Raw genomic sequence first — 57,671 nt, forward strand, 5'->3', positions numbered from 1 at the left:
CCATTAGCTCAGTTGGTAGAGCATCTGACTTTTAATCAGAGGGTCGAAGGTTCGAATCCTTCATGGCTCACCATTTTCGCGGAAGTAGTTCAGTGGTAGAATACAACCTTGCCAAGGTTGGGGTCGCGGGTTCGAATCCCGTCTTCCGCTTTATTACTAAGGGGCCTTAGCTCAGCTGGGAGAGCGCCTGCCTTGCACGCAGGAGGTCAGCGGTTCGATCCCGCTAGGCTCCATCTAAATAAAAAAGCTTACATCATATGATGTAAGCTTTTTTTGTATTTAAAAAGACAACTTTCATACTTGTCGTTTAAAATGAAGAAAATGTAAAAGTAAAGGATGGGGGATAATTGTGAAAGTTGTTATTGCATCTGATTCATATAAAGAAAGCTTAAAAGCTATAAAAGTATGTGAAGCTATTGAAAGAGGATTTGGAGCAATTTTTCCTAAAGCAGAGTACGTAAAAATACCAATTGGAGATGGAGGTGAAGGAACGGTTGATTCACTTGTGGATGCTACAGATGGAAGAATGATACCTCTTCATGTGACAGGACCGCTTAGAGAACGTGTACAAGCCTTTTACGGTATGTCTAAAGATAAAAAGACAGCGTTTATTGAAATGGCAGCAGCATCAGGATTACAACATGTTCCGGTTAAAAAGCGAAACCCACTTATTACAACGACTAAAGGAACCGGAGAGCTTATACTACATGCGCTAGACGAAGGAGCTGAGCACATTATTTTAGGACTTGGCGGAAGTGCTACAAATGATGGCGGAGCAGGTATGTTGTCAGCTTTAGGGGTCAGGTTTATAAATGGAAAAGGGGAAGTAATAGAGCCATCTGGAGGAACGTTACATTCGATTGTCGCTATTGATTTTTCATGCATGGATTCACGCTTACTGCATATAAAGATAGAAGCAGCATGTGATGTAGATAATCCGTTAGTTGGAATAAGAGGAGCATCTTTCGTATTTGGGAGGCAAAAGGGTGCGAATGCAGAGATGATGAAAGAGCTGGATGAGAATTTAAAGCATTATGCGAATATCCTTAAACAATACTTATCTTGCGACGTATCTAAAATACCTGGCGCAGGAGCCGCAGGAGGAATGGGAGCAGCTGTTATTGCAGTGATAAAGGGAAACTTGCGGAGAGGAATTGAAATTGTATTAGACTATACAAATTTTGATAAGCATATAGAAGGAGCAGATTTAATTATAACTGGCGAAGGGAGAATAGATGAACAAACAGCATATGGAAAGGCACCTGTAGGTGTTGCGGAGCGTGCAAAGCATTTTCGTATTCCTGTCATTGCTATTGGAGGATCTGTATCTCCGAATTATCCAGCTGTTCATGAAAAAGGAATCGATGCAGTATTTAGTATTACAGCGAGTCCTATGACATTAGAAGAGGCATATAAAGTAGCGGAAGAGAATATCGAAATGACAGCAAAGAATATTGCCACAGTATGGAAAATAGCATCAGAAAAACACTTCTAAATGTAGGAGTGTTTTTTATTATTATTTAATAATAATGATGGTAGTTGTTTCATTAAGTTAACTTTATACATAGAATAGTCTTGAAATTGGGTTTTTAAGGCGAATACAAGTGAATAATTTGTATATCCATACAGAAAAATGTCGAGTTGAGTCAGACTATATAAAAGATTTAAAATATTTAGTGAAGGCATAAAAGGGGGATACTATCTATGAAAAAAGAAATCTCAGTTATTGGAGTTCCAATGGATTTAGGACAGATGCGTCGCGGGGTAGATATGGGGCCGAGTGCAATCCGTTATGCAGGCGTAATTGAAAGAATTGAAGAAATCGGATATAACGTTAAAGATATGGGAGATATATGTATAGAGAGAGAAAAAGAAATAGATGTAAATACAAGCTTAAGAAACCTTACACAAGTTGCAACTGTATGTAACGAATTAGCAAGTAAGGTGGATCATATTATAGAAGAGGGACGTTTTCCACTTGTATTAGGTGGTGACCATAGTATCGCAATTGGTACATTAGCTGGTGTTGCGAAACATTATAAAAATTTAGGTGTTATTTGGTACGATGCACATGGTGACTTAAATACAGAAGAAACTTCACCATCTGGAAATATTCATGGCATGTCACTTGCAGCAAGTTTAGGGTATGGACATCAAACGCTTGTAGATTTATACGGGGCATATCCAAAGGTGAAAAAAGAGAATGTTGTCATTATCGGTGCACGTGCATTAGATGAAGGAGAAAAAGACTTTATTCGCAATGAAGGTATTAAAGTATTCTCGATGCACGAGATTGATCGTATGGGTATGACGGCCGTTATGGAAGAAACAATCGCTTATTTATCTCATACTGATGGTGTACATTTATCATTAGATTTAGATGGTCTTGATCCTCATGATGCACCAGGAGTTGGCACGCCTGTAATTGGTGGCCTATCTTATCGTGAAAGCCATTTAGCAATGGAAATGTTAGCGGAAGCTGATATTGTTACATCTGCTGAGTTTGTTGAAGTAAATACAATTTTAGATGAGCGAAACAGAACGGCAACAACAGCAGTTGCTTTAATGGGTTCTTTATTCGGTGAAAAACTAAAATAAATGTAAGAAAAGCAACTGAGAAGTTGCTTTTTTTATTTGAAAATAAGCGTATAATAATGATTTATATTATACTGTACGATAATAATGTTTGACATCTTACCAATTTAGACTAAAGGAGGGTTGTTTGTAATTGTCGTTTGTTTCATGTATGGTATAATTAACTAGTTGTTGGAAATACATACAGATAGAGCATAAAACAATATTTCAATATATGGATAGAATTGCTCGTAAGTAGGAGGAAGGGTTAGCATGCCTTTTGAAGATACGACCATTTTGAAATATCTTAGTACGGTATTAGATATTGCCGTTGTATGGTTTATTATATATAAGCTAATTCTCATAATCCGAGGGACGAAAGCTGTTCAACTTTTAAAAGGGATTACAGTTATTATTGTCGTTCGGATGATCAGTATTTTCCTTGAATTACATACGCTTTATTGGCTAACTGAGCAAGTATTAACGTGGGGATTTTTAGCCGTTATTATTATTTTCCAGCCAGAATTGCGAAGAGCACTTGAGCAGCTAGGACGCGGGAGTTTATTTTCGCGTACTGGAACTCAGGAGGACGATGAGCCTGAAATCGTTGCAACAGCGATAGCGAAAGCGACGGAATATATGGGAAAACGTAGAATTGGTGCATTAATTACTTTGTCAAAAGAGACTGGTATGGGTGATTATGTGGAAACGGGTATTCCGCTAAATGCAAACGTATCATCGGAATTACTCATTAATATTTTCATTCCTAATACACCTCTTCACGATGGAGCAGTAATTATGCAAGGAAGTACCATTAAAGCAGCAGCGTGTTATCTTCCGTTATCGGAAAGTCCTTTTATCTCTAAGGAACTAGGAACTAGGCATCGCGCTGCAATGGGAGTTAGTGAAGTTACTGATAGTATTACAGTAGTTGTGTCGGAAGAAACTGGCCAAATTTCTTTAACGAAAAATGGTAAGTTGCATCGTGATTTGAAGACAGAACAACTGAAAGATATGTTGTTAGCTGAATTTAGTGTGAACGAAAAAACGACTTCTTCGTCTTTATGGAATTGGAGGAGAAAGCGTCATGGATAAGTTAATGGAGAATCATTGGTTTCTAAAAGGGATCTCATTACTATTGGCGTGTATGCTTTTTATGTCAGCGACTTTAACTGAAAAAAATACGACATCGGGGATAATGCCTTTCGCAAATGATGCGAAAGAAACCTTAACTAATTATGCCATTAACCTTAAGTATGATGAAGAGAAATATATTGTAAGTGGTATTCCGTCAGAGGGCGTTAAGGTGAAGTTAGAGGGCCCAAAAGCAGCAGTTGCTACAGCAAAAGCAAAAAAACAATTTGATATACCAGTTGATTTGAGAGATAGCGAAAAAGGAACTTATGAAGTTTCTTTGAAAACGAACGGGCTTCCAGATGATGTGAAAGGAACAGTTCAGCCATCAACAATTAAAATTACTCTACATGAAAAAGCGAGAAAATACGTCCATGTAGACTTAAAATTATCAAATGAGGATCAAATGCCAGCGGGTTCTACTCTCGAAAAATCAAACATTAAACCTGATACTGTTGAGGTAGTTGGGACGAAAGAAGAAATTGAAAGTATTTCATCTGCTAAGGCGTATATTGATTTAAAAGGTGTTAATAAAACTGTTACAAAAACAGCTGAAGTTACATTATACAATAGAGAAGGAAAACGTTTAAATGTAAGAACGAGTCCATCTAAAATTAGTGTAACATTGAATGTGGCGACGCAAGCTACGGCCAATAATACTGAAAAAACTGTTCCTGTAACGTATACGAAAAAGGGGAGTTTACCAGAAGGATTGGCCGTTACAAATATTAGCATTGAGCCGAGAGAAGTAACGATAGCAGGTCCAAAAGATATCTTGGATAATATACAATCGATAGAGGGGGTCGAAGTAGATCTTAGTCAATTGACAGAGTCTACAACATTCGATACCTCTGTTTTATTGCCAAAGGGTGTAACAAGTGCAAAACCGAATCAAGTGAAGGTTTCGGTAGGAGTGCAAAAAACAAAACAAACGAAAACAAGAACGATTGATGGTATATCAATTCAAAAAAATGGACTTTCTAAAGATGTTACGGCCCAGCTACTTTCGCCGCAAGATGGGAAGATAAGCGTTGATATTTCAGGAGAAACAAGTATAGTAGATAAAATAACAGCTGCTCAAATAACAGCAGCCATTAATCTGCAAAATGTATCTCCGGGGACGAAGGATGTTTCTATTCAAGTGAGCGGTCCTGGTAATATTTCAATAGAGCCAAAGCAAAAAAGTGCTAAAGTCACAATTGTGAAGAAAGAAAATCCAGACAAAGAAGTACAGGGTAACGGTGAAAAACCAGATTCAAATAATAACCAAGATAATCAAACTGAAAAACCAAAAAATCCTGAACCTGAACCTAAGCCTGACACGGAACAGGAACAAAATAAAGATAAAGAAAAAGAAACTAGTCAAGAGCCAACAAAAGAAACTAGTCAAGAGCCAACAGTAGATAATCAAAAAGAGCCAGAAAAAGGAGCGAATCATAATGGGTAAATATTTTGGTACAGATGGAGTACGCGGGGTTGCGAACCAGGAGTTAACACCTGAATTAGCGTTCAAAATTGGACGTTTTGGTGGTTATGTATTAACAAAAGATACAGATCGTCCAAAAGTAATTATCGGCCGTGATACACGTATATCAGGACATATGTTAGAAGGAGCTTTAGTAGCAGGTCTATTATCAACTGGAGCAGAAGTAATGCGCCTTGGCGTTATTTCTACACCAGGTGTTGCTTATTTAACAAAAGCGTTAGATGCACAAGCAGGTGTTATGATTTCTGCATCTCATAATCCAGTACAGGATAACGGAATCAAATTCTTCGGTTCAGACGGTTTTAAATTAACAGATGAGCAAGAAGCAGAAATCGAAGCTTTATTAGACAAAGAAGTTGATGAACTACCACGTCCAACAGGTACGAACCTTGGACAAGTGAGTGATTATTTTGAAGGCGGACAAAAATATTTACAATATATTAAACAAACTGTAGAGGAAGATTTCTCTGGTTTACATATCGCTTTAGATTGTGCGCATGGTGCTACGTCTTCTTTAGCTCCATACTTATTCGCGGATTTAGAGGCTGATATTTCAACAATGGGAACTTCACCAAACGGCATGAACATTAACGATGGAGTAGGTTCTACGCATCCAGAAGTATTAGCTAAATTAGTAAAAGATAAAGGCGCTGATATCGGTCTTGCCTTTGATGGTGATGGTGACCGTTTAATCGCTGTAGATGAAAAAGGAAACATCGTTGATGGCGATCAAATTATGTTTATTTGTGCGAAGTACATGAAAGAAACTGGTCAACTAAAGCATAATACAGTCGTTTCAACTGTTATGAGTAACTTAGGTTTCTACAAAGCACTTGAAGCTAACAATATCACAAGTGATAAAACAGCAGTTGGTGACCGTTACGTAATGGAAGAGATGAAGCGTGGTGGTTACAACTTAGGTGGAGAACAATCGGGTCATATTATCTTACTTGATTACATTACAACTGGTGATGGAATGTTAAGTGCACTTCAACTGGTAAACATCATGAAAATGACGAAAAAACCATTATCTGAGCTTGCAGGTGAGATGACAAAATTCCCACAATTACTAGTAAACGTTCGTGTAACAGATAAAAAACTAGCATTAGAAAATGAAAAAATTAAAGAAATTATTCGTGTTGTAGAGGAAGAAATGAACGGTGATGGCCGCATTCTTGTTCGTCCATCTGGAACAGAGCCACTTATTCGTGTAATGGCAGAAGCAACAACACAAGAAGTGTGTAACGCATATGTACATCGCATTGTAGAAGTTGTGAAAGCTGAAGTTGGCGCTGAATAATTCGATAAATTTATTGAAAAGGAGCACAAAAAGTGCTCCTTTTTCATATGTTTTATAGACGATGAAAAAAATTTCATTGACGGTTTATCCATGTTTGTTATAAGATGGTCTTGTTCTTTTTCTCAAAGGAAATATTGTAAATTATAGAAGCGCCAGAACTACAAGTAGTGTAGTTGACGAGGTGGAGTTTATCGAGATTTCGGCGGATGACTCCCGGTTGTTCATCACAACCGCAAGCTTTTACTTAAATCATTAAGGTGACTTAGTGGACAAAGGTGAAAGTGTGATGAGAGAAAAGGAACGGATGAAAACTAGCTGTATAAGTATATACGGACTTAAACCCAATCGAGAGGAAGGTGAAAGCCGTTACAAGCTTACAGGGCTAGCAATATGTAATCCGTTTTTTAGTATAAATAAAAATGGTATCGGACTATGTCGTTACATGTTCGCAGAGCAATGTAAGCATTTGTAACGGCGACTAAACATGTGTGGAATCGTAGGATTTATTGGAGAGCAAGATGCAAAGGAAATTTTATTAAAAGGTTTAGAAAAGCTAGAATATCGTGGATATGATTCAGCAGGTATTGCAGTACAAACAGGTAACGGTGTTGTTGTATACAAAGAAAAAGGTCGTATTGCAAAACTTCGCGAAATCGTAGATGAGAACGTAGCAGCAAGCGTGGGGATCGGTCACACACGCTGGGCTACACATGGTGTTCCAAGCAAAGTAAACGCGCATCCGCATCAAAGTACATCAAAACGCTTTACACTAGTTCATAACGGTGTAATTGAAAACTATGAATTAGTGAAAAAAGAATATTTACAAGATGTAACGTTCTTAAGTGAAACTGATACAGAGATTATCGTACAGCTTATGGAACAACAAGTGAGCACAGGACTAAGTGTAGAAGAAGCGTTCCGTAATACGCTATCTCTTTTACATGGCTCTTATGCAATCGGATTACTTGATGCTGAAAATCCAAACATGATTTATGTTGCTAAAAACAAAAGCCCGCTATTAGTAGGTGTTGGTGACAACTTTAATGTTGTGGCGAGCGACGCTATGGCGATGTTACAAGTTACAGATCAATTTATTGAGTTAATGGATAAAGAAATCGTAATCGTAACGAAAGAAAGTATTACAATTAAAAACTTACAAGGTGAAACGATTGAACGTGCACCGTTTACAGCGGAATTAGACGCAAGTGATATTGAAAAAGGAACATACCCTCATTTCATGCTTAAAGAAATCGATGAGCAACCACTTGTAATCCGTAATATAATTCAAAAGTATCAAGATGAAAATGGCGAGATTGAACTGAATGCAGACATCCGCAATGCGATTTTAGATAGCGATCGTATTTACATCATTGCATGTGGAACAAGTTATCATGCAGGTCTTGTTGGAAAACAATTTATCGAGAAGTTTGCAAAAATGCCAGTTGAAGTGCATGTAGCAAGTGAATTCTCTTATAATATGCCATTATTAACAGAGAGACCATTCTTCATTTACATTTCACAAAGTGGTGAAACAGCTGATAGCCGTGCAGTACTTGTACAAACGAATGAAATGGGTCATAAAGCATTAACGATTACAAACGTACCTGGTTCTACACTTTCTCGTGAAGCTGATTATACACTTCCGTTATACGCGGGACCAGAAATCGCAGTTGCATCAACGAAAGCTTACACAGCACAGCTTGCGGTACTTTCAATTTTAGCTGCGGACATTGCTAAAGCGAAAGGCGAAGTTCTTGATTTTGATTTAACACACGAATTAGGACTTGTAGCAAATGCGATGATAGAACTTTGTGATCAAAAAGAAGAAATGGACGCATTAGCAAAACAATTTTTAGCAACAACTCGTAACTGTTTCTTCATCGGACGTAGCGTAGATTTCTACGTAGGATTAGAAGGTGCGTTAAAGCTAAAAGAAATCTCTTACATCCAAGCAGAAGGATTTGCTGGAGGAGAATTAAAACACGGTACAATCGCCTTAATTGAAAATGGTACACCAGTTATCGCACTTGCTACACAAGAGCACGTAAACCTTGGAATTCGTGGTAACGTGAAAGAAGTAGTAGCACGCGGAGCAAACCCATGTATCATCTCAATGAAAGGCTTAGAAATGGAAGGTGACAGCTTCGTATTACCAGCTGTACACGAAGCATTAGCACCGCTAGTAGCAGTTATTCCATTCCAACTTATTTCATACTATGCAGCACTTCACCGCGAGTGTGACGTTGATAAGCCACGTAACTTAGCTAAGTCTGTTACTGTTGAGTAGGAGATTGGTAGGTTAATAAATATAGCTTTAAAATAAATTTACGAATTTGTACCCCTTTAGATATTTTATCTAAAGGGGTATTTTTGTGCTGAAAAAGAACATCTAAAATTGGTAAGTGGATAGAACCCTATAGATTAAATTTTAACTTTATCAGATTCACTTTTGTTTATCTGAATTTTCCGTTATCATTTTAAGTATTCGTGAACAATTTCCTTTATTACGACAAGAAGAGACAATAGATTCATGGACATTACAAGGGGGCTTATTATATGAAAGTGAAAGCAAAAACATATTTAAGTATAGAAGAGATTATTTCATTACCGGTCTTATCAAGTGCAAACATAAGTGATGATGGCGAAAACGTAGCATTTGTTAAGAAGAGCGCTAACTGGGAAGACAATACGTATAGAAATCATGTATGGATATATGAAGCAGATAAAGGGCAGAGTTACCCACTAACAAATGGGGATATAGATAGTATACATCCATTATGGTCTCCAGATTCCAAGAGCATTGCATACCTTAGCCCAAGCGGTGAGGGGGCTAATACAAATCAGATCTTTATTAAATCAATAGAAGGTGGTAGTGAGATTCAAATTACGGATGAGAAGGAAGGAGTTAATACATTCAAATGGGAGCCTACTGGTAAAGGTTTTTATTATATTGCACAGTCAAAAGAATGTGAGGAAATAAAGAAACGTAAGGGACTATATGGAGATTTTCACCATGTAGGTAAGGAACATCGGAATAATTGTTTATACTACGTTGAAATAGAAAAAGTGATACAAAATGATAAACAGGAACGGAAAGTTAGCGGTATTTATCAACTAACGAATGGTAAGGATTTTTATATACATAACTTTGATATTTCAAATGATGGGAAAAAGGTTGTATGTATGGCTACACCAAGCTTAAACGATTATATGAATGGTGATATATATATATTAGATGTTAGAGCTGGGGAACTACAAAAGATGAATATAGATAAGTTGTTAGGAGCGAGCGTCTGCTTTTCTCCTGAGGAAGATAAAATATGTTACGCAGCAAGCATAAGAGAGAAGGATTACTATAGAAATCATATACAAGATAATACATTAGAGATATATGATATGAATACTGGAGAGGTAATTCAATCTTTTACAAATTTTGATAGTACGGTTATGCCATTACAGTGGACAGCTAAAGGGATTTTAATTAGATGGCAGGATAAAACGAATTATCGTATTGGATTGCTATGTGAGGATGGCACTGTGGAAATGTTAAGCGAAAAAGTAGATGGCTTTATAATGGATGCCTCTATAACAAGGGATGGCAATCATATAACCTATAATAAGGCTATAACAAATGAAACCTTTGAAATCTATTTGGATGATAAAAAAGTAACAAATGAAAATAGCTTTTTCGAAGGAAGGCTTAAAAGTAACAGAGAAATCATCTCATGGAAAAGTAGTGATGGACTGGAAATAGAAGGAGTTTTATCAACCCCAGTAGAGTTTGACGCAAATAAAAAATATCCCTTATTAGTAGTAATCCATGGTGGTCCGAATTGGGCGTCCTTTCCGATATTTTCAGACTGTTTTAATGAGAAATATCCGATTGAACAGTTTATCGAAAAAGGCTTTATCGTTTTAGAGCCAAACTATAGAGGAAGTTCTGGTTATGGTAATGAATTTTTAAAAGCAAACTATAGAAAACAAGGACTTGCTGATTATGATGATGTTATATCTGGAGTGGATGCACTAGTTGAAAAAGGGATTGTAGATAAAGAGAGAGTAGGGGTTATGGGATGGAGTAACGGAGGATATATATCAGCTTTCTGTTCTACATGTAGCAGTAGATTTAAAGCTATTTCAGTTGGGGGCGGCATTACGAACTGGAGTACCCATTATGTAAATACAGATATCCCTTACTTTATTAGCATGTATTTAGGAAATACTCCATGGAATGATCCAGAGGTATATAAGAAAACATCACCAATGACATATATTAAATCAGCCTGTACGCCTACCTTAATTCAACATGGGGAAAAGGATGTAAGAATTCCAATTACAAATGCATATGAGCTATATGAAGGGTTAAGAGATATGGAAGTTGATACGGAGTTAATTATATTTAAAGGAATGGCATATAGTTCGAATCAGCCAGGAATGAATGTGGCTATTATGAAGCAGAACTTGATGTGGTTTTCACACTATATTCTTGGAGAAAGCATGAAAGATTTTCGTACTATATAATGGATATCCGCACAGGGATTTTTCGTTGTGCAATTGTATCAGATTGTTGTAAACTGTATGCAAACCATTATTGAGAAGATTTAAATGATTATAGGGAACGGAATTCGGAGGACTAATATGACAGAGAATAAAAATGAGTTATCTGTAGAACAACGTGAAGAACTATTAAAAGTATTACAAGCTCGTTTTGAGAAAAACATGAACCGCCATGAAGGTCTTGAATGGGATAAAGTTGAAGTGAAGCTGGCTACTAATACTGAAAAATTATGGTCAATTTATGAAATGGAAGTAACTGGCGGTGAGCCGGATATTGTTGCTTATGATGAAGAGAAGGACGAGTATACTTTCTGTGATTGTTCAAAGGAGAGTCCTAAAGGGCGCAGAAGCCTTTGCTATGATCTTGAAGCGTTAGAGTCAAGAAAAAAACATAAACCAGAAAATAACGTTATTGATGTGGCAACTGCTATGGGCATTGAATTATTAACGGAAGAACAATATCGAGAGTTGCAACAGCTTGGGGATTTCGATATGAAATCATCAAGCTGGGTACAAACGCCTTCAGATATTCGAGAACTCGGTGGTGCTCTATTTTGCGATTATCGATTTGGACACGTTTTTGTGTACCACAATGGAGCAGATTCCTACTATGCTGCTAGAGGATTTCGTGGTTCGTTAAGAGTTTAAATTTGGAGTAAGTAGAAAAGAGCCTATACTTAGGCTCTTTTTTTTATTTATATTTTAAAAGTAAACGGTTACTACGCAGTTTTACTTAACTTATATGTTTCATGGTTGTTTTTACGGAAAAGTTTAGGAAAAACATAGCCATCTAATCCAATACGTCCAGCGTTATGACCTGCAACTAAAATGAACATAGTTAAAATAAGCAGATTTGGGTTTACACTAACAGTTCCACTTAGTAAAAATGAAAGATTCATTATAATTCCAAAGAATGCAGCAGTTTTTGTTAATCCACCTAAAATTAAACCTAGACCTACTAAAATTTCTCCCCATTGAACTAAAAAGCTAAATAGGTCTGCGTTTGGAAGAACAAAGTGTTGAAGGAAATCTGCCCACCAACTTTGTACGGCAGGGTGATCACCTGATGCCTGAGCAATAGCGCCCTTTAGAAAACCACTTGCATCAAAAGATTGTCCGAAAACTTTACCTATCCCAGCAGTGAGCCATGCATATCCTATGTAAAATCTTAAAAATAATAATATGAAAGCAGCACGTTTATCAGTTCTTAAAAAATTGATAACCATTGAAATCCCTCCAATATTTTATTTACATGTTTATTATATATCCATTGTGAAAAGATTCACAATGGATAAAGTGTGAACAAAAATTATGATTTTTCATTTGTACATAAAGTATTTGTAAATGAATTGTTTGGAGGGTGAACAATTCATGAAGGGAGCTCTTCACTAAAATATGTAGCTCCCATAGTAAACAGATTCATGTATGTTCTTTTAACTAGCTATTATTAGTTTATCTTGTCTTTTCCTTATTATTTCTCCGGTTTTATATAAGGAACAACTTGTGCAGTAACCCCTACAGAAGCACCGCGAATAAAGTCTTGGTTTTCTAATGCCTTAAAGTTTTCTGTTTTTCCTGTTAGCATAACCCCTAAGATTTTCACTTGATCGAATGGTTTGTCCTTGTTTGATTTTAAAAACTTCTGGATATCTTCGTCATGTCCATCGTCATCGTATTGGTTAAGTGAATCAACGAACTCTTTGTACGCTTCTTCAGGGGACTTGTCTGGATTAAATCCGTAAATTGGCATACCAGCGGGTCCTTTACTTTCATCTCCAATTGGTGAGGTCATGTATAACCATACAATGTTTAAGTTGTCTGGAATCTTCTCTTTAATTTCTTGTAGTGTGTAGGGCTGGTTGAAAGAGATAGCAACTTCGGCAACATAGTTGTTCATTTGTGAAACTTCCCCTAATTCATTTTGGACACCATCAAAATATTCCTTAATAGCGGGATTATAAAATGTTGCAAATTTTTTCTTTGTTTGTTTATCGTACTCATAGAACTCTTTATTGGACCAATAAAAACCAGGCGTTAATTCATTGGAATCGATATTGATACGGATCCAACCATAGGAGCTTGTTAATGTATTCCACGGGACTACGTAACCATTAATATTTTTAGAACGATTTGATATAATATTGCCGCCAAACATGGATGAATTACTCGTTACTTGAGAGTTAATTTGTACATTCGGTTCTGCAATTGCGTTATGTAAAAAGAGTCGTTCGTGAAGCTTCGTAGAGCTTTTTGCTGCGAAGTAATTGCCAACTTTATAAAGTATAGGGATAAGTATGATTACAACGATCATAGAGGTAATGATACTTTTAAATAAATGTTTCCTTTTAGCTTTTTTTAATGCATCTTTTAAAGAAGTATCCATTAAGATTTTCCTCCTATTTTTGAGTGAACTGCTTTACGTGCACGATGTAACTTTTGTTTGACGCTGTTTACTTGAATATCTAGTATTAGGGCGATTTCCTCATATGAAAAGTTGTAGTAGTACTTTAAAAAGAAAGCTTCTTTATATTCTAGTTTTATATCTTTTAATAGATAGAAAATCTCATCTTTATTTAAAACAGCGTCTAATTCTCGGTCTGTATATTGTAATTTTGAATAAATCTCTTCAGTTAAATAAATGTTTTGTTGCTCTTTTTTCCTTTTCAAGTCAATGTATTCGTTTAATGCGACTCTGAAAAACCATGGACGTATGTTACTCTCGGTTAGATTATCTAGCAATGTGTATACTTTATAGAAGGTATTTTGGATGATGTCTTCTGCATCTTCTTTTATAGCCCCTTTCGCTAATAGTAGTTTGAACACTTCCTCCCCTAAATTGATAAGATAGGAGGTCAATATATTTTCTTTTCCCATCACTTTTCCTCCCTACACTTATACAACGGATAGGTAATGATAAATGTATACACTTAAATTAAAATTTTGTTCTTTATACAAATAGAAAAGGCATATAACAATCATATGTTATATGCCTTTTCTAATATATACTTAGTAATTTATTTAGGTAATGTAAATTTAACTTTTTTACCTTGTGAAATATCTTTAGCTTCTTTATTTCTCATAGGTCCTAACTCAATCTCAAAGCTTTTGTCTTTCCAAATCTTTTCATACTGCTCTTGATCTAAAATATATACTTGTAGTAACTCTCCAGATGTTCCTGTTTTGACTGAAGCATTATAGTCATAATTTAATAGCATACCTTCATTAATCGTATATTGTGTACCATCATTCACTCTTAATGTAGAGCTTATAGGAGATAGTGAAACGTCTTGAGCATCTTTGTTATCAAGCTTGAATTTTACTGTTAACAGAACAAGACCGTTTTTAAAATTTGCAAAGCGTGGAGCTTCGACGGAATTTGGTGTGAATTGAGTGAATTGGTATCCGTCTAATGTAACATTAACAGCGCCTAATTCTTGGCTGTTATTAATACTTGATTTCTCTTTTAACATTTTTTTATCGCCCATGTTATTAGCTGTAGCTTTATCTTGGTAGAAAGTGTTATCTGTTGCAACCTTTTCAGCACCTTGTTTGTTTAAACTTAATGAAAAGCTTCCAGGACTTCCGATTGGAGCATCAAATTTTCCTTTATTAGCTTGTGCAGTTGGGACTGTGACTGAGACTGTTGAGAGACTTGAGATTTTCGCTAGATCATCTTTTCCGAATGGATACGCGATATAACCAGAAATAGTTTCCCCTGCTTTTACTAAGTAATCATTCGTTGGAGCAAGCTTAGTTGGTAGCTGATCTTCTTTTGGAATTAAATCTTTATAGTTACTATACGTTTTCTGCGCACCAGTAAATGACATGTCCAATGCTGGCATATAATAAATATCTTTAGCTGAACTATTTTTTACGCTGTAGTTCACAAGAATAACTCCGCCCTCTGTTTGACGATTAAACGGAATGTCGAAGTTTGTATGGAATCCATTTAATTCAACTAATGTGTAACCGTTCATTGATACTGAAACATCTTCAGCTTTATACACTTGTGGTTCCTTATTTTCAAAAAGAACTTTTGTTTTACCACCTGTTTCTTTTTCCATATAGGAAATCAGCTTAGAGTAATCGCTTGAGCTAGTAGCTGTATTTTCAGGCTTTTTATCTTCGGATTTTTTTTCTTCAGGTTTATTTTCTTTCGTTGTATCCGTTTTTTCTGTTTTGCTTTCTTTTGTTGTATTTTCTTTTTGTTCTTTATTTGTCGTATCGCTTTGACCACAGCCAGTTATTACAAACGCTGCTACGATTACTGTAGAAAATAAAGAAAGTAATTTTTTTGACATGTTTCTTCCCCCTATTTGTTTAAAACTAGTTGAGTCTGTATAATCAGACCGTTTACAACTCTCACATTAGCCCCACATTTTATTATAAAAAATGTAGCCAGTATTTACCAGTGTTTTTCTAATTATTTTAATTATTTAGTTATTGTAATATATTAAAATTAGTGGAAGATCGCCATGGAATATCGATTTTTATTTTTTTATCATTTGAAATATTACATCATATTGGTATGATAGAAATAGAGATATATGGAAAGGGGACAAGGACTTAATATGTGGATGAGCTTGTAATGATTAGAAACTAGATAGATAAATTTTTCTCTCATAAGTGAGGGTTTATTTAGTTATCTGTAAATCATTCAAGGACTGCATATTCGGTTTGTACATCCCTTTTGTAAGGATAATGTGTAGGGAAATTCATATCTCTTATATAAAGTATGCGTCCTTTAAATTGGAGGAGTATATGATGAATCAATTAAAAAATAAAATAGCAGTTGTTACAGGTGTAAGTCGTCTAGATGGTATAGGCGCAGCAATTTGTAAAGAGTTAGCTGAAGCAGGATACGATATATTTTTTACGTATTGGACAGCGTACGATAAAGAAATGCCTTGGGGCGTTGATCAAAGTGAACAAACACAATTAAAAGAAGAGTTACTAAAAAACGGTGTGAAAGTATCGAGTATGGAGTTAGATTTAACTCAGAATGATGCACCGAAAGAGCTTATAAATAAAGTTACTGAACAACTAGGCTACCCTCATATATTAATTAATAATGCAGCGTATTCTACAAATAATGATTTCTCTAATTTGACTGCTGAAGAATTAGATAAGCACTACATAGTAAATGTTCGTGCAACTACATTGTTAAGTAGTCAATTTGCCCGAGGATTTGATAAGAAATCTGGTGGTAGAATTGTGAATATGACGTCGGGACAATTTCAAGGGCCTATGGTTGGAGAGCTAGCGTATGCAACAACGAAGGGAGCTATTGATGCCCTTACGAGTTCGTTGTCAGCTGAAGTCGCCCACCTAGGTATAACAGTGAATGCAATTAATCCAGGTCCAACTAGTACAGGCTGGATGACTGAAGAGATAAAGCAAGGATTAAAGCCGATGTTTCCTTTTGGTAGAATTGGTGAGCCGAGGGACGCGGCAAGACTCATTAAGTTTTTAGTAAGTGAAGAAGCAGAATGGATTACTGGACAAGTTATTCATTCTGAAGGTGGATTTAAAAGGTAAAAAGAAGGTATCTCACCCTAGTGAGATACCTTCTTTTTTAATCTTTCTTCAATCTTCGTGCAACACCATTTCCTAAAGACTGCAACCCTTGAACGAGGATAATTAAAATAAAGACTGTTGCATACATTACTTCCGGTTCGTAGCGTAAATGGCCAAATCGATATGCTAAATCACCAAGACCGCCAGCACCTACAAGTCCAGCCATTGCTGTTGCGCCAATTAAGCCGATTGTTGCGATTGTTAACCCAAGTACAAGGGAGGGACGAGCTTCTTTCACCATAACGTGCCAAATGATTTTTATAGTAGAAACGCCCATTGCTTGGTAAGCTTCAATAACGCCACGATCGACTTCTAATAATGCTGTCTCCATCAATCTTGCGATATAGGGAGCAGTGAAGACGACAAGCGGTACGATGACACCTTGCACACCAATGGATGTTCCCATTAGAAACTTTGTAAAAGGTAAAATAAAGAATAGTAGAATGATAAATGGAAGAGAGCGAATAACGTTAATAATTGTATTAAGAATTGGATAAATGATTTTATTTTCGTGTTGTCCACCAGGTCTCGTTAAAACAAGCGTGACGCCAAGTGGTAGTGCAATAAGGATAGAGATGAATAGTGAAATAGATGTCATTTGAAATGTTTGAATGGTTGCTTCCCATATGACTTTACCCCATTCATCCAAAAAGGACTTGTTTCCCATAATCTGTTCTACCTCCTTCTACGATGATCCCTTGCTCTTGTAAAAATGATAAAGCACGGTCTATTTCAGTTTTTTCACCTTGCATATGAATAATCAGTTTCCCATATGCTTCATGTTTTAGCTGTGTAATATTACCGGATAAAATATTCGGATACACTTGGAAACGTTTTGTAGCAACAGCTAATGCTGGCTCTCCTGAAGCATTCCCTATAAAGGAGAGAGTTACAATTTCACCGGTAGTTTGTAGTTCTTTTTGTACCTCTCCTGGAATTTTAGCTGCAAAGGCGCTGTTTACAAATTTTTTCGTTGTTGTATGCTGTGGGTTTGTGAAGATATCCTTCACAGTCCCGCTTTCAACTACTGCTCCATGTTCCATAACAGCAACTCGGTCACATATACGCTGGATAACATTCATTTCATGTGTAATTAATAAAATTGTGATCCCGATTTCTTCATTAATCTTTAATAATAGGTCGAGAATAGATTCAGTTGTTTCTGGATCCAAAGCACTCGTTGCTTCGTCGCTTAATAACACTTCCGGTTCATGTGATAGTGCACGTGCAATGGCAACACGTTGCTTCTGGCCGCCAGAAAGTTCGCTCGGATATGCATCTTTTCGGTTAAAAAGATCGACAATACGTAAATACTTTTCTACCCTTTTTTCAATTTCATTTTTGGGAAGACCAGATAGACGTAACGGTAATGCGATATTTTCATAAACTGTCACAGTTTTAAGTAAGTTGAATCCTTGAAAAATCATTCCGATTTTTTGTCTCGATTTTGCTAGTTCTTTTGCTGATAAAGTTGTTAAGTCTTGGCCGTTTAGAATGATATTTCCTGTCGTTGGTTTTTCTAATAAATTTACACATCGAATTAATGTACTTTTACCAGCGCCACTATATCCAATGATTCCAAATACTTCGCCCTTTTTTACTTGAAGGGAAGTAGGTTTAAGAGCTTCTACATTCCCTTTTTTTGTTGTAAATACTTTGGATACATTTTTTAATTCAATCATTATCGTCAGCTCCTACCAAGATGGTAAAACTGAACCATCAAATTTTTTCTCGATAAATTCTTTTACTTCTTTAGATTGATAAGCTTTCTTTAATTTATTTACAACAGCATCATCTTTATTTTCAGTACGAACAACGACCCAGTTTACATATGGTGAATCTTTTCCTTCACGGAAAATAGAATCTTTCGCAGGGCTTAATTTTGCACCTAATGCAAAGTTTGTATTAATTGCAGCTGCTTTCACTTCACTTAGTTGTGTCGGTAATTGAGATGCCTCTAATTCAACAATTTTTAATTTCTTTGGGTTTTCAATTACATCTTTCGCAGTCGCTTTTTCTGTAGCCTTTGGATCCACTTTTAAAACGCCTGCTTTTTCAAATAGTTTTAAAGCTCGAAGTTCATTCGTTGGATCATTTGGTACAGCGATTGCGTCGCCCTCTTTTAAGTCTTTTACATCTTTTATGTCTTTAGAATATACGCCCATAGGGAATGTTACTGTTGAAAATACTTCAGTTAATTTCATATTGCGTTCAGCTTTAAATACGTCTAAATAAGATTTCGTTTGATAGCTATTTACATCGAGGCTTTTTTCATCTAAAGATACGTTCGGTGCTACATAATCATTAAATACTTTTACATCAATTTCGAGACCGTCTTTCGCTGCCACTTCTTTTACCTTTTCAAAAATTTGTTCATGCGGTCCACCCGTTACACCGACAGTAATCTTTTTCTCATCTAATGCTTTTACCTCTTTATCAGAATTAGCACCACATGCACCTAACAATAATACCGCTCCACTTACAATGCTCAATAATACTTTTTTCATCTATAGTTCCCCCTTCATATACGTTCCAAAATAAAAAGCACCTCTCAAAAATAAGAGAGGTGCCGAATAGACAAAATAGGTTCCTCTCTTATCTTCCAAAACGAAAACTCGTTTTGCAGGAATTAGCACCTTAGCTTATACGTCATAAGCTCGGTTGCCGGGCATCATCGGGCCAGTCCCTCCGCCACTCTTGATAAGAGTATGTGTATGTAGGTTTTTAATATGGTACTAATAGTAAATCTTACAAATAGAATTGTCAATATTATTTTCTGAATATATTTTATTTTAAGGTAATGGAAACATTCCCTTTTTTATGTCCCTTTTCCACATGCATATGAGCTTCAGCAATTTCTTCTAATCGGTAAGTTCTATCAATAACGGGCTTTAGTTTTTCCGTTTCGACTAGTTTTTTTAATAGAATCATATCCTCTTTACTTACCTTGGCCATCATTCCATTAACAGATACATATTTTCCATTGGATGTTAATGTATTTGTACAAAGGGATTTTTTATACTTCCCAACTGCATCAAATATAATATCGTAGCGCTCGCCCGGCTTAGTAAAATCTTCTTTCGTATAATCAATTACTTTATCGGCTCCTAAAGATTGAACGAGTTCAAAATTTGAATTACTACAAACAGCCGTAACGGTCGTACCGAAATATTTAGCAAGTTGTACAGCAGCTGTTCCTACTGATCCGGAGGCACCATATATGAGCACTTGTTGCCCTTTTTTTATACGGCCCTTTCTCAGGAAATGCAATGCTGAAGTTCCACCAAAAGGAATAACTGCCGCTTCTTCATACGTCACATTGGTAGGTTTTAATGTTATTAATCCACTTTCATGTACACATGTATATTCAGCATAAGCACCAGCATGAAGGCCAGTTAATGCAAAGATAGGATCTCCCTCTTTAAATTGAGTTACATCTGTTCCTATTTCTTCGATTTCACCGGATAACTCTACGCCGAGTATAGGGTTTCTCGGTTTTCTGAAACCTAATATGATCCGCATAGGAATCCAAAATAAGAGGGGACTATTAAAACCGCGTATTCTGCAATCTCCAGTCGATACACTTGTTGCGTGAATTTTAATTAATACTTCGTTCTTTTTAGGTGTAGGTTTCTCTATATTTTGAAGCTGAAGAACGTTAGGTGGTCCATACTGTGTGCAAATGATCGCCTTCATAATGACCTCCTGAAATGAGTTGTTGTTATTTACATCATATTTAAAACCTTCATTAAACATGCCGCTATATAGCGAATATAGATTAAAAATTATATAGATTTCATAGGAAAAGAGGTGATATTATTTTGGGAAAGGGGGCGACATTATGAAAAAAATTATTTTTGTTTCAAGTTTAGTACTTGCAATCAGTCTAGGGGTAGGGTGTAGTAATGAGAAAACAGCAAAGATGGATGAACCGAAAAAAGAATCAGTTCAAAAAGAAAAAGAATTAGCAGCGAAGGATGTTTTCAAGAAAACGAACGAAGCTTTTAAAAATGAAGAGCATGTAACGATGACATATGGTGTAGGGGTAAAAGCTGAGGGGACAGAGATGGATATATTAAAGGCTAAGATGCAATTAGAGCCAAAGACAAAGAATTCTCGTTCTGAAATGAATATTTCCGGTACAGATGTTGTAGTGTATACTGTGGATGGTAAAGTTGCTGGTGAGGTAAAAAACCCTAATACAGGAGAAGTTATAACCGTACCAGAGGAGCAATTAAACGCTGGTGGAATGAAAGCGACTCAAGATATTATAGATAAGTTAGAAGTACCAGCAGTAGTTTTAGATAAAATGAAGATGGAGAAAAGCGGAGATAAATATAAACTGAAATTTACATTAAAAGGGCAAGAAACAGAAAGTATGTTAACTAGCATGGATGAAACACAGAAGAAAATGTTACAAGCACAAAATGCGAAGATAGAAGAAGTGGATGCAGAATATATCATTACAAAAGATTTTAAATATGAATCAGCAAAGATAGACATGATTATGAGTAGTAACGGCAAGGATAAAGCACACATTATTACGAACGCAAAATATACGTCGTACGAAAAGTTTGACCCAATACAATTGCCGGCAGCAAAGTAATAGTTTTGATGAGGGGGGACCTAAAATAAGGTGCCCTCTTTTTTGTATACTTTCTTCATAGGAAAATAGGTACAATATGAAGAGGGAAAACTGTAGAAGAGGAGAGTGTCATTTGAAAAAAAGAAAGATAGCGGTGGTCATTGTGGCTTATACAGTGTTGCTTGCAACATCTGTAAATACATATAAAGAGCAACTAAAGCACCCTATTATGAGCGATGTAGGAAAGTTGCTTCCGACGAAAATTAAACGTGTTGAAAATGCTGAGGATGAACGTTCATTAAAACAGGTAGTGAAAGATGCAAATACTTCCGGAGAGAAAATTTCCATTGCAGGTATGCAACATAGCCAAGGAGGACAGACGCATTATCCGAACGGCACGATGCTTGATATGAAGGGGTATAATAAAATATTAGAATTTGATCCGGAGGAGAAGAGGATTAGGGTGCAAAGCGGTGTCACATGGAATGACATTCAAAAGAAAATCAATCCATATGGTCTTGCGGTTCAAGTAATGCAATCTCAAAATATTTTTACTGTTGGTGGTTCATTAAGTGTGAATGTACATGGGCGTGATATTCGTCATGAAGCATTGATTGATACAGTAGAGTCATTCAGATTGTTAATGGCAGATGGTACGGTACGTAATGTAAGTAGAGAAGAAAATGCAGAGCTATTTCCATATGTCATAGGTGGTTACGGGCTATTTGGTGTCATTTTAGATGTGACATTAAAGTTAACTGATGATGAATTATATGAAATGCATACGAGAATGATAGATTATAAAGAATACACATCTTATTTCAAAGATAAAGTGAAAAGAGATGAAAATGTTCGTATGCACTTAGCCCGTATTTCTGTTGCCCCCAATTCATTTTTAAAAGAGATGTATGTGACAGATTATACATTGGCGAAAAATCAAAATATGAGGGAAGAGTACAGTGAATTAAAAGAGGAAACTATTATAGCTGCACCGAAATTTTTACTCGGATTATCCCGTTATAGCGATTGGGGAAAGAATACATTTTGGGATATACAAAGAAGTTATTTTGAGCGTACAGATGGAGCGTATGAGACGCGAAATAATGTTATGAGGTCAGATAGTGCCTTTATGGAATATGAAAATCCGAATAGAACAGAAGTGTTACAAGAATACTTTGTGCCTATAGATTTCTTCACGGAATACATAGATGATTTACGTAACGTGTTAAATGAAGAAGAGTTTAATTTGCTCAATATTACGATTCGTTATGTGGAAAAGAATGAAAATGCAGTTTTATCCTATGCGAAAGATGATATGTTTGCGCTAGTTCTTTTAATTAACCAAGGACGCTCAGAGGGTGAAATAAAGAAAACAGAAGATGTCATTCAGAAAATGATTGATGTTACTTTAAAACATAATGGTAGTTATTATTTACCGTACTATTCGTATCCAACGAAGGAGCAGTTAAAGAGGGCATATCCTCGTATAGAAGAATTTCTTCAGAAGAAAAAAGAAGCGGATCCAAAAGAGAGATTTGTGAATTTATTTTATAGGGAGTATACGAAATGACATATAGAAGATTTGTAGCGTCACAAAGCATAATTATGATGGCGGGAAGTATGGTATTTCCTTTTTACATTCTATTGCTTCGGAATGTTGGGAATAGCTTCTCGCAGTTTGGCTGGGCGTATGGCTTATTTGCTTTAACTTCAGCACTTGTATATCCATTAGTAGGAAAGATGTCTGATCGAGTAGGCGATCAAAAATTATTAATTATATATGCTTGGTCCATGGCAATATTAATGCTTTGTTTCCCGATTGCCACGGAAGTCTGGCATGTGTATATTCTTCAAATTGTAATGGGAGTTTTAGGTGCTGTGCAGCGTAATACCGAGAAGACGTCGTTAGCACGAAAGGTTGTGCAAGAAAATGCTGGTTATGAGATTGGAAAATATCATGTGTGGACATCGATTGGAGGAGCAATAGCAATTATTGCAACGGGATATTTAGTAGATTTCTTTACGATTGGCACCATTTTTTATATTGCATCTATCTTATATGTAGTGAGTGGGATTGTATTAAGTAGTAAAAAAATATAATCATCCCCATTTTTACCTGAATACCCTTTATTTGTTATACTAAAAGGGAAAATAAAAGAAAAGGGGACATTGCCTTTGATGAAATTTTTAATTTTAGCTATTCTCACTTTGTTTTTGATTCCATGGACAAGAAGCGGTAGTAAACTTCGAGCAGTGGATAAGAAAGGGGATGAGAAGGTTGTAAAGGGTAAGAAATCATCCATTTTAGTTATTCCTGTATTATTTTGGATAGGTATTGCAATCTATGAATATCTTTGGCTAATCGATGATCGAGCAGATTCGATTCTTACTCATTATGCCGTTGCAGTAGCAGTTTTAATTGGGCTTGTTTTATTTTCACAAAATCAAATAGGGAAATTAGAAGGTACGTTAAAGGGACTTCTAATGTTTGTTTTACTCGCAAGTTACGGCTATTTTGGTTATTTACACGATATAGTAATCACGCAAAAAAAATATGATTCTGTTGTGAAGATCGAGAAAGATATTTCAGAGCCGTTTACTGAAAATGATCAACCGTTTACAGTGCCGCCAAAGACAGCGGAGAATAAAATGAAAAAAGTATTTGGGGATATTCCGAAAGTAGCTTATTTTGAGCTAGGGGAATTAACGCCACAAATGGTAAATGGTGAGGCTTTATATGTAGCACCGATTGAAGTTTCAGGCTTTTTTAAAGCACGTAAAGCTGAGACAATTCCAGGGTACGTAACGATGTCAGGTACGAATCCTGATGCGGAAGCGAAACTGCATCTTGGTTATAAAATGAAATATGTGCCGAGCATGTTCTTCGGGAATAATTTAGGGCGTGTTGTAAGGCAAGCAGAACCAAATCTAATCTTTAAAGGGAAACCTAAATTTGAAGTGGATGATAAAGGGAAACCGTATTATACAATGACGTATGGTGAATTTATTTCAGGAAGATCTGGATTTGAGGTAGAGGGCGTTGTAGTAGTAGATGCACAAACAGGTGAAGTGAAAAGATATGATGAAGGAAAAGCGCCTAAATTTGTTGATGGTGTATTAAATCACGAGACCGCATCTACATTAAATACATACTTCGGTAAATATATTCACGGATTTTGGAATACGAAATTCTCGCAAACGGATATGAAGATTCCGACTGAGTGGGGAACGAAAGAAGGAGTTACACCAATTTTCGGTAAGGATGGAACGTTATATTACTTTACTGATTTCACCTCTCCAAAAGAGGGAGTAGATTCTGCGTTAGGTTACTCGCTTATCGATGCGCGTACAGGTAAGTTGTATTACTATAACGGAAAAGAAGTGAAGGGGATTATGGATGGTTCAGCTGCTTCGGAAGTAGTGGATAATTCCTTTAAGAGAGAGAAATGGCATGGAACGATGCCGGTTATTTATAACGTGTATGGTAAACCTTCTTGGATTGTACCTGTTATTGATGACGGGGGATTAGTACGTGCTCATACAGTTATCTATGCTTCTAATGCGAAAATATTTGCAACAGGTTCGACGCAAAAAGAAGCGCTTGAGAATTATAAAAATGCGCTGAGTGGAAGTGGAGATTCATTTAGACCGACTTCAAATGGTAAAGAAGCACAAAAAGAAGGCGTTGTACAACGTGTATATAAAGAAAAATCAGGTGAAAATACAATTGTGTATGTACTGTTAGAGAATGAACAAAAAGTATTTATGATACCGGTGAAGAAATTCCCATATGCTATGTTTACAGAAGTGGGAGATCCAATTCAAATCACATATTTAGATACAGGAGAGGCGATGTCTTCCGTATCTAAATTTACAAATAGCAATTTGAAAAAGTAAAGCGATAGAAATTCTATCGCTTTTTTTTACGGTATGAAACAGGAAAATGAACTATACTTGACGTATGTTTATGTTGTAACTATAATTGTTACGATTTAGTATTTATCGGAAAGGGTGAACGGAAAAGTGAATGGAGTTAATCACGAAATATATAAACCTGTCAAGACAAATAGGTTATGGATGATTCTTGTATTAGGGACACTTACGGCGATTGGGCCATTATCTATTGATATGTATTTGCCTTCTTTACCAAAATTAACAGATGATTTACAAACAGGCGCATCTCTTGCACAGCTTACATTGACAGCATGTTTGCTTGGGCTTTCAGTAGGACAATTATTTGTTGGTTCAATTAGTGACATTTACGGAAGGCGCAAACCTCTTATTATCGCTCTTATTATTTATGTTGCTTCTTCTTTACTTTGTGCTATTGCACCATCTATTTGGAGTTTAGTGTTATTGCGCTTCTTACAAGGGGCTTCAGGATCGGCCGGGATTGTTATATCACGTGCAATGGTACGTGACATGTATTCAGGTTCTGAAATGACGAAGTTTTTCTCACTGCTCATGTTAGTAAACGGAGCAGCGCCTATTTTGGCACCGATTATAGGGGGACAATTACTACAGTTCACAACATGGCGCGGTGTCTTCATCGTTCTCGGAGCAATTAGTGTATTCATGTTAATATCAGCTACTTTCGTATTACGTGAAACATTACCTCCTGAAGAAAGAGAAACAGGTGGTTTGTCAGGGACATTGGCGACGTATGGAAAACTGTTAAAAGATCGTTTGTTTATGGGATATGCATTATCACAAGGGCTAGTAACGGCGGCAATGTTTGCTTACATTTCGGGCTCACCATTTGTGTTGCAGAACATATACGGAGCATCACCACAGCAATTTAGCTTATTCTTTGCGATTAACGGTATCGGTATTATTATTGCTAGTCAGGTTACGGGCCGTTTAGCAGGGAAAGTGAATGAGAAAACGTTATTCGTTTCCGGTATTATTATTGCAGCCGTTGGTGGTTTATCTTTACTACTGACAATCTTACTAGGAATAGGTTTAATTGGTGTTTTATGCTCGTTATTCCTTGTCGTATCAAGTGTCGGGGTTGTATCAACAACTGGGTTCTCATTAGCGATGAGAAATCAGAAACAAGCTGCAGGAACAGCGTCGGCTTTATTAGGTTTATTACAATTTATTTCAGGAGCACTTGTTGCACCGTTAGTAGGTATTGGTGGAAGCAACACCGCATTACCGATGGGGGTTGTAATAGCTCTTTGTGAAATTGGTGCTGTATTATGTTATCTATTTATGGCCAGAAGAAGTGAAAAGCAGTTTGAACTACAACAAAGACAAAATTTAGAGGCTTAACAAAAAAGAACTGATTCAAAGGGAATATTTGAATCAGTTCTTTTTTTCATTTCTTTGAAATACCTCATACATATTATTCATGATCGTATCATATAAAACAGCAAGTTTATCCCACACCCAGCGATTACTATCGACTTCTTTTTCCCCGCAGTCGATAATATCGGTATGGTCGGTAATTTTATACGCTTTTTTAACGATAATAGGAGCAATTTTCGGTATACGTGGGATTTCTTTTAAGATATCTGCGAAGTTTCCAATGTAGACGTGACCGATGATTTCGATTGTTAATGATTTATCTGATATATTTAGCACGGTATGAAATTGATTTGTATGTTGTTGTTTTAAATATTGGGCTAACTTAAATGGAGCATGTTTCTTTTTTAATACGCGGCGAAGGCTCTCTGTATTTTCGATATGAAGTGATTTTTCACGAATAAGGACACGAATATCTTCTCCCATAAAAGGCATTGTGTTGTACATAGATGATTCTCCTTAAAAACTTACATATGTTTGCGTTATGCATATGTAAGTCTAGCATGGTTTGTTCTTTATGTGTGCTTACAGTTTTGTAAGGTGATGTAGTAAAGCAGTGCAAAAGTTATTTGCATAAAGTGACGATACTGTGACAAAAATGTAGGCATGTATATTAAGGTAGCGTCTTAAGTGTAAAAAGTAGGATGTTCTCGGTATAATAACAAGTGGAGATAAAAGAAACTATAATGAGTAGTAGCTGTAGATAAAAGGAGAAGAAGAGATGAAGAAGGTTTTGGGTATTGCTGTAATGGGAAGTATGATCCTTCTAGCAGGATGTAATGGAAATAAAGATACGAAAGAACCGAAAGAAAAGGTAGAGCAATCTACTGAGCAAACAGAAGAGATGAAAGAATACCGTGCAGTACATGAAAAATACGATATGAAAATGAATAAAGAAATTAATAAAGCACTACAGTTATTTGAAGTGGCAAAAGAAAAGGGCGGTAAGGAAATAACGAATGCTACATATAAAGAAGATGTGCAAAAGGTAACGACTAGCATGTTAGAAGATATTGATAATATACGTAAAGAAATTCGTGTTCCAAAATCGAAAGAGCAAGAACATGAGGTATACGCTGGTTTCTTGAATGAATCGGAACAAGCAATGAAAAAATTACAGAAGTTAGCTAAAGAAGAAGACTCATCATTGATTCGTGATATAGAAATTAACTTTGCAACAGCATCAACATACTATAAACGTTTTCAAGCAGAAACGAAAAAATAACCTTGCGTACGCGCAAGGTTATTTTTTCTTCTTACCATCTCCGTCTTCATCCCCGGATACTAATACATTTTGTTTTTCGTGAAATTCAGAGATTGTTTGTCTGGTAATATTATCGAATGGAGTATAAAAAGAAGTGATACGTTTCTTTTTAATAAAGAGTTTATCCCGCTATTTGCCGGGCAGTAAGACCCCCACATCAAAATTCAGTGAAAGCAAAGAAGTTAGGTAGGGGATCCACTGCCCGTAAAAGCCCGATTGGTTCAACTAATAATCAGTGGGGGATGCCCCCCACTGATTAAAGTTTCACTTTATAGACCCCGATGATGACAAGTATAACGATTGTTAATGGTAATCCTATAGTAGCAAGAAGCAAGGGATTCATCTTATAACTTCTTTAATATTATTTCTTTTTATTATAAGAGAAAACTGTAATTTCGATAAAAGGAGCGAAAACTGATTTTTCTAAATATATCCAATTTGATTGACTTTTCATTTTTTCAGAATTATAATTCAAAATATACAATTTGAACCAAATAATAATATAGCAATTTACTTATCCAGAGAGGTAGAGGGACTGGCCCTATGACACCTCAGCAGCGGGTTCTGTAACAGGAACACCGTGCTAATTCCGGCAAGCAAGTCTTGAAAGATAAGTGATGGGCCTTCGTTTATTAAGCCTTGATCTTATTTTTTAAGATCAAGGCTTTTTGTGTTTTAAGAAGCGGAAAAGTAATAGGAACAAATATGTCAATAAAACAAAGTAAATACATTTGTTTAGGGGGTTATTGAAGTGTATGTTATTAAAAAACTATCGGTTATGGTGTTCACGCTATGGGTCATTACAACAGTAACATTTTTGATTATGCATATCATTCCAGGGGATCCATTTTCATCAGATGCGAAAATCTTTCCTGAAGAAGTGATACAAAACATGAGAGCGAAGTATCACCTTGATGAACCGTTATGGAATCAATATGTTGCTTATTTAGATGGCGTAGTTCATTTTGATTTTGGTGAATCTGTTCAATCCACAGGTCAAGGTGTATCAGAAATTATAACGACAGGATTTGGTCCATCAGCGATTATTGGTTTACAAGCACTTGTTATTTCATTATTAGTCGGAATTGCAGCAGGTACATTTGCAGCTCTATATCATGGGAAAGTAATTGATTATAGTGTGAGCTTACTTGCGATTCTCGGTATTTCTATTCCAAGTTTTATTTTAGCACCACTATTTATACAAGTATTTGCTATACAATTTGAACTTTTACCAGTAGCGTCTTGGGGCACATTCGAACATACGGTATTGCCATCCTTCGCATTAGCGTTAGGACCAATCGCGGTTATTACAAGATTTGTTCGCTCTAATATGATTGAAGTTTTGCAGAGTGATTATATTAAGCTAGCGAGAGCGAAAGGCATACCAATTAAGAAAATCATTATAAGACATGCTCTTCGAAATGCGATTGTTCCGGTACTTACATTTGTTGGACCGTTAATGGCTGGACTTTTAACAGGAACTTTCGTTATTGAAAAAATATTTTCCATTCCTGGTCTAGGAAAATATTTTGTAGATAGTATTTTTAACCGGGATTATCCGGTCATTATGGGAACAACGATTTTCTATAGTGCATTATTAATTTGTTGTATTTTCATTACAGATATTATTCACCGTATTGTTGATCCGCGTATTCGTTCTATTACGTAAGGAGGGGGGCATTTAAATGGGAGCTTATGAAATCAATAAACAGTTATTAACGAATGAGGAGAAAAAAGAATTAACGATAAATAAAGATCAGCAAACGATTAGTCGAAAGAAGGAAGTGTTTCGCAAGTTTATATCAAACCCTATAGCAGTTTTAGGGGCAGTGACGTTATTACTAATTATTATTTTCTCACTGGTTGGCGAAAGTTTAACGGCATTTACTGCGAGTGAACAAGTAAAAGAAGCAACAAACCTCCCACCTAGTAGTGAGCATTGGTTCGGAACAGATGATTTAGGAAGGGACATATGGGCGCGCACCTGGGCTGGAGGGAAAATTTCACTAACAGTTGGATTAGTGGCAGCGGCTCTTGATATAGGAATAGGTGTACTAATCGGGGGCTTTAGTGGATATGTGAGAGGACGTAGTCGCCTTGGAACGTTAATTGATGAGTGGATTTTACGAGGGATTGAAGTGTTATACGGTATCCCATATTTATTAATTGTTATTTTATTATTAATCGTTATGAAACCAGGGCTTTTTACAATTATTATTGCCCTTGCATTAACAGGATGGATTGGCATGGCACGTCTCGTTAGGGCACAAGTATTATCTTTAAAGCAAAGAGAATTTGTTATTGCAGCAGAGCGATTAGGTACATCGCATATGAAGATTATATACGGACACATCATTCCGAATTTAACAGGCATTATTATCGTAAATTTATCATTTACAATTCCAGCAGCTATTTTCTCAGAATCATTTTTAAGCTTTATCGGACTCGGAGTACAATCACCAGCAGCGAGCTGGGGAACGATGACTAACGATGCACTCGGGACATTACTAAGCGGAGAATGGTGGCAATTATTCTTCCCAGCAATCATGATTGCACTCATTATGTTTGCATTTAATGCAATTGGTGATGGTTTGCAAGATGCAATTGATCCGAAGATTGTAAACCGGAATCGAAAGGAGAAAAAACATGGGACAGCTCTTATCTTTAGAAAACGTAACATTGGTCGTTGAAAAAGAGAATAGTAAGCAAGCAATTGTGAAGCATGTTTCCTTTTCTATTAATGAAGGTGAAATCGTTGCACTTGTAGGAGAAAGTGGTTCAGGAAAAAGTGTTACAGCACAATCTATTGTCGGATTAAATCAAGAATCTATTCACATTGATGACGGAAGCATCTCTTTCCAATCTCAAAGGTTGACGAATTTACAAGAATCAGAATGGAATCAAATTCGAGGGAAAGATATTTCATTTATCTTTCAAGACCCTCTGTCCTCTTTAAATCCGACGATGAAAGTAGGAAGGCAAATTACAGAAGTGATTTTGCAACATGAGAAAAAATCGAAAAGAGAAGCAAAAGAAATTGCGATTAACTTATTAAATGATTTAGGGATACATGAAGCAGAGAAACGTTTTGAACAGTACCCACATCAATTAAGCGGAGGCATGAGGCAACGTATTTGTTTAGCAATTGCTTTTGCGTGTCACCCAAAGCTCGTTATTGCAGATGAGCCTACAACTGCATTAGATGTAACGATTCAAAAGCAAATTATGGGGTTATTAAAAGAGCGAAAAGAAAAACAAAATACGAGTATTTTATTAATTACACATGATTTGGCGCTTGTACGTGAAGTAGCTGACCGAGTAGTTGTGATGTACGGGGGACGTGTTGTTGAAAAAGGGACGATACAAGAAGTGATAGGTTCACCTAAGCACCCATATACGAAAAGTTTATTGCAAGCTATTCCGAATATGGATGATTCCGAAAAGGTACTTAGGGCCATTGAGGGAACAACACCATCAATTGAAACGTTAAATAGCTTTGGGTGCCCATTTGTAAATAGATGCCCAGTAGCAATACAAGAATGTGTTCATCGTTTCCCTGATAGAACAGCATATTCTGGGGAACACAGTTCACATTGTTGGCAACATGTTCTAGAGCATGACCAAGCGAAATCAAAAGAGAAGGTGAATGCCTCATGACGACAGATTTAATTACTGTAAAGCAAGTAACGAAAACGTATGGAAGTAAAAAGAAAGAAATCATAGCGCTAAAAGATATATCACTTTCTATCCCGAAAGGAACGACGCTTGGCATTATTGGAGAAAGTGGTTCAGGAAAGACAACACTTGGTAAGCTTATAGCTGGGATCGAGAGCCCAACGTCTGGTCAAATTGATTATAACGGTCAAGTTGTTCACAAGTTGAAATCAGCTCATAAGCGAGATTTCTTGCAGAAAGTACAATTCATTTTTCAAGATTCAACAGCTGCATTAAATCCGCGCTGGAAAGTACGCGATAGCGTAACAGAAGGATATATTTCATTCGGTTTAGGTGATAAAGGATTGAAAGATGAGGTAGCAGGTGATGCGCTAGAACGTGTTGGATTAGATAGACGATACACTGATCGATACCCACACGAATTTAGCGGAGGACAACGTCAACGGATCGCTATTGCAAGGGCGTTATTATGTGAGCCAGAAGTATTAATCCTGGATGAACCAATTTCAGCGTTAGATGTTTCACTTCAAATCCAAATTGTGCACTTGTTGCAAAAGATTCAAAAGGAACAAGGCTATACATATTTATTTATCGCGCATGATTTGCCGATGGTTCACTATTTATGTGAAAAGGTAGCTGTCTTATATAAAGGAGAACTTGTTGAATTTGGAAATACGGATGAAGTATTCCGTAATCCACAACATTCTTATACAAAAACATTATTAGCATCAACACCAAAAATTTCGGGTTAAAGGAGAATGTAGGATGAAGAAGTTTTTATTATTTGTCATTATGACCGTATTAGCAATTACTTCTGTCGCTTGCGGTAAAAAAGAGGCGCAAAAGGCGAGTGCTGGTAAGGGAGAAGGAGATCGATTAGTAACGAATATTGGTAGCGATCCATATACACTCGATTCCGCTATTGCAACAGATAGCACATCAGGTTATGTAATTGGACATTTATTCTCAAGCTTATATACGCAAGATAGTGATGGGAAATATCAAAATGAATTAGCAGAGAAAGAAGAAGTAAATGCAGATGGAACTGAATATACAATCCATTTAAAGAAAGATATTAAATGGTCAGATGGTTCTCCTATTACAGCAAATGATTTTGAATTTGCATGGAAGCGGTTATTAAATCCGAAAACGGGTTCTATGAATGGGACAGAAATGTACTTTATTAAAGGCGCAGAGGCGTATAATACTGGAAAAGGTGAAGAAAGCCAAGTTGGTATTCAAGTTGCTGATCCTCAAACATTAAAGGTAACACTTGAGCACCCAGTTGCTTCTATTAAACAAAAATTAGCGAGTTCATTATTTATTCCATTATCTAAAAAATCAATTGATGATAACAACAAATTAAAAACAGATCCAAAAGAGTTAATTACAAATGGACCATTCACGTTAAAAGAATGGAAGCATAACCAAGCAATTACAGTACAAAAAAATAAAGAATACTATGATAAAAAGGTAACATTAAAAGAAATTGAGTTTCGTATTATTCCAGATTCTAAAACAGCGTACCAATTATACAAATCAAAAGAATTAGATTTACTAAGTGGTTTACCACAAGAAATGATTGAGAAAGAAAAAGGAAATAAAGAATATAAGCGTGTTGCGGGATTCTCATCTTATATTTATTCGTTTAACGTAGAAAAAGAGCCATTCACAAATGCGAAAGTACGTAAAGCATTTTCATTAGCAGTTGATCGTAAGTTTATCGTTGAAAAACTGTATAAGAATAATGCGCAAGAAGCATATGCATTCGTTCCAGAAGGAGCAAAAACACAAAGTGGTCGTGATTTCCGTAAAGAAAAAGGTGATTACGTAAAATTTGATACAACAGAAGCGAAAAAATTATTAGAAGAGGGTATGAAAGAACAAGGTTGGTCTACATTACCTGAAGTAACATTAAAATTCACAACGGATACACAGCATAAAAAAGTAGCAGAAGCAATGCAGGAAATGTTTAAGAAAAATCTTGGTGTAGATATTAAATTAGAAAATAAAGAGTGGAAGAGTTACATCGATACATATAAGCAAAGTGATTTCCAATTAGCTTATATGGGATGGGGCGGTTCTTTATTAGACCCAATTACTAAACTAGATTTATATGCAGGTGATGGTCCAAACAACTATGCAAAATGGCATAATAAAGAATTTGACGCTTTAATCAAAGAAGCAGAAGTTGAACAAAATGAAGATAAGCGTTTTGATTTATTGCATAAAGCAGAAGATATTATGTTTACAGATTCACCGTTAATTCCAATTATATTCCCTTCTGATTCTTACTTACAAAAAGGATCAGTATCTGGACTTCAATATTATGTTGGATCTAAACCAGATTTAAGATATGCAAAAATAAAGAAGTAGGCAACCGCCTACTTCTTTATTTTATTTCTCTTTTATATTCTTTTTTCGTTCCATCAGAGAAGACAACTTCTAAATCAAACTTTTGGTAGTCTTTATCAAGTTTGAACACATTTACTACTTGATCGATTACTTCTTGGTCAGGAGTATCTTTATCAAATTTTAATTCTTGTAGAAGTGGGCTTAATTTTGTAATAGCCTCGTCACCTGTAAACTTTGCATTTGATTTGTGGTCTTCAAGTTTTGCTTCCATTTTCTTATCAGCTGCTACATTCTTATAATCAGCCTCGTAGTCTTTCTTTGTATCTTGATAGTCTGCATCTAAACTAAATTCATTGAAGTTAAGTTTTAAATCAGCAGGAGCTTCATTTTTTGCTTCTTCAGTAGTTTTCTTATTAGAAGTTGTATCTTCTTTTGCAGGAGCTTTACATCCTGTTAATACAGGTACTAGCATAAGCGCTAATAAAACTGATAGTAAAATTCTCATTATAATTTCCTCCTTATGTAAATTCGTTCTATACAAGTTTTTCCCAAAATCATGTAATTATGTATGTGTTGAAAATAAATTATTAACTTGTAGCCACAAAGTTTAATCCGCAATTTAAATCAAAAATGATTTTTATGTATATGGTAAATTAAGGTTGTGAGGAGGTACTAAAATGCATGAAGAATATAAAGAGATGATAAAAAAAGCAATTGAATATATAGAGGAGCATTTACATGAGGAGCTTACAACAGAAAGAGTGGCGTCTCACAGTGCAGTATCGATGTACCATTTTCATCGCATCTTTCAAAGATATGTTGGGATGAGTGTAACGGATTATATTCGAAAGAGAAGGTTAACTCATGCTGCGCAAGCTTTAGTGTCAACGGAGAGGGCTGTTATTGATATTGCAGTACAATACGGCTTTTCCTTACAAGAGGCATTTACGAGAGCCTTTAAAAGAATGTTTCAATTGCCACCGAAGAAATATCGAAAGTACTTCCAGTCATTTTATATAGAAAGAGAGGGTGTTTCAATGCAAAAAAGTATACCGAAAGGATGGATCTTAAGTGGAAGTCATCCTGCTGAATATGAGATGGGTTTAGACTATGAAGTTGCCCATCAAGGAAAAGTATCTGCATACATAAAAGCAAAAGAGAATGTTACGCACGGAGGATTTTCAACATTAATGCAAATGTTCCGAGCGGATAAATATGTAGGTAAAAGATTACGTTTAACAGCATTTGTTAAGAGTGAGAACGTAAGAGATTGGGCAGGATTGTGGATGAGAGTAGACGGAAAAGATACAGAACCACTCGCTATGGATAACATGCAAAATCGCCCAATTAAAAATACGAATAACTGGCAATCGTACTCGGTTGTATTAGATATAAAAGAAGAAGCACTTGGTATAGCATTTGGTGTCTTATTATCAGGGGAAGGTTGTGTGTGGCTAGATAGTATTCGATTTGATGAAGTGGATGGAAAAATTCCTTCAACAGATTTGGCTGAAAATTTTTATGAAACACTACTAGAAGAGCCAATAAATCTGCAATTTGAAGAGATAGAAAAGTAAGGAGAAAAGATATGTTCAAATATGCAAAACTAATAAGTATTAGTTTAGTAGTATCGTCTTGTATTATGGGAATTAACTATTTCATTAGCTATCTGTGGTCGGGACATATACCTTCTTTGACGTGGAGAACATATTTGATGTTTATGTTTATATTTATAATGAGTTTTAGTTCGATGCAAAAAGAAGGGGAAGAGGATTATTGACAATAGTCTTCTTCGCCTTTCTTTCATTAACACAAATGTTCATAACTGTTTTCGGAAATGCAGGTATGATCTTTAATATAATTTCACTATCATTACAACTTGTAAGTTCGGGTGTAATTGTACCACATGAGATGCTTTCTAAAACATATCAAACAATCGGTGAATTATTTCCCGCAACATATGCAGCGAATGGCTATTATACAATAATATTTGGGGGAGTAAGTTTAGAGAAAAATATTATTTCATTATTAGTCATTATATTAGTTACACAATTGGTAGCAGTAATTACTGTATCTATAAAAGGAATAGTAAAGAGAAGAAGCTATGTAGTTAAAGAAGTATAAAATAAAAAAGGTATCCTGCGATTGGATACCTTTTTTATTTTATTATTTTGTAACTTCTGTCCACTTGTAGTTAAATTCACCACCGAAGTCAGTTGTTACAAGCCCTTTAATAAATCCGCGTTGTAGGTAAGAACGACCTTGTTGGTATAAAGGAGCGACAGCACCGTCTTGTAATAGGATTTTTTCAGCTTGCTTCATTGCTTCAAAGCGAGCCTTTTCATCGCTAGCTAAATCTGTTTTCACTTTATGAATGAGTGCATCGTACTCTTTGTTAGAGTATTTATCGAAGTTATAAGCACTATCTGTTGTAAATAAATCTAAGAATGTAATTGGGTCAGCGAAGTCAGGGCCCCAGCCATCAATACCGATTTCATAGTCACCACTTAATAGTAGTTTCAGCTGTTGTTTACGTGGTTGTGGTTTTAATGTCACTGTTAATCCATCTAGGTTCTTTTCTAGTTCACCTTTTAAATATTCACCAGTTTTTTTAGCTAAAGCATTATCACTTGTTAATAGTTCGATTGTTACTTTGTCAGTACCAAGTTCTTGTTTCGCTTTTTTCCAGTTTTCTTTCGCTGTTTTCACATCATCTTTGACTAGGTTTCCGTTTTCTTTACGGAAGTCGTTACCTTCTGGACTCTTTGCGAATTTCGCAGGAACCATTCCTTCAGCTGGAATAGCACCATTATTTAAAATTGTTTCTACGTATGCTTTTTTATTCATTGCTCCGTTAATAGCAAGGCGTGCATGTTGATTTTTTAATGTTTCATTTTTTTGATTTAGTCGTAAAAATTGAATGCCAACTTCAGCGCGGTCTTTGAAGTTTGGATCGCTCTTATATTTATCAACAAACTCCGCAGTTAAAGCAACGCGATCAATTTGTCCTGAATCGTATAAGTTAACTTCTGTAGATTTATCTTTAACGACATTGAAGTTGATTTCTTCTAATTTTACAGTTTTAGCATCCCAATAGTTGGGGTTCTTCTTCAATTGAAAGCTTTGCTCGTGTTTCCAGTTATCTAATATGAAAGCACCGTTGTAAATTAAATGATTTGTTTCTAAACCATATTTATTGCCCTGAGATTTTAAGTAATCTTCATTAATTGGTAAGAATGTTGAGAATGTCGTTAAGCTTAAGAAGTAGGGAACAGGACGGTCTAGTTGTACTTCTAACGTTTTATCATCAAGAGCTTTGACACCTAGTTGATCAATTGGCAATTGTTTCTGGCTTATTTGTTTCGCATTCTGTATATCGAAGAATAAGAATGCATATTCAGCTGCTGTATCAGGATTTACGGCACGCTGCCAAGCGAAGACAAAGTCCTTTGCTGTAACTGGAGTACCGTTTGACCATTTTGAATCACGCAGGTGGAATGTATATTTTGTTTTATCGGGACTAAGGTCAACCGACTCAGCAACACCAGGAATTGGTTTGTTATCTTCTCCCATTGCATATAAACCTTCAAAAACATTGCGCATTACGCTCATGGATTCCCCATCCGTTGCTTTTGCAACATCCATTGTTGGAATTTCTGAAGCGAATGATAAGTTAATTGCCTGTTTATCATTTGCTTTATCATTTGCTTTCGCTCCGCTTGCATGATCTTTATTTCCTCCGCAAGCAGTTAGTAATAGACTTGCCCCTAAAACAGATGCAACAACAGGTACAACTTTTTTCTTCATTGTTCGTTCCTCCCTAAATGTGTTGTTCGTAACGTCGTAATGTCCACGTTTTGAAGTGTAGCTATAGAAGAAGAGAAAACCTATTATAGATATGTGTATGTAGGTAATCAGGTGTTCTATATGTATATACATGTTGATCTATAATCTATCGTTATATGTTTCAACGTAGTAGACGTTCTATTTTGATGGTGAAATATTTTGTTTCTTTGATTATTTAGAATATTAACACTAGAAAGAACTATATGTCAATAATAAAAATAGATTGTTAATTTCTTAGAATAATATATTAAAAAAGCAGATTTCCTCGCATTAGGGAATCTGCTTTTAATATGTTTTGCTAAAAAAACAATTGGTGTGGGCTAATAATCAGTGGGGGATGAAGAAAACCCCACTGATTAAAGTTTCGCTTTATTTTTCAATTTTGGCCCATTTGAAGTTTAATTGACCTGCAAAGTCTACTTGCACAATTCCTTTCACATAAGAACGTTCTAAATAAGATTCGCCTTTTTGGTAAAGAGGAGCGATAACAGAGTCTTTAAATAATATTTTCTCGGATGCTAGTAATGCTTCCCAGCGAGCTTTTTCATCACCGGCTAAAGTTGTTTTCACTTTTGCTATTGTTTCATCGAACTCCTTATTAGAGTAATGATCTAAGTTGTAAGGGTTATTCGTTGTAAATAGCTCAAGGAATGTAATTGGATCAGCAAAGTCAGGGCTCCAGCCGTCAATTCCAATTTCGTAGTCACCTTTTAATAAAAGTGAAACTTGTTGTTTACGTGGTTGTGGTTTCACATTTACTGTTAATCCATCTAAATTCTTTTCTAGTTGTCCTTTTAAGAACTCACCAGTTTTCTTATCAAGGTCAGCATCACTTGTTAATAATTCTAATGTTATCTTTTCAGAACCAAGCTCTTGTTTTGCCTTTTTCCATAATTCTTGAGCAGATTTTGTATCAACCTTTGTTAAATCGCCGTTTGCAGCACGGAAGTCTGTTCCGTCAGGTCCTTTTGCAAAGTTTTTCGGCACGAGACTAGAGGTTGGTGTAGAGCCGTCATTTAATAACGTATGTACAAAGGATTTTCGATCAATTGTTTGATCGATTGCTTGGCGTGCAGAAACGTTTTGAAGTACTTTGTTTTGTTGATTCATACGTAGAAACTGTACCCCTACGTTTGGCCGTTCTTTAAAGTTAGCATCCTTTTTATATTTATCAACGAAGTCAGATGTTAGTTTGATACGATCTAATTGTTTTGACTCGAATAAATTTACTTCTGTAGATTTTTCTTTTACGACGCTAAAATTGATTTCTTCCAGTTTGACAGTATCTTTATCCCAATAGGTAGGGTTTTTCTTAAATTTAAAGCTTTGCTCATGCTTCCAATCGCTTAGTGTAAAAGCTCCGTTGTACAAAATTGTATTGTCTTCTAAGGCATACTTATCACCTTGTGCTTTAAAGAATTCCTCGTTAATTGGTAGAAATGTTGGGAACGCTGTTAAGCTTATAAAGTACGGAACAGGACGTTCCAATTCTACCTCAAACGTATGGTCATCAATTGCTTTTACACCAAGTTGATCGGCTGGAAGTTCTTTGTTGTTAATTTTTGTTGCGTTTTTAATATCAAAGAATAGAAATGCATATTCAGAGGCTGTTGCTGGATCGACAGCTCTTTGCCAAGCGAAGACAAAATCTTTTGCTGTGACAGAAGTGCCGTTTGACCATTTTGAATCTCGCAGGTGGAATGTGTATTTCGTTTTATCGCCACTTACTTCATGAGATTTCGCAACGCCAGGGACAGGTTTGTTACCTTCACCAAGATTATACAAACCTTCAAATACGTTTCTCATTACTTGACCAGAATCAGTATCTGTAGCACGAGCTGTATCCATTGTTCGTATTTCAGTAGGTGAAGATAAGTTTAAAACCTGTTTACTAGGCACCTCGTCTTTTGCATTTGCTCCGCTTGCTTCGTTTTTATAACTACCGCAACCAGTTAATAAAATACTTACTCCTACAACTGATGCAATACCGGGTACAAACTTCTTTTTCATTTGATTTTCCTCCTAAATAATTAAGTTTGGATGATGATGAGGGAAATGAAAAATAAAAAATCCCTCTTTTCATATTGAGAAAGAGGGATTTTTACGTACAAGTTATGCACCCGTATATAAACGAAGTCCCTCATTCTATCTTTCAAGCACAATGCTTGCAGGAAGTGGCACAGTATTCAAAATGAACCTGTTGCCGAGGTTTCAAAGGGCCAGTCCCTCCACCTCTCTTGATACAATGAGTAAACGAATAAATTTTATTAATTTTTGTGTTTCTTTGATAATTCAAAATCTTACACCTTGGATGATGAAGTGTCAACCAATTGAAATATAGTTTAAATTTTCAGTTTTATTTAACGAGAAAAACCACTGCATATGGCAGTGGTTTTTCTACTAGAAGTCAAAGTTATCTGGATCTGGACCAACGCGACGATCTTCATTTAGAGCTTGAATTGCTTTCATGTCATCAGCACTTAATTCAAAATCGAATATATTTGCATTTTCAATAATGCGATGTTCTTTAATAGATTTAGGGATTGTTACAACTTCATTTTGTAAATCCCAGCGTAAAATAATTTGTGCAGTTGATTTATTATATTTTGTCGCAATGTCTTGTAATGTGGAGTTATCCAGTAGTTGTCCCTGCATTAATGGTGACCAAGCTTCAAGCTGGATGTTATGTTCTTTACAGAAAGCGTGTAATTCTTCTTGTGCTAAACGTGGGTGGTATTCCACTTGATTGACCATTGGCTTAATTTCAGCGATTTCAAATACGTCTTGTAAGTGGTGAATGTGGAAATTACTCACACCGATAGCACGAACACGGCCATCTTTATAAAGTTTTTCTAACGCTTTCCATGATTCAGTATATTTCCCTTTTACAGGCCAATGTACTAAATATAAATCTAAATATTCTAGACCTAATTTTTCTAATGTAGTTTCAAATGCTTGAAGTGTTGTTTCATATCCTTGATCGCTATTCCATACTTTTGATGTAATAAATAATTCTTCACGTGAAACACCTGCTTCACGGATCGCTTGTCCAACGCCTTCTTCGTTTTGATAGATTGCTGCAGTATCGATGCTGCGGTAGCCATTTTTAATTGCTGATTTTACAGACTCAATTACTTCTGAACCATCTTCTACTTTAAAAACACCTAAACCGAACCAAGGCATTTTTACACCGTTATGTAATGTAGTATAGTCTTTTAAACTTGTTAAACTCATATTATTTCCCCCTAGCTTTTTTGTTTGTTGCTTCTACTGCTTTTTGAACCGCCTCTGAAAAATTATATTCATATAAAGCTTTGAGACCTTCAGCTGTGGAACCACCTGGCGTTGTTACTTGTTCGCGGAGGTTAGCCGGATCTTGCGTTTGTTCAAGCATAGAAGCAGATCCAGAAATCATTTGAATGACAAGGTGTTTTGCGGTTGCTTCATCGACGCCATAACTTTTTGTTGCTTCAACCAAGCTTTCAGCAAAGTAATAAAGGAAAGCTGGTGCACTTCCAGTAACTGCAGTAAGCTGATGAACTTCTTCCTCAGTGCAAAGTTGCGAAGTACCAATGCCTCTTAAAAGCAGTTGCAAGGTTTCTTGATGCATCTCGTTTACTGATTGTCCTGTTGTATATAAGGAGATTGACTTCCCAATTTCAGCAGCTGTATTTGGCATAATCCAAGCAACAGGCGTGTCCTTAGGGAGTCTAGCTTCTAAATAAGATGGACCAATGCCAGCAGCTACCGTTACGACAAGTTGATTCGATAGTAACGGAGATAGCTCCGCTAATAATTCTTCATGTGCAGAAGGCGGCATTGCTAAAACAATCGTATCAACAGATGTAACATGCTGCTTCCAATCTGTTGTGATAGACACATTATATCGTCCTTGTAATTGTTCTAGCTTTTCTACGTTGCTGCGGTTAGAAACGATAATTTTTTCGATGTATTCTTTGCTTGTTTTAAGTAATCCGGAAAATATAGCTTCTGCCATACGACCAGCACCAATAAATAGAATTCGATGTTTAGTTAGCATATCCTTTATTCCTTTCTAGTGAAGATATGTTATAAAAAACGATACCATCTTTAAGAGAATTTTGTAAAAAGAAAAGACTTATTGTGAAAAGGATGGAAATGGAGGGAGGAGGGTTAATATAAATAAGGTTATAAAAATTATTATACTTAAAAAATAGTTGTAATAAAAAATCCCTGAAGCATAACTGCTTCAGGGATTAATAGATTATAAGTTTATGCTTTTGTCATACCTAACAATACAGCGCCGCCGATAATTAAAACACTACCTAGTGCAATAAAGATCAATTGACGTTTTGTTTTCTTTTCACCTAAGAAGACAATCGCACCGAATGTTGAGATAACGATTCCAGTTTGAGATAATGGGAAGCTTGTTGCTACTCCGACACGTGGTAATGAAAGAAGTAAGAATAAGTTTCCAGTTCCCCATAGTAAACCAGATAAAGCATTACGGATTGCATATTTGTTAAATGGTTTATGTTTAGATGTCAATACAACCGCACCAACAAACATACCAACTGCTTGTGGTAAAATAGCAGACCAACCATCGATATTATACCAACGAATAATAATTACATATACAAGGTAACCGAAAGTAGAAACAATTAAAGTAAGAAGTCCTTTTTTCAATTGTCCTGGTGGCTGTGCATTTTCTTTGTCATCTAGTGATGTGAATACAACACCAACTACGATTAATAGGATTGCAATCGTTCCCAGAACAATCGTTGTTGTAGTAGTCCACTCACGGAAAGCGATAACCCCAAAGATAGAAGTTGCAACAAGTTGCATACCAGTAGAAATCGTTACAGTAGTTGAAACACCTAGTTTTTCAACTGTTTTTAATTGGTTTACTTGTCCTAAAGCCCAGAATAAACCTGAAATAAAACCAACAATCAAGACTGTCATTGTTAAAGCTGGTTGAGTAAATACATACATAATTGTTGCGAAGAATAGAGCACCGATTGTCATACCTACCGTTTGGCTATATGCACCACCGCCCATTTTTACGCTTACTAATAAGATGTTTCCCCATGCAATTGCAGGAAGAAGCGCTAATAAAATGTCCATTACAAGACTCCCTTCGGTTTTCTATACCAATATAATTACATATCGTTCTAACGATCGGTAATGCCCCACTACTAGAGTAGAAGATTACCGATCGCTAAAACAGGATGAAGAATTCACGATATAAATGCGTTTTCATTTCTTCATTTTTTGAAACACCTCCATATAATAACAGGAAATTGCCTATTTTAGAAAGTGAATTCAAATAAAATGTATATTTTAATAAAAGGTAAAATTCAGTTATTTCCCGATGGTATATTTTATTTCCTAAGAAATAAAGAAGCAGCTTCGAAAAAAGCTGCTTTAAGAGTTAGTAATTCTTTTATTGATAAGCTGAATACATAGCAGAAATAGGAGTGACAAACTGATAGTGATAACTACAAGTGTCCAGGCGAGCTGCATATTACTTGCATCAATTGCCATATAAATTGCAGTTGGGATAGTCTGTGTTTTACCAGGAATATTTCCGGCAAACATGAGCGTAGCACCAAATTCCCCTAGCGCACGAACAAAGCTCAAAATCATTCCGCTTAGTAAGGCAGGAAATGCCAGCGGAAGTGTAACGTGTAGAAAGACTTGAAATTCACTTGCACCAAGGTCACGAGCGCTTTCTTCAATTTGTATATTTGCAATAGAAAATCCCGTTTTTGCTGATTGATACATGAGTGGAAATGCAACAACTGTAGAAGCGATGATCGCAGCAGTAGATGTGAACATAATGGACTGCTGAAATATTGATTCTATCCATGTTCCAATGGGACTATTATTTCCAAAAATGATAATGAGAAAAAAGCCGATTACAGTTGGTGGAAGTACCATTGGTAATAAGAAAATAGTTTCTAATATTATTTTATATCTCCATGAGAAGCGTGCTAGCGCTCGCCCGATAATCGTCCCTAAAATTGTAACGATAATGGTGGCGCATGCAGCTACTCGTAAAGATAGAAAGATCGGTAACAAAAGGGCATCAAAGCTCATAGCAATTATGATAGGACTGTAAATCCATATTTCTTAAAGATAGATTGTGCATCTTTTGACTGCAAATACTCATAAAATGAAGTCGCCTCTTTCTTATGCTTAGATTCCTTTATAACACCTAAAGGATAGTGGATTGGCTCATGCGAAGTAGCTGCTGCTGTCTCACCAATCTTTACTTTTTTTGAAATAAGAGCATCTGTTTTGTATACAATACCAGCATCGACATTACCTGTTTCTACATATGTTAACACTTGGCGAACATCTTTTGTAAATACGATTTTATTTTGAATGTCATTCCAAAGATTTTCATGTATGAGAGAAGCCTTTGCGTATTTTCCCGCGGGTACAGATTCAGGTGTACCAAGTGCGATTTTCTTAATTTTTTCATCTTTTAAATCTTGAATTTTCGTAAGAGAACTATCTTTTGGGATAACTAGAACAAGTTCATTTCCAAGAAGATTTTTCCCTTCTTTTTCATTAATGAATCCTTTTTTTACAAGAGTTTGGAATTTATCTTCGGCTGCTGAGAAGAATAAATCAGCAGGCGCGCCTTGTTCAATTTGTTGTTGAAGTGCACCAGAAGCACCGAAGTTAAAAGAAAGTTTAATATTAGGTTCTTTTTCTTTATATTGTGTTTCAATTTCTTTTAGTGCATCTTGTAAGCTTGCAGCTGCTGATATAGTAAGTTCAACTGCTTTTCCTTCTTTAGCAGTTGATTTCTCTTTCTTTTCGCCGCTTGTACATGCGGCACTAAATATAAGAAGAAAAGAAAGTATAAGTGCTCCGATGGATCGTAATGTAAACTTGTTCATAAAAAAATCCCCTTTCGTTTTGATATATTCAATTATAACTAATTATAACTAGATATAATTAGTTATAATTGAATATAATTTGAACGATATAGTTGTTTTTTAATATAGGAGAAATATTCTTTTCTTTGTTACAATGAATGAAGAAAGTGAGGAATCGTCTATGGATCATCATTCCTACACAACGGAAGAAGTAGCGAAGCGATTAAAGGTATCAAAATTAACTGTATACGATCTAATTAAAAAAGGAGAACTTCCTTCTTATAGAATTGGTAGACAGATGCGCATTGATGCAACAGATTTAGAACAATATATAAAGCAAATGAAAACAGGGAAAATACAAGGTACTCCTGTAAAGAGCGAAGATAGTAGGGGCTTGGATACATGTATTATTAGCGGACAAGAACTAACGTTAGATATGTTGGCAAAACGTATAGAAAATCGCCTGCCAAGTTCAAACATATTAAGGGCATATCAAGGTAGTTTAACGAGTTTAGTAAAAATGTATCAAGGAGAAGGAAATATCGTTAGCTTGCATTTGTTTGATGGAGAAACAGGTACATATAATGTTCCGTATGTAAAACGTATTTTAGTGGGACAACCATGTACGATGATTAATTTATTAGCAAGAAACGTTGGGTTTTATGTGCAAAAGGGAAATCCGAAAAATATAAAAACATGGGCTGATTTATCTCAATCATCTATACGATTTGTAAATCGAGAAAAAGGTTCTGGCATTAGGGTGTTAGTGGATGAACAATTGCGCATTCAAAAATTAAATAAAGAGCGTATTAGTGGATATGAATGGGAAGAGTCGAATCATCTTGGTGTTGCCACGCAAGTCGCAAATGGAAAAGCTGACGTAGGAGTAGGTTCAGAAAAGTTTTCACAGATTGTAAATGTAGACTTTATTCCAATCATGAAAGAACAGTATGATTTAGTGATTTTGAAGAATAAAGAAAATGAAGAGCTGATCGAAGTCGTGAAAGATATTCTGCAATCGGAAGAATTTCATAATGAATTAAAAGCGATTGGCGGATACGATATGACGAAAACAGGTCAAGTTATATATGAAATAAAGTGAAACTTTAATCAGTGGGGGTTTTCTTCATCCCCCACTGATTATCAGCCCTCACCAATCGGACTTTAATGGGCAGCCCGACCCCCACCTAACTTCTTTGCTTTCGCTGAATTTTGAGGTGGGGGTCTTACTGCCCATTAAAGCGGGACAAACTAAAAAGCTGCTTGTCTATAAGACGAGCAGCCTTTTCTATATATAAAGGGGTTTGGGGAAACAAAGTATTAAACAAGACCTTGAGCAAGTGTGTAAATGAAGGCTGTAAGAAGAGTCGCTCCACTTGCAAGTCCGATAAAGTCTGATTTGTTAAATGTAATGTTGTTCATTATAATCTCTCCTTATTTATTTATTTATTTATTTAATGTAGTTGCAACAGCTTTTGCATCGACAAGTGCGGATAGCACCATGCCCATTGTATGTAAAAATTTGTTTGATTTCATTTTGTTCATCATGCGTATCCGCTCCTTTTCGAATTGTTGTTGCCCTGCTTTATGTCTTAATTATAGGAAATATGATCGCCTGCAACTATCGAATTAGCTTACGGGAGACTTACATTTTTGTAAGAAAAAAAGACATTCATGTAAGAATGTCTTTTAAAGCATATTGATATGATGATGCTCTTCAATTGTTTTTAAAAAGCTACGCATTGAATTCGTCATATAACTATCTTTACGGCGTATGAAAACCGTTGAAATACTACCATATTTTTCAGGGATTGCATGACAATGTACTTTACCAGCTTTAGAAAGATGGTGGACAGCAGACTGTGGTACGAGTGTAATTCCAAGGCCGAGTGCAACACTGTTTAATATCGTTTCTAATATATTAAATTCCATAATTCTTTTTGGGAGCAAACCTTCATCTTTAAGCCATCGTTCTAGTTTGGAACGGTATCCACATCCTTGGTTAAAAACGAGTAGGGGCGTTGTTGTAAATTCTTCTATATGAAAAGCTTTATTTTGTGTTACAAGCATTAATTTTTCTGTACTAACATCGTATTGTTCAATTAGTGGGTGTTTAATAGGCCCTGATATAAAGGCACCATCTAATTGATGATCAAGTACTTCTCTAATCAATGCTTCTGTTAGACCCGCTTGTAATGATAAATCGACATTCGGATAGCGTTTATAGTAAGAAGATAAAATGGTAGGTAATGTACTTACTGTTTCGACTGTACCGATTTTTAATATGCCAGAGGGAGTTTCACTATCTAAAAATACTTGTTTTAGCTCGTCAACATCTTGCAAAATTTTATTAACATAAACGAGCATTTTTCTTCCTTCAGCTGTTAAAGTCATGCCTCGTTTATGACGATAAAAGAGCGGTGTTTTTAGTTCGTTCTCTAGTTGTTTAATACGCGCGGTGACATTTGATTGTACATAGTTTAATTCCTTTGCTGCGCTACTTACACTGCCTTGTTCGGCAACGCTTTGGAAGATTTGTAAGTCTCTTAATTCCATTTTATGCTCCTCCTTGATGTTAACTATCATTATAAGTGATAGTTAACATCATTTTGAATCATTTTACGTGATATATTTTTTCTTTTACAATTCTCTTTGTGCAAATAGAAAGAAGTGGGGGATTGTGGTGAAAAAAGGTCAAATGATAATAGGGGCTTTAGCGTGTTTAATTGCAAGTATGTCGTGGGGAGCAATGTTTCCGGTTGCTGATCATGCGCTAGAATACATAGATCCATTTTATTTTTCGCTTATTCGCTATGGAGCGGTGGCAATCGTACTGATTGTATTGTTGTTAATGAAAGAAGGAAAACAGGCATTTCGTTTAGAGGGAAGAGGAAAGTTACTCGTCTTTTTCGGAACGATGGCGTTTACTGTATATAATGTACTTATATTTTTAGGTCAAATGTTAATGGGAAAATCAGGTGTGATGGTAGCCTCCATTATGGAAGCACTGATGCCGATGATTTCTATTTGTATTCTATGGGGATATAAGCATGTAAAACCGAAAAAGTATATGATAACGAGCATGATTATCGCTTTTGTAGGGGCTGTATTCGTTATTACGAAAGGTGATATGAGTTTCTTTTTAACATTGAAAGATAACATGTTTTCGCTGGCCTTTATATTTGTTGGGGTTGTAGGTTGGGTTATTTATACGATGGGTGGTCAAACGTGTAGCGATTGGTCAACATTACGTTATTCTACGTTGACGTGTGTATTCGGTACGACTGTCACAGGGATTATAACTGTAATCATTACATCGTTTGGATACGTATCGGTTCCGAGTATGGGAACGATTTCTATCGTGAAATATGATTTATTGTTTATGATGACATTACCAGGTATCGTAGCGTTACTTGCTTGGAACTATGGTGTGAAAATTTTATCGTCCATTAATGGGATTTTATTTATTAATTTTGTACCAATCACGACTTTGGTTATTATGATGATGCAAGGATATCGAATAACAATGTTTGATATTATAGGGACTTTACTTGTTATTGCAGCACTTATTCGCAATAACGTTTGTCAGAGAAAAGAAGAAAATATAAACAAGCGAAGTTTACAAGAAGAGCAATTACGTCAAGCTGTTTAATAGGCAATTGGAGGATTTCACATGTTAGAAAGTTTATTGTTTTTCTTCGCCGTCGGGGTTGCCTGCGAGCTTGCAGCAATTAACCGAAATGGTCGTAAAAAGATAAAACAACAAGCTGAGCTGATACAGCTTTTAAAAGAATTGAAAGAAAGAAAAATGTAAAAAGACGACCGGGCATAGACGGTCGTCTTTTTCTATATAAAGGGGAAAGGGGACACAAAGTTATACAAGCGTAGCAGCGTAAATAAAAGCAGTAAGAAGAAGAGAGCCACTAGCTAATCCTAAAAAATCTAATTTGTTAAAAGTGATGTTATTCATGATGCATTATCCTTACTTGTTTAATGTAGAAGCAACAGATTTTGCATCGATTAGAGCGGAAAATACCATGCCCACTGTATCTGAAAAATTGTTTGATTTCATTTTGTTCATCATATGAATCCGCTCCTTTTCGAATAGTTGTTGTTTCTTTCTGACTTAATTGTATGAAATATTTGGGGAAGTAACTATCGAATTAGCTTACAAGAAAATTACACTTTTGTAAGAATTGAAATGTAACAATTAATACTTAAAATTATTACCAACTCCTAAAACTTAGTGTTATAATCGTTATAAGAAAATGATTATAATTCGGATATTCAGAAAGGAACGAAACAAATGTATAAACCAATTACATTTTTGTTGAAATATATATTTAAAACAGCTGGGAAAGTAGAAGTGCAAGGAAGAGAAAAGTTACCAGAAGGTGGCCCATATGTTGTTGCATGTACACATACAAGTTTTATGGATGTATTAATGTTAGCCACAGGGATGTACCCGACCCAAATTCATTACATGGCAAAAAAAGAGTTATTTGAAGGGAAGTTCAAAAATTGGTTCTTTAAAAATGTGAATGCATTCCCTGTAGATCGTGCGAATCCAGGACCGAGTACACTCAAAATTCCGTCACGCCTATTAAAAGAAGGGAAAGTAGTAGGGATTTTTCCGAGTGGGACACGATCAACAGAAGACGTTTCATTAAAAGCTGGGGCTGTTACGATTGCATTGCGTTCTAATGTCCCGTTAGTACCGGCAGCTTATGTTGGTCCATCAAGTGTAAAAGAATTAATAAAAGGGAAAAAGGCACAATTAATTTTTGGCGACCCAATTCAAATTGATGCTGAAGAACAAATAGATCGAAAGACAGCTATGAAAATGATGACAGATCAATTAAATGAGAAGTTTGATGAGCTAAAGGAAACTTTGCAATCAAATCAAAAGTAAGAAAAGACGACCGGGCATAGACGGTCGTCTTTTCTATTACTATTTATAATAAAGGGGAAAGGGGACACAAAAGTTATACAAGCGTAGCGGCGTAAATAAAAGCAGTAAGAAGAAGAGAGCCACTAGCTAGTCCTAAAAAATCTAATTTGTTAAAAGTGATGTTATTCATGATGCATTCTCCTTACTTGTTTAATGTAGAAGCAACAGCTTTAGCATCGATTAGAGCGGAAAATACCATGCCCATTGTATTTAAAAAATTGTTTGATTTCATTTTGTTCATCATATGAATCCGCTCCCTTTCGAATAGTTGTTGTCCTGTTTCTGACTTAATTGTATGAAATATTGAGGAGAGTAACTATCGAATTAGCTTACAGGAAAATTACACTTTTGTAAGAAAAACGAATGAAGGTGTAATGATGAGAAAGTTTGACATATGTTCGTGGAATTCATTAAGTTAAAAGTAGAGGTGAGTGTATGGCCAATATTAAAGATATTGCAAAGATGGCGGGAGTTTCAGTTACAACTGTTTCGAGAGTGTTGAATGATCACCCATATGTAAGTGAAGAAAAAAGGAGAGCGGTTATGGAGATAGTTGAGAAGTTGAATTACTCACAAAACGCAAATGCCGTTCATTTATCAAAAGGGAAAACGAATATTGTTGGTGTAATTTTACCGTATATTAATCATCCATGTTTTGATGCGATGGTGGGCGGGATGATGGAGGTGGCGTTAGCTCATAATTACAGAGTGCTACTTTGCCAAACGAATTATAATAAAAAAGAAGAAATGAAAAGTTTACATATGTTAAAAACAAAACAATTGGATGGCCTTATTATTTGTTCTCGTGCGAATGATTGGGAAACGATAGAGCCGTATGCTTCCTATGGGACAATCGTTGCTTGTGAAGATAATGATATTTCAAATATCTCAAGTGTATATACGAATCATTCGGCAGCTTTTCAATTAGGAATGGATTATTTGATTGAGAAAAGTTATAAAAAAATTGGTTATTGTACGGGGAGGAAATTAGGTCCGAGTAGTCAAAAGCGTTTTGATGTTTATAAACAGCAATTGCAATCTATAGATGAAGAAGTGAATGAAGAATGGATTTTTACAGAATGTTTTACATTAGAAGATGGTGTGAAAGTGGCTCATAAATTAAAGGGGATGCAGCATCTTCCCGAAGCATTAATAGTAGCAGGAGATGAAGTTGCGATTGGGGTTATGACAGAAGCTGAAAAATTAGGTATTCAAGTTCCTGAGGATTTAGCGATTATTGGCTTTGATAATCAACCTATTTCGCAAGTGTTACAACTTACAACCATTGATCAAAATTTAAAGGAGATAGGTAAAAAGGCTTTTGAAATATTTTATAGGCAAATAAGTGGTGAGAGTTCTAAACAAGAAAAGGTGGAAATTCCATACGAACTTGTGGAACGCTCTACTGTTTAGTTTTAATCCGTTATGTGTAAATTGCATAACGGATTATTTTTTTGAAATATCTTTGACAGGAAACGCGTTTCATACTTTATAAAGGAGTTACACCGGTCTGTAATAATCCATGGATTCTTTTCAAGAATAGTATTTGGAGGGATATGCATGAATGAACTTTTATTGAGTATGAAAAAGCATATAGAGGATGATGAAAAGATTTTGGCTTTTGTCGTAGGGATATTTGAGAAGGATAATTTTACGCTATCGTATCAACAAGGGATTTTTGCTGCTACTACTAGACGTCTTCTCTTTTATGGGAAATTTCCATACTATCCTGCAACATTTAAAGATTATTCATATTTGCATATAGATAGCATAGATTTTCGTCCGCATTTCGAATGTACTTGTAATCATGAAACCATTCGAGCTAAGTATATTCAGAAGGGGAATGTGGAGCGATTTGTCCGTACAGTTAGAGCGAATATGAATAATTAATCACCCCTTTGTTTAAACATAATATCCCGATCTGTAAGAGTAAAAATGCGCAATAAAAACAACTTCTAAACCTCTAGGAGATAGTGATACAATGTCAAATGGGGGGAGGTATGAACTATGGTTAATCAACGTATAAAGGAAATAACACTAATTACAATTGGTTCATTATTATTCGCAATTGGTATTAATTACTTTGCAATTCCAAACCGTTTATCAGAGGGTGGAATTATTGGTTTAACGGTTGTTACGTACTATTTATTTGATTGGTCACCGGGGATTGTAAACTTTGCTATAAATGCAATTTTACTAGCTATTGGTTATAAATTTTTTGATAAGAAAACGATGGTTTATACAATTTTAGGGATTGTAGAAACATCCTTGTTTTTATATGTTACGGAACATATTGAGTATCATGTAAATAGTGATACGTTATTAGCAGCTCTATTCGCTGGCTTATTTGTCGGTGTCGGATTAGGCTGTATGTTCAAAGCTGGAGGTACATCAGGAGGATCGGCAATTTTAGCTCGGTTAGCCAATCAATATTTAGGGTGGAGCGTTGGTAAAGGCGTACTTATTATTGATATTGTGGTAATTGCTGGTTCTGTATTTATAATAGGGCAAGAAAAAGCAATGTACACACTTGTTGCAGTATTCATCGGAGCGAAAGTGATTGATTTCATTGTAGAAGGAATGGATACAAAAACAGCTGTTACAATCATTTCAAATCAACCGGATTTAATCCGTGAAACTATTACGAAAAACATGACACGCGGTGTCACTGTATTAGAAGGACGCGGCGGATATACTGGTAAAAATAAAGAAGTGTTATATGTTGTTATAAATAAACAAGAGCTTGTTAAGTTAAAGCAGGTTATTAGTCGAGTAGATGAAGATGCTTTCGTTGTTATTCATGATGTACGCGATGTACTTGGCGGTGGCTTTAAAGCGAGCTAAAAGGTGAACGAGTAAATTCGTTCACCTTTTTTAATTCTTACAATAATGTAAGTGTAATGTAATGAGATTCAATAGTAGATTTTATTCCTTCTTTTTAAAATGGATGTATATATATCCTGCAGAGGAGGAAGATTGATTATGAAGAAAAAAATGATCACTACTATAATAGCGATGATAGTGATAGTAGTAATGTTACTGCCTACGAAACTTGGACCAGTTATCGATAAATATAATCCATTTTATAAGACGAAAGAATACTATACGGTCGTGAATACAATTGGTCAGCATATTGGTGATGAGTGGTATGAATATGAATTTATTGCATTTGACGAACGTGGAAGAGAACAAAAAATAAAGAAGACTGTTAAGCATATGTTAAAGAGAGATGAAGCGTTAAAGGTGTATGCAAAAGGACGCTACGGAGAGGCGATTGAAGAAATTGAAGCTGTAAATATTCCTATTAATGCGAAGAGTAAACTTTTAACGATGAGATAGCAGATTATACCCCCACCTATTTTTTGTCGAAAATAAAAATACTAGGTAGGGGTATTTTAGGGTTCATGAAAGAGCCTTAGTCAATATGGACTAAGGCTCTTTTTGTTATATAAAGGGGAAGGGGGTACATTGTAGTAGCATGAGTGAAAGGTATAAGAAGAGTAGCTACTAGCAATGTAATTTGGTTATGTGAGTGTTCTTCTTATTTGGCTTGCTTTCTAACTTTAGTGTACGAGATATAGGTAAGAGAAACTATCGAATTACATTACACATAGCTTACAAACATGTAAGTCTTCTGTAATGTAATTCGATGGTTAAAAGATAGTGAATTTCATATAGTGTAATTAGAAAGTCTCACTGTATTACTTTCTGTTTGTAATATTAATGAAGAATGAAAAACCAACTACTTTTTAATAGCCCTCATCTGTATTTAGATGAGGCTCTTTTTATAAACCTTACAACATTGTAAGGTTTACGTAAGTTAATTCGATAGTAAATTTGTCATATTTTTTGCATAATAGATAAAATAATTAGGGATATAGTAAGAAGGGAGAAAATTGGGATGCGTAAAGAAGAAGTAGTGAAGTTTCCAATTAAAGATTTCTGTAGCTACTTTACTGTTGCCGTAGTATGTATTGGATTATTTGATATCATAACAAACTTAATTGTTAAATAATATAGATGATAAAACAAGAAGGGAGATCCTTTCTTGTTTTTTTTATGGGGGAATAAAGATGAAATGGATTGATAGTCATATACATGTTGACCAATATAAGGATGAAGAAAAAAGTAGATTACTTAAAGATGTGGAACATAGTAAAGAGATACAGGGGCTTATCGCGGTATCTATGAATTATCAATCATGTAAAGAAACTTTATCTTTAGCAAAGCGATATCCTTTTGTACATCCAGCAATAGGTTTTCATCCGGAGCAACCGATTCATAAAGAAGAATGTGAGCAAATTTATAAATTAATTGAAGAGCATGTAGAAGACATAGTTGCGATTGGTGAAGTAGGCTTACCGTATTATTTAAGAAAAGAAGATGAGCGTATTGCTATCAAATCATATATATCAGTGTTACAACGATTTGTTGAACTAGCTAGTAAATATGATTTACCCATTATATTGCATGCAGTGTATGAAGATGCTGATATTGTATGTGATTTACTAGAGAAATATAAAGTTTCACGTGCACACTTTCATTGGTTTAAAGGAAGTGAAACAACAATGAAACGGATGATGAGGAACGGTTATTATATTTCTATCACACCAGATGTTGTACATAAGGACAAAATTAGAAAAATTGTTTCGTATTATCCACTTGAATATATGATGGTAGAAACAGATGGACCGTGGGAATTTCACGAGGATGTTATGACGCATCCGAGAATGATTCGAGAGGTATTAAAGGAAATTAGTGTTATAAAAAACGTATCTGTTAATAAGGTTGCGAAAACGATATATGAAAATACGATTCAATTTTATTTGAAAGGATAGGAGCGTTACTCTTATCCTTTTTATTATGAAAATAATCAATGGGTTATTAATAACATGCCACGTTTTAGTTTAAGTTAAAAAACCACCAAGCAAAATGCTTGGTGGTTTTGTATTAAGATTCTAATTTTTTCCCACGTCTTAATAACAATAGAAAGACAATGATGAAGAAACCAAGTATAAGGAAGAATCCATATTGTTTTATATAATCCATTACATCGCTTGCGCTTGTTGGTTTTTCAACGTGAATGCCGTCTTTATTAGTAGTAATATGAATATCTTGCATTTTCACTTCATTTGCTTCTTTTTGTAAATCAATCCATTCTATATTTGGAATGCTTTCTAGATCCTTTAATACTTCTTTTAATGGTTTCACACCTAAGTAAGGATGATAGAATGCACCAATAACTCCATCGGATAATTTAGCAACAGATACAGCACGTTCTTTCATCTTTGCAATAGCATGTGGCTTATCTTCTTCAATAAAGCCAACTGTTTCAGGCATTAATTTCATTCCGTGTAAAAATGATGGGGTACTTGTATAGAATGGTGAGTGCATGGATTTCCAAGTTGTATCACTTAACTGTAGTTGTCCTACATAAGTTGAAAAGTACCTTGATAATATTTCATATCCTTTTTGAGACATCGTGTAATGAGGTGCTTCAAATGCGACAGGATATAGTTTGGCATCTACAAGTTCTTGAATACCTTTTTCAATATGATCAGTCGTATACTTTTCTTCAAACTCTTCCCCTTTTTTTACATATGCATTATATGCTTCGACATTAGGGAAGTCATCTTTTGTTTTTGGTTTTTCATGCTTCGGTTGACGAATTGGTTGATCTGTTTTTACGTCCCAAAATTCAAAACCTTCCCCAGTTTCACTATCATAAAATTGATGCGTATAACCATGCATAATAATTGCTGCACCATCATCTTGCATAGAGCGTAAAAGATCGACTAGTTCGGGTTTATCCTTTAAATGCAGTGTTTTACCTGTATCTGGATCTGTATATACAGGAATAACAGTGATCATGTAAGGAATCTTTTTCTCTTTTAGTAATTCAGCAATTTCTTTTAATTGATTTGTATCTGCGGCTGGATGAACGTCCTCAAGACGTAAATAAGCCTCTACTTTATTTGTCGTTGGCTTTTGTCCAAAGTAAGAAAATAACATTTCGCCGACATAATGAGACATCCAGTCAAAGAGATTTGACGTTGCAACGTAATAAGATGTTTCGTGCCGAACGATTAGTGGGCTCTTGCTATTTGAGCTTAAAGCGTTAGCAAGAACAGTTCCGTTTGTATCAAAAGATTGAACCAATCGTTCCTCTTCTAAAGTGTTTTTAAGCTTATGGCTTGGATATTCGATTTTATTAACTCGTATATCATCAGCCTTTAGGGTAATGAAAGAAAAGCGATGAGATAATTGTTCAACATTTTGTCCTAAAACTAATACTGGGCCTGAGAAATTTTCTAGAAGTTGCTTTGTTTCAATAGGAAACTCTTCTTTTTGTTCACCGATATAAACAATATGTGTATAAGAAGATGAATTAGTAATTTCATTAGCCTTTTTTAAACTTTTCGTAGTTATATCGTTTGTAAAATGTCCTAATTGGGTATTAAGAATTTGAATATTATTTGTAATTTTATCGTCTTTTGTACTGTATAAAACAAGTACTTTTGGTTTTGATGATGTTTGTGCAGAGGTGTGGATAGGGATAAGTAGTAAAATGCTGAACAAGAGTATTATGCACTTTTTCATTTGGTCTGCTCCTATTCTATATGTAGAGTTCAATTTACAATTATATACAAGAAATACGTTGTAGTCTATGAAAGTTACATTTTTGCACGTATTTACCAGCTGTTTTTTCACAAAATCGGTCTAAAGCATGATGATAATATATATAGTTATTTGCTATGATAAAAGGGTAAGAGAATGATAGAATGTGGGTAATTGTAAAGGGAAGAAGGCTGAAAGGGGACAAATTTCAGCGGAGAAAGAGGTAGTGGTAGTGAAGAAATTCTTTGTGGGATTTTTAGTTGTTCTTGGGGTGTACTTATATTTCCAAGGAAAGTCTGAAGGAATGGGCAAGTTAGTGAATGAGACAAGCTATGTTGACTCAGAAGAAGCAAAACAAATGAAACAAATTATTATAGAGGAAGCAAAGAAAGTCAATCTTCCAGAATGGATACCTCTTACAATTGCCGAACATGAAAGCCGGTTAAATCCAAGAAGTGTTGGAGATAACGGAACTTCATTCGGATTGTTTCAATTGCACCGTGGCGGCGGGCTTGCACCAGACCATTTAACTGATGAAGAGTTGAAAGATCCGCGCGCAAATGCGCAAATTGCAATGCCACATTTAATGAAAGGGTATAAGCGCGGGGTGCAAAAAGGTTTGACGGATTTTGAATTACTAAAATATGTAGCAAATACATCTGGATGGCCAGGGAATCTGGGTCCAGAGTGGACGGATAATAACATGAAGTATAACATCGGCTTAGAAGATGTGTACTATCGAAATAAAGGTGTAATCAAAGAGTAGGTTTTCTATACCTACTCTGTTTTTTTATGAATAATTGCATCTTTTTCGCTCGTGAAGTACGCCGCTAGTTGTATTTTTACGTCTTCTAGTTTTGTAGAAACTTGCGGTATTTTATATCCTACATACAATGGTGAAACGACGAACCTAGGAACAACTTTACAAATGATTTTTCCGTTTAAGTAATAGAAGAATAAGTTATAACTACTACATCCTTTATGGAAATCTGTCAGTATGTAACGTACAGTTTGCTGAATATAATTTGCTAGTTCATCTATGCACCCGATATCTTCAATGATGATATTAAATTCAGTAAAACCGATAATAGGACGATCTGAAATATTGAGTTCAATGCGTTCGTTTTTTTGTACAATGACTCCTCGGAAGTTGTCCTGTTCTACGTTACCGAGATAGTCTACATATTTCATTCCGATAATCTGCATGTGTGCATGATGCAAACTCCCGCCTGAGAATGGACCGTGATTTTTGTATAAAATCACAGATGTGAATTCTTCATTCTTCTGTAAGTCTAACCAATGTTTAATGGAGAAACGAATTAGCGATCTTATATGTTCTTCTGTATATGTCGCAATGTGGTCTTTACAATTATCGGTTTCGATTAGCACCGTTTGAAATGTATCTTTTAATGTAGGGAATTTGTTTTTTAGCCAAATAATTGAGCCCTCAGTTGCTAAAATATCCGTTAAATTTTCTCTGTCACAAAAAGGACATGCAGCGCTTCTATTCCGAATGCTTTCTGGTTTTTGTTTGCCAATATCGTTTAAAAAGTATAGTTGTTGTGTATCCATT

At 35.6% G+C, this 57,671-nt stretch carries 58 protein-coding genes, 2 tRNA genes and 3 riboswitches; of the genes, 36 read left to right on the forward strand and 24 right to left on the reverse strand.

The annotated features are described in order from the left end of the window. Positions 1 to 78 precede the first annotated feature (78 nt). The 11 genes from JDS99_RS14470 (at position 79) to JDS99_RS14520 (ending at position 11,699) form a co-directional block, all read left to right on the forward strand. Positions 79 to 150 (forward strand) — tRNA-Gly (locus JDS99_RS14470). Between the two features lie 10 nt (positions 151 to 160). After that, positions 161 to 233: transfer RNA gene (locus tag JDS99_RS14475), tRNA-Ala, on the forward strand. A 116-nt stretch (positions 234 to 349) separates the two neighbouring features. Continuing rightward, positions 350 to 1,495 (forward strand): glycerate kinase, encoded by a 1,146-nt coding sequence (locus JDS99_RS14480; RefSeq protein ID WP_199695268.1) that lies wholly within the window; start codon positions 350 to 352, stop codon positions 1,493 to 1,495. A 209-nt stretch (positions 1,496 to 1,704) separates the two neighbouring features. Beyond that, a complete protein-coding gene (rocF, locus tag JDS99_RS14485) occupies positions 1,705 to 2,598 on the forward strand; it encodes an arginase (protein ID WP_088061671.1) in 894 nt (297 codons plus the stop codon). Between the two features lie 249 nt (positions 2,599 to 2,847). Continuing rightward, on the forward strand, positions 2,848 to 3,669 hold the full coding sequence (gene cdaA / locus JDS99_RS14490) for a diadenylate cyclase CdaA (protein ID WP_097907823.1): 822 nt from the start codon (positions 2,848 to 2,850) through the stop codon (positions 3,667 to 3,669). After that, positions 3,662 to 5,155, forward strand: coding sequence for a CdaR family protein (locus JDS99_RS14495; RefSeq protein ID WP_199695269.1), 1,494 nt, complete (start codon positions 3,662 to 3,664; stop codon positions 5,153 to 5,155). The genes cdaA and JDS99_RS14495 overlap by 8 nt, the downstream gene beginning before the upstream one ends. After that, positions 5,148 to 6,494: a phosphoglucosamine mutase gene (glmM, locus tag JDS99_RS14500; RefSeq protein ID WP_199695270.1), complete on the forward strand. Its 1,347-nt coding sequence runs from the start codon at positions 5,148 to 5,150 to the stop codon at positions 6,492 to 6,494. The genes JDS99_RS14495 and glmM overlap by 8 nt, the downstream gene beginning before the upstream one ends. Positions 6,495 to 6,780: 286 nt before the next feature. Beyond that, positions 6,781 to 6,966, forward strand: a complete 186-nt coding sequence (locus JDS99_RS14505) for a hypothetical protein (RefSeq protein ID WP_033659100.1) — start codon at positions 6,781 to 6,783, stop codon at positions 6,964 to 6,966. Between the two features lie 12 nt (positions 6,967 to 6,978). Continuing rightward, entirely contained in the window at positions 6,979 to 8,781 is a 1,803-nt protein-coding gene (gene glmS, locus JDS99_RS14510) for a glutamine--fructose-6-phosphate transaminase (isomerizing) (RefSeq protein WP_199695271.1), read from the forward strand. A gap of 269 nt (positions 8,782 to 9,050) precedes the next feature. Continuing rightward, positions 9,051 to 11,015 carry a S9 family peptidase gene (locus JDS99_RS14515; protein ID WP_199695272.1) on the forward strand — a complete coding sequence of 655 codons (1,965 nt, stop codon included), beginning with the start codon at positions 9,051 to 9,053 and terminating at the stop codon, positions 11,013 to 11,015. Positions 11,016 to 11,132: 117 nt separating this feature from the next. Next, positions 11,133 to 11,699: a DUF4256 domain-containing protein gene (locus tag JDS99_RS14520; protein ID WP_088061681.1), complete on the forward strand. Its 567-nt coding sequence runs from the start codon at positions 11,133 to 11,135 to the stop codon at positions 11,697 to 11,699. Positions 11,700 to 11,770: 71 nt separating this feature from the next. Here the strand turns inward: JDS99_RS14520 and JDS99_RS14525 are convergent, their stop codons facing one another. The 4 genes from JDS99_RS14525 to JDS99_RS14540 all read right to left on the reverse strand — a co-directional run bounded on the left by JDS99_RS14525 (position 11,771) and on the right by JDS99_RS14540 (position 15,352). Beyond that, positions 11,771 to 12,277: a DoxX family membrane protein gene (locus JDS99_RS14525; RefSeq protein ID WP_087984974.1), complete on the reverse strand. Its 507-nt coding sequence runs from the start codon at positions 12,275 to 12,277 to the stop codon at positions 11,771 to 11,773. A gap of 245 nt (positions 12,278 to 12,522) precedes the next feature. Continuing rightward, entirely contained in the window at positions 12,523 to 13,434 is a 912-nt protein-coding gene (locus JDS99_RS14530; RefSeq protein WP_088061683.1) for a sigma factor regulator N-terminal domain-containing protein, read from the reverse strand. Continuing rightward, positions 13,434 to 13,925, reverse strand: a complete 492-nt coding sequence (locus JDS99_RS14535; protein WP_088061685.1) for an RNA polymerase sigma factor — start codon at positions 13,923 to 13,925, stop codon at positions 13,434 to 13,436. Before JDS99_RS14535 ends, JDS99_RS14530 begins: the two co-directional genes overlap by 1 nt. 140 nt (positions 13,926 to 14,065) lie before the next feature. Next, on the reverse strand, positions 14,066 to 15,352 hold the full coding sequence (locus JDS99_RS14540; protein ID WP_199695273.1) for a DUF5068 domain-containing protein: 1,287 nt from the start codon (positions 15,350 to 15,352) through the stop codon (positions 14,066 to 14,068). A gap of 460 nt (positions 15,353 to 15,812) precedes the next feature. Here JDS99_RS14540 and JDS99_RS14545 point away from each other — a divergent pair, with 460 nt between their 5' ends. Next, the gene (locus tag JDS99_RS14545; RefSeq protein ID WP_088061689.1) at positions 15,813 to 16,589 is read left to right on the forward strand and encodes an SDR family oxidoreductase; all 777 of its coding nucleotides are present in this window, start codon (positions 15,813 to 15,815) and stop codon (positions 16,587 to 16,589) included. A gap of 37 nt (positions 16,590 to 16,626) precedes the next feature. Here JDS99_RS14545 and JDS99_RS14550 read toward each other — a convergent pair whose 3' ends face one another. The 4 genes from JDS99_RS14550 to JDS99_RS14565 all read right to left on the reverse strand — a co-directional run bounded on the left by JDS99_RS14550 (position 16,627) and on the right by JDS99_RS14565 (position 20,324). Beyond that, positions 16,627 to 17,295: a methionine ABC transporter permease gene (locus JDS99_RS14550; RefSeq protein ID WP_088061690.1), complete on the reverse strand. Its 669-nt coding sequence runs from the start codon at positions 17,293 to 17,295 to the stop codon at positions 16,627 to 16,629. After that, on the reverse strand, positions 17,270 to 18,310 hold the full coding sequence (locus JDS99_RS14555) for a methionine ABC transporter ATP-binding protein (RefSeq protein ID WP_199695274.1): 1,041 nt from the start codon (positions 18,308 to 18,310) through the stop codon (positions 17,270 to 17,272). The genes JDS99_RS14550 and JDS99_RS14555 overlap by 26 nt, the downstream gene beginning before the upstream one ends. Before the next feature lie 12 nt (positions 18,311 to 18,322). Next, entirely contained in the window at positions 18,323 to 19,135 is an 813-nt protein-coding gene (locus tag JDS99_RS14560) for a MetQ/NlpA family ABC transporter substrate-binding protein (RefSeq protein ID WP_087984969.1), read from the reverse strand. Positions 19,136 to 19,220: 85 nt separating this feature from the next. Then, positions 19,221 to 19,335: riboswitch (SAM riboswitch) on the reverse strand. 80 nt (positions 19,336 to 19,415) lie between these two features. Beyond that, entirely contained in the window at positions 19,416 to 20,324 is a 909-nt protein-coding gene (locus JDS99_RS14565) for an NAD(P)-dependent alcohol dehydrogenase (RefSeq protein WP_087984968.1), read from the reverse strand. A 145-nt stretch (positions 20,325 to 20,469) separates the two neighbouring features. Here JDS99_RS14565 and JDS99_RS14570 point away from each other — a divergent pair, with 145 nt between their 5' ends. The 5 genes from JDS99_RS14570 (at position 20,470) to JDS99_RS14590 (ending at position 26,487) form a co-directional block, all read left to right on the forward strand. Next, positions 20,470 to 21,234 (forward strand): hypothetical protein, encoded by a 765-nt coding sequence (locus tag JDS99_RS14570; protein ID WP_199695275.1) that lies wholly within the window; start codon positions 20,470 to 20,472, stop codon positions 21,232 to 21,234. Between the two features lie 112 nt (positions 21,235 to 21,346). Continuing rightward, complete coding sequence (locus tag JDS99_RS14575; RefSeq protein ID WP_199695276.1) at positions 21,347 to 22,783, forward strand: FAD-binding oxidoreductase; 1,437 nt, start codon at positions 21,347 to 21,349, stop codon at positions 22,781 to 22,783. Further along, positions 22,780 to 23,313, forward strand: a complete 534-nt coding sequence (locus JDS99_RS14580) for an MFS transporter (RefSeq protein WP_048567287.1) — start codon at positions 22,780 to 22,782, stop codon at positions 23,311 to 23,313. Before JDS99_RS14575 ends, JDS99_RS14580 begins: the two co-directional genes overlap by 4 nt. 78 nt (positions 23,314 to 23,391) lie before the next feature. After that, positions 23,392 to 25,110: a DUF3981 domain-containing protein gene (locus tag JDS99_RS14585; RefSeq protein WP_199695297.1), complete on the forward strand. Its 1,719-nt coding sequence runs from the start codon at positions 23,392 to 23,394 to the stop codon at positions 25,108 to 25,110. A gap of 126 nt (positions 25,111 to 25,236) precedes the next feature. After that, positions 25,237 to 26,487, forward strand: a complete 1,251-nt coding sequence (locus tag JDS99_RS14590; protein ID WP_080377454.1) for a multidrug effflux MFS transporter — start codon at positions 25,237 to 25,239, stop codon at positions 26,485 to 26,487. A 33-nt stretch (positions 26,488 to 26,520) separates the two neighbouring features. Here the strand turns inward: JDS99_RS14590 and JDS99_RS14595 are convergent, their stop codons facing one another. Then, complete coding sequence (locus JDS99_RS14595; RefSeq protein ID WP_000282867.1) at positions 26,521 to 26,967, reverse strand: hypothetical protein; 447 nt, start codon at positions 26,965 to 26,967, stop codon at positions 26,521 to 26,523. A 274-nt stretch (positions 26,968 to 27,241) separates the two neighbouring features. Between JDS99_RS14595 and JDS99_RS14600 the strand changes: the two genes are divergently transcribed. Further along, positions 27,242 to 27,745 (forward strand): hypothetical protein, encoded by a 504-nt coding sequence (locus JDS99_RS14600; RefSeq protein ID WP_000756533.1) that lies wholly within the window; start codon positions 27,242 to 27,244, stop codon positions 27,743 to 27,745. An 18-nt stretch (positions 27,746 to 27,763) separates the two neighbouring features. Here JDS99_RS14600 and JDS99_RS14605 read toward each other — a convergent pair whose 3' ends face one another. Next, positions 27,764 to 27,898 (reverse strand): DUF3951 domain-containing protein, encoded by a 135-nt coding sequence (locus tag JDS99_RS14605; protein ID WP_199695298.1) that lies wholly within the window; start codon positions 27,896 to 27,898, stop codon positions 27,764 to 27,766. A gap of 397 nt (positions 27,899 to 28,295) precedes the next feature. Further along, a riboswitch (SAM riboswitch) is annotated at positions 28,296 to 28,401 on the forward strand. 134 nt (positions 28,402 to 28,535) lie between these two features. Here JDS99_RS14605 and JDS99_RS14610 point away from each other — a divergent pair. The 5 genes from JDS99_RS14610 to JDS99_RS14630 are packed head-to-tail and all read left to right on the forward strand — an operon-like array spanning position 28,536 to position 33,835. Then, positions 28,536 to 29,453 (forward strand): ABC transporter permease subunit, encoded by a 918-nt coding sequence (locus tag JDS99_RS14610; protein ID WP_199695277.1) that lies wholly within the window; start codon positions 28,536 to 28,538, stop codon positions 29,451 to 29,453. A 16-nt stretch (positions 29,454 to 29,469) separates the two neighbouring features. Next, positions 29,470 to 30,474 (forward strand): ABC transporter permease, encoded by a 1,005-nt coding sequence (locus JDS99_RS14615; RefSeq protein WP_199695278.1) that lies wholly within the window; start codon positions 29,470 to 29,472, stop codon positions 30,472 to 30,474. Then, positions 30,431 to 31,441: an ABC transporter ATP-binding protein gene (locus tag JDS99_RS14620; RefSeq protein WP_088061703.1), complete on the forward strand. Its 1,011-nt coding sequence runs from the start codon at positions 30,431 to 30,433 to the stop codon at positions 31,439 to 31,441. Before JDS99_RS14615 ends, JDS99_RS14620 begins: the two co-directional genes overlap by 44 nt. Then, complete coding sequence (locus JDS99_RS14625; RefSeq protein ID WP_060486393.1) at positions 31,438 to 32,211, forward strand: ABC transporter ATP-binding protein; 774 nt, start codon at positions 31,438 to 31,440, stop codon at positions 32,209 to 32,211. Before JDS99_RS14620 ends, JDS99_RS14625 begins: the two co-directional genes overlap by 4 nt. A gap of 13 nt (positions 32,212 to 32,224) precedes the next feature. Next, on the forward strand, positions 32,225 to 33,835 hold the full coding sequence (locus tag JDS99_RS14630) for a peptide ABC transporter substrate-binding protein (RefSeq protein WP_199695279.1): 1,611 nt from the start codon (positions 32,225 to 32,227) through the stop codon (positions 33,833 to 33,835). Positions 33,836 to 33,851: 16 nt separating this feature from the next. Here JDS99_RS14630 and JDS99_RS14635 read toward each other — a convergent pair whose 3' ends face one another. Further along, positions 33,852 to 34,319 carry a YusW family protein gene (locus JDS99_RS14635; RefSeq protein WP_001221562.1) on the reverse strand — a complete coding sequence of 156 codons (468 nt, stop codon included), beginning with the start codon at positions 34,317 to 34,319 and terminating at the stop codon, positions 33,852 to 33,854. 172 nt (positions 34,320 to 34,491) lie between these two features. On the opposite strand from JDS99_RS14635, the gene JDS99_RS14640 reads away from it, so the two are divergent. Genes JDS99_RS14640 through JDS99_RS14650 form a run of 3 tightly spaced genes read left to right on the forward strand, consistent with a single transcriptional unit; the run spans position 34,492 to position 35,938 of the window. Then, a complete protein-coding gene (locus JDS99_RS14640; RefSeq protein WP_199695280.1) occupies positions 34,492 to 35,391 on the forward strand; it encodes a helix-turn-helix domain-containing protein in 900 nt (299 codons plus the stop codon). A gap of 11 nt (positions 35,392 to 35,402) precedes the next feature. Continuing rightward, the gene (locus JDS99_RS14645; protein ID WP_088609472.1) at positions 35,403 to 35,594 is read left to right on the forward strand and encodes a hypothetical protein; all 192 of its coding nucleotides are present in this window, start codon (positions 35,403 to 35,405) and stop codon (positions 35,592 to 35,594) included. After that, a complete protein-coding gene (locus tag JDS99_RS14650) occupies positions 35,591 to 35,938 on the forward strand; it encodes an ABC-2 transporter permease (protein ID WP_097891789.1) in 348 nt (115 codons plus the stop codon). Before JDS99_RS14645 ends, JDS99_RS14650 begins: the two co-directional genes overlap by 4 nt. Before the next feature lie 42 nt (positions 35,939 to 35,980). On the opposite strand, the gene JDS99_RS14655 is transcribed toward JDS99_RS14650, so the two are convergent. The 7 genes from JDS99_RS14655 to modA form a co-directional block, all read right to left on the reverse strand. Further along, a complete protein-coding gene (locus JDS99_RS14655) occupies positions 35,981 to 37,621 on the reverse strand; it encodes a peptide ABC transporter substrate-binding protein (protein WP_199695281.1) in 1,641 nt (546 codons plus the stop codon). Between the two features lie 408 nt (positions 37,622 to 38,029). Beyond that, complete coding sequence (locus tag JDS99_RS14660; protein ID WP_199695282.1) at positions 38,030 to 39,670, reverse strand: peptide ABC transporter substrate-binding protein; 1,641 nt, start codon at positions 39,668 to 39,670, stop codon at positions 38,030 to 38,032. 132 nt (positions 39,671 to 39,802) lie between these two features. Continuing rightward, positions 39,803 to 39,907: riboswitch (SAM riboswitch) on the reverse strand. Between the two features lie 153 nt (positions 39,908 to 40,060). Further along, a complete protein-coding gene (locus JDS99_RS14665) occupies positions 40,061 to 40,894 on the reverse strand; it encodes an aldo/keto reductase (RefSeq protein ID WP_088061710.1) in 834 nt (277 codons plus the stop codon). Between the two features lies 1 nt (position 40,895). Then, on the reverse strand, positions 40,896 to 41,699 hold the full coding sequence (gene proC, locus JDS99_RS14670; RefSeq protein WP_088121120.1) for a pyrroline-5-carboxylate reductase: 804 nt from the start codon (positions 41,697 to 41,699) through the stop codon (positions 40,896 to 40,898). A 212-nt stretch (positions 41,700 to 41,911) separates the two neighbouring features. After that, positions 41,912 to 42,763, reverse strand: a complete 852-nt coding sequence (locus tag JDS99_RS14675) for a GRP family sugar transporter (RefSeq protein ID WP_000353549.1) — start codon at positions 42,761 to 42,763, stop codon at positions 41,912 to 41,914. Between the two features lie 300 nt (positions 42,764 to 43,063). Further along, positions 43,064 to 43,738: a molybdate ABC transporter permease subunit gene (gene modB / locus JDS99_RS14680; RefSeq protein ID WP_199695283.1), complete on the reverse strand. Its 675-nt coding sequence runs from the start codon at positions 43,736 to 43,738 to the stop codon at positions 43,064 to 43,066. 5 nt (positions 43,739 to 43,743) lie between these two features. Further along, the gene (gene modA / locus JDS99_RS14685; protein ID WP_088061718.1) at positions 43,744 to 44,550 is read right to left on the reverse strand and encodes a molybdate ABC transporter substrate-binding protein; all 807 of its coding nucleotides are present in this window, start codon (positions 44,548 to 44,550) and stop codon (positions 43,744 to 43,746) included. A gap of 133 nt (positions 44,551 to 44,683) precedes the next feature. Here modA and JDS99_RS14690 point away from each other — a divergent pair, with 133 nt between their 5' ends. Then, positions 44,684 to 45,631, forward strand: coding sequence for a helix-turn-helix transcriptional regulator (locus tag JDS99_RS14690; RefSeq protein WP_088121124.1), 948 nt, complete (start codon positions 44,684 to 44,686; stop codon positions 45,629 to 45,631). 218 nt (positions 45,632 to 45,849) lie between these two features. Here the strand turns inward: JDS99_RS14690 and JDS99_RS14695 are convergent, their stop codons facing one another. Together JDS99_RS14695 and JDS99_RS14700 are read right to left on the reverse strand one after the other, a co-directional pair. Continuing rightward, positions 45,850 to 45,951 (reverse strand): DUF3948 family protein, encoded by a 102-nt coding sequence (locus JDS99_RS14695; protein ID WP_001060018.1) that lies wholly within the window; start codon positions 45,949 to 45,951, stop codon positions 45,850 to 45,852. A gap of 267 nt (positions 45,952 to 46,218) precedes the next feature. Further along, the gene (locus tag JDS99_RS14700) at positions 46,219 to 47,085 is read right to left on the reverse strand and encodes a LysR family transcriptional regulator (protein ID WP_046960213.1); all 867 of its coding nucleotides are present in this window, start codon (positions 47,083 to 47,085) and stop codon (positions 46,219 to 46,221) included. A gap of 127 nt (positions 47,086 to 47,212) precedes the next feature. Here JDS99_RS14700 and JDS99_RS14705 point away from each other — a divergent pair, with 127 nt between their 5' ends. Then, a complete protein-coding gene (locus JDS99_RS14705; RefSeq protein ID WP_048542927.1) occupies positions 47,213 to 48,181 on the forward strand; it encodes a DMT family transporter in 969 nt (322 codons plus the stop codon). Between the two features lie 21 nt (positions 48,182 to 48,202). Further along, positions 48,203 to 48,343, forward strand: a complete 141-nt coding sequence (locus JDS99_RS14710; protein WP_000894064.1) for a YrzO family protein — start codon at positions 48,203 to 48,205, stop codon at positions 48,341 to 48,343. Positions 48,344 to 48,403: 60 nt separating this feature from the next. Here the strand turns inward: JDS99_RS14710 and JDS99_RS14715 are convergent, their stop codons facing one another. Continuing rightward, complete coding sequence (locus tag JDS99_RS14715) at positions 48,404 to 48,499, reverse strand: DUF3948 family protein (RefSeq protein WP_001060007.1); 96 nt, start codon at positions 48,497 to 48,499, stop codon at positions 48,404 to 48,406. A gap of 336 nt (positions 48,500 to 48,835) precedes the next feature. Here JDS99_RS14715 and JDS99_RS14720 point away from each other — a divergent pair, with 336 nt between their 5' ends. Continuing rightward, a complete protein-coding gene (locus tag JDS99_RS14720) occupies positions 48,836 to 49,441 on the forward strand; it encodes a lysophospholipid acyltransferase family protein (protein WP_000277788.1) in 606 nt (201 codons plus the stop codon). 73 nt (positions 49,442 to 49,514) lie between these two features. On the opposite strand, the gene JDS99_RS14725 is transcribed toward JDS99_RS14720, so the two are convergent. Continuing rightward, on the reverse strand, positions 49,515 to 49,610 hold the full coding sequence (locus tag JDS99_RS14725; RefSeq protein WP_001060007.1) for a DUF3948 family protein: 96 nt from the start codon (positions 49,608 to 49,610) through the stop codon (positions 49,515 to 49,517). A gap of 305 nt (positions 49,611 to 49,915) precedes the next feature. Between JDS99_RS14725 and JDS99_RS14730 the strand changes: the two genes are divergently transcribed. The 5 genes from JDS99_RS14730 to JDS99_RS14750 all read left to right on the forward strand — a co-directional run bounded on the left by JDS99_RS14730 (position 49,916) and on the right by JDS99_RS14750 (position 54,318). Then, positions 49,916 to 50,893 carry a LacI family DNA-binding transcriptional regulator gene (locus JDS99_RS14730; RefSeq protein WP_199695284.1) on the forward strand — a complete coding sequence of 326 codons (978 nt, stop codon included), beginning with the start codon at positions 49,916 to 49,918 and terminating at the stop codon, positions 50,891 to 50,893. Between the two features lie 147 nt (positions 50,894 to 51,040). After that, positions 51,041 to 51,370 (forward strand): PH domain-containing protein, encoded by a 330-nt coding sequence (locus JDS99_RS14735; protein WP_060486406.1) that lies wholly within the window; start codon positions 51,041 to 51,043, stop codon positions 51,368 to 51,370. A gap of 117 nt (positions 51,371 to 51,487) precedes the next feature. Then, positions 51,488 to 52,324 carry a YitT family protein gene (locus tag JDS99_RS14740; RefSeq protein WP_000248044.1) on the forward strand — a complete coding sequence of 279 codons (837 nt, stop codon included), beginning with the start codon at positions 51,488 to 51,490 and terminating at the stop codon, positions 52,322 to 52,324. Positions 52,325 to 52,462: 138 nt separating this feature from the next. Beyond that, complete coding sequence (locus JDS99_RS14745) at positions 52,463 to 52,819, forward strand: YxeA family protein (protein WP_098134913.1); 357 nt, start codon at positions 52,463 to 52,465, stop codon at positions 52,817 to 52,819. Positions 52,820 to 53,553: 734 nt separating this feature from the next. Beyond that, positions 53,554 to 54,318 carry a TatD family hydrolase gene (locus JDS99_RS14750; protein ID WP_199695285.1) on the forward strand — a complete coding sequence of 255 codons (765 nt, stop codon included), beginning with the start codon at positions 53,554 to 53,556 and terminating at the stop codon, positions 54,316 to 54,318. Positions 54,319 to 54,430: 112 nt separating this feature from the next. Here JDS99_RS14750 and JDS99_RS14755 read toward each other — a convergent pair whose 3' ends face one another. Continuing rightward, positions 54,431 to 56,080: a DUF2334 domain-containing protein gene (locus tag JDS99_RS14755; protein ID WP_199695286.1), complete on the reverse strand. Its 1,650-nt coding sequence runs from the start codon at positions 56,078 to 56,080 to the stop codon at positions 54,431 to 54,433. Between the two features lie 250 nt (positions 56,081 to 56,330). On the opposite strand from JDS99_RS14755, the gene JDS99_RS14760 reads away from it, so the two are divergent. After that, positions 56,331 to 56,864: a transglycosylase SLT domain-containing protein gene (locus JDS99_RS14760; RefSeq protein WP_199695287.1), complete on the forward strand. Its 534-nt coding sequence runs from the start codon at positions 56,331 to 56,333 to the stop codon at positions 56,862 to 56,864. An 11-nt stretch (positions 56,865 to 56,875) separates the two neighbouring features. On the opposite strand, the gene JDS99_RS14765 is transcribed toward JDS99_RS14760, so the two are convergent. After that, entirely contained in the window at positions 56,876 to 57,670 is a 795-nt protein-coding gene (locus JDS99_RS14765; RefSeq protein ID WP_242475737.1) for a DUF4931 domain-containing protein, read from the reverse strand. Position 57,671: the final 1 nt, after the last annotated feature.

It is taken from the genome of Bacillus cereus group sp. N6 (genome assembly GCF_016483705.1).
In the GTDB taxonomy this organism is placed as follows: Bacteria; Bacillota; Bacilli; order Bacillales; family Bacillaceae_G; genus Bacillus_A; species Bacillus_A wiedmannii.

Coding starts and splice junctions, on each gene's coding strand:
- rocF (WP_088061671.1), top strand. CDS start 1,705: ATGAAAAAAGAAATCTCAGTTATTGGAGTTCCAATGGATTTAGGACAG.
- cdaA (WP_097907823.1), top strand. CDS start 2,848: ATGCCTTTTGAAGATACGACCATTTTGAAATATCTTAGTACGGTATTA.
- JDS99_RS14495 (WP_199695269.1), top strand. CDS start 3,662: ATGGATAAGTTAATGGAGAATCATTGGTTTCTAAAAGGGATCTCATTA.
- glmM (WP_199695270.1), top strand. CDS start 5,148: ATGGGTAAATATTTTGGTACAGATGGAGTACGCGGGGTTGCGAACCAG.
- JDS99_RS14505 (WP_033659100.1), top strand. CDS start 6,781: ATGAGAGAAAAGGAACGGATGAAAACTAGCTGTATAAGTATATACGGA.
- glmS (WP_199695271.1), top strand. CDS start 6,979: ATGTGTGGAATCGTAGGATTTATTGGAGAGCAAGATGCAAAGGAAATT.
- JDS99_RS14515 (WP_199695272.1), top strand. CDS start 9,051: ATGAAAGTGAAAGCAAAAACATATTTAAGTATAGAAGAGATTATTTCA.
- JDS99_RS14520 (WP_088061681.1), top strand. CDS start 11,133: ATGACAGAGAATAAAAATGAGTTATCTGTAGAACAACGTGAAGAACTA.
- JDS99_RS14525 (WP_087984974.1), bottom strand. CDS start 12,277: ATGGTTATCAATTTTTTAAGAACTGATAAACGTGCTGCTTTCATATTA.
- JDS99_RS14530 (WP_088061683.1), bottom strand. CDS start 13,434: ATGGATACTTCTTTAAAAGATGCATTAAAAAAAGCTAAAAGGAAACAT.
- JDS99_RS14535 (WP_088061685.1), bottom strand. CDS start 13,925: ATGGGAAAAGAAAATATATTGACCTCCTATCTTATCAATTTAGGGGAG.
- JDS99_RS14540 (WP_199695273.1), bottom strand. CDS start 15,352: ATGTCAAAAAAATTACTTTCTTTATTTTCTACAGTAATCGTAGCAGCG.
- JDS99_RS14545 (WP_088061689.1), top strand. CDS start 15,813: ATGATGAATCAATTAAAAAATAAAATAGCAGTTGTTACAGGTGTAAGT.
- JDS99_RS14550 (WP_088061690.1), bottom strand. CDS start 17,295: ATGGGAAACAAGTCCTTTTTGGATGAATGGGGTAAAGTCATATGGGAA.
- JDS99_RS14555 (WP_199695274.1), bottom strand. CDS start 18,310: ATGATTGAATTAAAAAATGTATCCAAAGTATTTACAACAAAAAAAGGG.
- JDS99_RS14560 (WP_087984969.1), bottom strand. CDS start 19,135: ATGAAAAAAGTATTATTGAGCATTGTAAGTGGAGCGGTATTATTGTTA.
- JDS99_RS14565 (WP_087984968.1), bottom strand. CDS start 20,324: ATGAAGGCGATCATTTGCACACAGTATGGACCACCTAACGTTCTTCAG.
- JDS99_RS14570 (WP_199695275.1), top strand. CDS start 20,470: ATGAAAAAAATTATTTTTGTTTCAAGTTTAGTACTTGCAATCAGTCTA.
- JDS99_RS14580 (WP_048567287.1), top strand. CDS start 22,780: ATGACATATAGAAGATTTGTAGCGTCACAAAGCATAATTATGATGGCG.
- JDS99_RS14585 (WP_199695297.1), top strand. CDS start 23,392: ATGAAATTTTTAATTTTAGCTATTCTCACTTTGTTTTTGATTCCATGG.
- JDS99_RS14595 (WP_000282867.1), bottom strand. CDS start 26,967: ATGTACAACACAATGCCTTTTATGGGAGAAGATATTCGTGTCCTTATT.
- JDS99_RS14600 (WP_000756533.1), top strand. CDS start 27,242: ATGAAGAAGGTTTTGGGTATTGCTGTAATGGGAAGTATGATCCTTCTA.
- JDS99_RS14615 (WP_199695278.1), top strand. CDS start 29,470: ATGGGAGCTTATGAAATCAATAAACAGTTATTAACGAATGAGGAGAAA.
- JDS99_RS14620 (WP_088061703.1), top strand. CDS start 30,431: ATGGGACAGCTCTTATCTTTAGAAAACGTAACATTGGTCGTTGAAAAA.
- JDS99_RS14625 (WP_060486393.1), top strand. CDS start 31,438: ATGACGACAGATTTAATTACTGTAAAGCAAGTAACGAAAACGTATGGA.
- JDS99_RS14630 (WP_199695279.1), top strand. CDS start 32,225: ATGAAGAAGTTTTTATTATTTGTCATTATGACCGTATTAGCAATTACT.
- JDS99_RS14635 (WP_001221562.1), bottom strand. CDS start 34,319: ATGAGAATTTTACTATCAGTTTTATTAGCGCTTATGCTAGTACCTGTA.
- JDS99_RS14640 (WP_199695280.1), top strand. CDS start 34,492: ATGCATGAAGAATATAAAGAGATGATAAAAAAAGCAATTGAATATATA.
- JDS99_RS14645 (WP_088609472.1), top strand. CDS start 35,403: ATGTTCAAATATGCAAAACTAATAAGTATTAGTTTAGTAGTATCGTCT.
- JDS99_RS14655 (WP_199695281.1), bottom strand. CDS start 37,621: ATGAAGAAAAAAGTTGTACCTGTTGTTGCATCTGTTTTAGGGGCAAGT.
- JDS99_RS14660 (WP_199695282.1), bottom strand. CDS start 39,670: ATGAAAAAGAAGTTTGTACCCGGTATTGCATCAGTTGTAGGAGTAAGT.
- JDS99_RS14665 (WP_088061710.1), bottom strand. CDS start 40,894: ATGAGTTTAACAAGTTTAAAAGACTATACTACATTACATAACGGTGTA.
- proC (WP_088121120.1), bottom strand. CDS start 41,699: ATGCTAACTAAACATCGAATTCTATTTATTGGTGCTGGTCGTATGGCA.
- JDS99_RS14675 (WP_000353549.1), bottom strand. CDS start 42,763: ATGGACATTTTATTAGCGCTTCTTCCTGCAATTGCATGGGGAAACATC.
- modB (WP_199695283.1), bottom strand. CDS start 43,738: ATGAGCTTTGATGCCCTTTTGTTACCGATCTTTCTATCTTTACGAGTA.
- modA (WP_088061718.1), bottom strand. CDS start 44,550: ATGAACAAGTTTACATTACGATCCATCGGAGCACTTATACTTTCTTTT.
- JDS99_RS14690 (WP_088121124.1), top strand. CDS start 44,684: ATGAATGAAGAAAGTGAGGAATCGTCTATGGATCATCATTCCTACACA.
- JDS99_RS14695 (WP_001060018.1), bottom strand. CDS start 45,951: ATGAACAACATTACATTTAACAAATCAGACTTTATCGGACTTGCAAGT.
- JDS99_RS14700 (WP_046960213.1), bottom strand. CDS start 47,085: ATGGAATTAAGAGACTTACAAATCTTCCAAAGCGTTGCCGAACAAGGC.
- JDS99_RS14710 (WP_000894064.1), top strand. CDS start 48,203: ATGTTAGAAAGTTTATTGTTTTTCTTCGCCGTCGGGGTTGCCTGCGAG.
- JDS99_RS14715 (WP_001060007.1), bottom strand. CDS start 48,499: ATGAATAACATCACTTTTAACAAATTAGATTTTTTAGGATTAGCTAGT.
- JDS99_RS14720 (WP_000277788.1), top strand. CDS start 48,836: ATGTATAAACCAATTACATTTTTGTTGAAATATATATTTAAAACAGCT.
- JDS99_RS14725 (WP_001060007.1), bottom strand. CDS start 49,610: ATGAATAACATCACTTTTAACAAATTAGATTTTTTAGGACTAGCTAGT.
- JDS99_RS14730 (WP_199695284.1), top strand. CDS start 49,916: ATGGCCAATATTAAAGATATTGCAAAGATGGCGGGAGTTTCAGTTACA.
- JDS99_RS14735 (WP_060486406.1), top strand. CDS start 51,041: ATGAATGAACTTTTATTGAGTATGAAAAAGCATATAGAGGATGATGAA.
- JDS99_RS14740 (WP_000248044.1), top strand. CDS start 51,488: ATGGTTAATCAACGTATAAAGGAAATAACACTAATTACAATTGGTTCA.
- JDS99_RS14745 (WP_098134913.1), top strand. CDS start 52,463: ATGAAGAAAAAAATGATCACTACTATAATAGCGATGATAGTGATAGTA.
- JDS99_RS14750 (WP_199695285.1), top strand. CDS start 53,554: ATGAAATGGATTGATAGTCATATACATGTTGACCAATATAAGGATGAA.
- JDS99_RS14755 (WP_199695286.1), bottom strand. CDS start 56,080: ATGAAAAAGTGCATAATACTCTTGTTCAGCATTTTACTACTTATCCCT.
- JDS99_RS14765 (WP_242475737.1), bottom strand. CDS start 57,670: ATGGATACACAACAACTATACTTTTTAAACGATATTGGCAAACAAAAA.